Source organism: Blattabacterium sp. DPU (assembly GCF_011290385.1).
Taxonomy (GTDB): Bacteria; Bacteroidota; Bacteroidia; order Flavobacteriales; family Blattabacteriaceae; genus Blattabacterium.
This window is the reverse complement of sequence record NZ_CP049785.1, coordinates 314,908-357,816: the sequence shown is the minus strand read 5'-3', so window position 1 is coordinate 357,816 and position 42,909 is coordinate 314,908. Positions and strand designations below refer to the sequence as shown.

Below are 42,909 nucleotides of genomic sequence, written 5' to 3'. Positions count from 1 at the left end.
CAGAATCACTATTGTTTTCTCTTCCTCTAGATACTTAGATGTTTCAGTTCTCTAGGTTCGCTTTACTTAAAAAGTAATATCATAATTAATATGATAGGTTTCCCCATTCGGAAATCTGCGGATTAATTTGTATGTGCCAATCCCCGCAGCTTATCGCAGCTTATCACGTCCTTCTTCGCCTCTCAGAGCCAAGGCATCCACCATACGCCCTTAATTAGCTTTTTTATTTTTTCGTTATTGTATATTATGTATGTCAAAGAACTTTTTTAAAAAAATGGAGAATATCGGAGTCGAACCGATGACCTCCTGCGTGCAAAGCAAGCGCTCTAGCCAGCTGAGCTAATTCCCCAATAGTCTCGCGCGGAATTGAACCGCGGGCCTCTACATTATCAGTGTAGCGCTCTAACCATCTGAGCTACGAGACTGATTTGATTAAGAATCAATCTCCTTATGTTTAAAAAGTTTCCAGCCTAATTCCTATTTAAATTTTAATAAGTTAAAAACTCTAAAAAAGAGATGTTCCAGCCGCACCTTCCGGTACGGCTACCTTGTTACGACTTAGCCCCAGTTATCGATTTTACCTTAAGCAGCTCCTTTTATGGTCACCGATTTCAGGTACCCCCGACTTCCATGGCTTGACGGGCGGTGTGTACAAGGCCCGGGAACGTATTCACCGCATCATGGCTGATATGCGATTACTAGCGATTCCAACTTCATAGAGTCGAGTTGCAGACTCCAATCCGAACTGAGATCGGCTTTTAGAGATTAGCTTCTGATTGCCCAGTAGCGACCCTTTGTACCGACCATTGTAGCACGTGTGTGGCCCAAGGTATAAGAGCCGTGATGATTTGACGTCATCCCCACCTTCCTCTCGACTTACGTCGGCAGTCTTGCTAGAGTCCCCGACATAACTCGCTGGCAACTAACAATGAGGGTTGCGCTCGTTAAGGGACTTAACCCAACACCTCACGGCACGAGCTGACGACAACCATGCAGCATCTTGTACTCCGTCCGAAGACTAAACTATTTCTAACTTATTCGTAGTACATTTAAACCTTGGTAAGGTTCCTCGCGTATCATCGAATTAAACCACATGCTCCACCGCTTGTGCGGGCCCCCGTCAATTCCTTTGAGTTTCAGCCTTGCGACCGTACTCCCCAGGTGGATCACTTATTACTTTCGCTTAGTCACTGAAAAAAATCCAACAACTAGTGATCATCGTTTACGGCGTGGACTACCAGGGTATCTAATCCTGTTTGCTCCCCACGCTTTCGTGCCTCAGCGTCAGTATAGACTTAGTAACCTGCTTTCGCGATTGGTGTTCTGTGTGATATCTATGCATTTCACCGCTACACCACACATTCCAGCTACTCCAATCTCACTCAAGTTTATCAGTATCAATAGCCATTTTAACAGTTAAGCTGCAATATTTCACTACTGACTTAACAAACCGCCTACGCACCCTTTAAACCCAATAAATCCGGATAACGCTTGTGTCCCCCGTATTACCGCGGCTGCTGGCACGGAGTTTGCCGACACTTATTCGTATAGTACATTCACAATTTTTATCACGTAAAAATTTTTATTCCTAAACAAAAGCAGTTTACAACCCGTAAGGCATTCTTCCTGCACGCGGCGTGGCTGGTTCAGAGTTTCCTCCATTGACCAATATTCCTCACTGCTGCCTCCCGTAGGAGTCTGGTCCGTATCTCAGTACCAGTGTGGGGGATCACCCTCTCAGGCCCCCTACCGATCATTGCCTTGGTAAGCCTTTACCTTACCAACTAACTAATCGGACGCACGTCCATCTTTTGCCGTATTTCTACTTTAACAATAAAATCATGCGATTTTATCATACTATAGAACATTAATCCAAGTTTCCTCAGGCTATTTTCTAGCAAAAGGTAGGTTACGTACGTGTTACGCACCCGTACGCCGGTCGCCATCAAAATCTACTTGCATAGATTTCATGTTGCCCCTCGACTTGCATGTGTTAGGCCCGCCGCTAGCGTTCATCCTGAGCCAGGATCAAACTCTCCGTTGTAAAAAAAATTAATATCAAATACGTAAAACCTTATTAAAATTTCTAAAGTATTAGGCCTAGAAACTTTTATATGCAAAAAAAAAGAACAATAAATTTGAGTATACAAGTATACATTTTTTTTTCAAAAAAATGTTTGTTAAATATATATATATTTTTTCATTAGAAAAAAAATAATCTAATTTTAATAAATAATGAAATATTTAAATTTCATAATTTATGAATATGAGAACTTCAGATTTTTATTTTACATCTCCTTTAAATCTTCTCGCTAAATTTCCTACACAAGAAAGAGATGAATCAAAATTAATGGTTATTCACAGAAAAAACCAAAAAATAGAACATAGATATTTTAAAAATTTATATGAATATTTTAATGAAGGAGATACCATAATTTTTAATAATACCAAAGTATTTCCTGCAAGACTATTTGGAAATAAAGAAAAAACAGATGCAAAAATAGAAGTTTTTTTACTTAGAGAATTAGATTTAAAAGATAGAACATGGGATGTATTAGTTGATCCTGCAAGAAAAGTAAGAGTAGGAAATAAATTAAATTTTGGATTTGGATTAACAGGAGAAGTTATAGACAATACTACTTCTAGAGGAAGAATTTTACAACTTAATTTTAACGGAACACATAAAGAGCTTATAAAAAAAATAAAAGAATTAGGAAAAACTCCTTTACCAAAATATATTAATAGAAAACCTGAAAAAAACGATAAAGAACGTTATCAAACTATATATGCTAAAAAAGAAGGATCTGTAGCTGCACCTACAGCGGGACTACATTTCTCAAAACATTTATTAAAAAAACTAGAAATAAAGGGAATTAATTTGGTAGAAATAACTTTACACTTAGGATTAGGAAGTTTTTTACCAGTAGAAGTAGAAGACATATCAAAACATAAAATGGATTCTGAAAAATGTTCTATAAATGAAAATGCATGTAAAATAATAAATTATTCTATTAGAAAAAAAAAAAGAATTTGTGCAGTTGGAACTTCTTCTATGAGAGCTATTGAAAGTTCTGTTTCTTCTAACAAAAATTTAAATCCATTTTGTGGATGGACTAATAAATTTATTTTTCCTCCTTATAATTTTAACATAGCTAATTCTATGATTACAAACTTTCATATGCCAAAATCTACATTACTTATGATGACAGCAGCATTTGCCGGTTTTGATCTAATTATGAAAGCATATCAAATAGCAATAAAAGAAGAATATAGATTTTATTCTTATGGAGATGCTATGTTAATATTATAATATTATGAAAATTATTTTAGAAAAAATAAAAACTTCCATAAAAAAAGAAATTATGGAATTTGAAAAACAATTTGCTAATATTATAAAAAGTAACATTTCTTTTATAGACAAGATTACTCATTATATCATTCATAGAAAAGGAAAATTAATTCGCCCTATATTTGTTTTTTTAATTGCTAAAATGTTAGGAAATATACAAAAAAAAACATATCATACGGCTTGTTTAGTTGAATTAATACATACAGCTACACTTGTACATGATGATGTTATAGATAACAGTTCTCTTCGTCGTGGTTCATTTTCTATTAATGCTATATGGAAAAATAAAATAGCTGTTTTAATTGGAGATTATTTACTTTCCAAAAGTCTTTTAATTGCAACAAATAATAATTATTATGATTTACTCAAAATAATATGTGAAACCATAAAAGATATGAGTGAAGGAGAATTATTACAAATGGAAAAATCTAAAAAATTAAACATTACTGAAAAAATTTATAATCAAATTATTTATCATAAAACAGCAAGTTTAATTGCCGCTTCTTGTGAAGCGGGAGCACGTTCAGTTAATACTGATGAAGAAACAGCATTAAAAATGAGAAAATTTGGAATTTTTACGGGTACAGCATTTCAAATAAAAGATGATTTATTTGATTATGAAGAAAAAAATGAAAATTTAACGGGAAAACCTGTAGGAATAGATTTAAAAGAAAAAAAAATAACACTTCCACTTATTCATACTATTCAAAAAGCTTCTAAAAAAGATCAAAAATGCATATTAAATTGTATAAAAAATTATGATGAAAAAAAAAGACATAAAATAATTTTTTATGTAAAAAAATATGGAGGATTAGAATATGCTACTAAAAAAATGATTAAATTTCGAAACAATGCATTAAGAATTTTAGAATTCTATCCAGAAGGAACAATTAAAGAAACGTTAAAAATAATGGTAAACTTTATTATCGAAAGAAATCAATAAGTTTCAAATTAAATGAAAAAAAATTTAGTAATTGTAGAATCACCTACTAAAGCACATACAATACAAACATTTCTTGGAAAAGATTATTACGTAGTATCTAGTTATGGACATATTATAGATTTACCAGAAAAAGAAATAGGAATTCAAATACAAAAAAATTTTGAGCCTAATTATGTCATAATATCTAGAAAAAAAAAAATTATTCAAAACCTGAAAATATTAATAAAAAATCATGAAATTATTTGGTTAGCTTCTGATGAAGATAGAGAAGGAGAAGCTATCGCTTATCAAATTTATAAAACGTTTAATATACTAAAATATAAAAGAATTGTTTTTCATGAAATAACAAAAAAAGCTATCTTAAATGCTATAAAAAATCCAAGACTTATTGATTACAATTTAGTTTATGCCCAACAAGCAAGACGAATTATAGATCGCTTGGTAGGGTTTCAATTATCTCCTATTTTATGGAAAAAAATTAATACAGGTCTTTCTGCAGGAAGAGTTCAATCTGTTGCTGTAAGACTAATAGTAGAACAAGAAAATAAAATTCAAAATACCACTCCTACTGCAGTTTATCAAATAAATGGAACATTCACTAATCCCAAACAAAAAATAATCTTTAATGCTAAATTAGAAAAAAAAATAGAAGATAAAAAAAAAATAAAAAATATTTTAACATCATGTATAAATAGTACTTTTACAGTAAAAAAAATTCTTTTAAAAAAAGAAAAAAAAAAACCTCCACTTCCATTTACTACTTCTTCTCTGCAACAAGAAGCTTGTAATAAATTACAATATTCTATATCTAAAACAATGTTTTTAGCTCAAAAATTATACGAAAAAGGATTTATCACATACATTCGCACAGATAGTACAAATTTATCAGAAAGTATATTATCGGATATAAAAAATTTTATACTTTTTTCATACGGAAAAAAATATTTATCTATAAAAAATTTTTCAAAAAAAAAGAATAAATTTTCTCAAGAAGCTCATGAAGCAATTCATCCGACTATTATTAATTCTAATCAAACTTATTTAGATTCTTTAGATACGTTTCAAAAACGTCTTTATAAACTTATATGGGAACGAACAATTATGGGACAAATGAAAGATGCAATTTTTGAAAAAAAAGATGTTTATATTCAACCTTCTCAATTGAAATATTGTTTCATTCATACAAATAAAACTGTTTTATTTGATGGATTTACGAAAATATTAAATAAAAAAGAAAAAGAAAAATCAAATATTAATGTTTCGTCAATAAAAATAGGTTCTTTTTTGGAAAAAAAAGAAATTATAGCTAAACAAACTTTTAAAAATCATTTATATAGATATAATGAAGCTAGTTTAGTTAAAAAATTGGAAAAATTAGGAATAGGAAGACCTTCTACTTATGTTTCCGTAATTTCTACTATACAAAAAAGAAATTATATTGATTTATATAAAATTTCAAAAAAAATAGAAACACATGAAATTTTTATTCTAAAAGGAAACTTAATTACTAAAAAAAGTAATCAAAAAATTGATATAGAAAAAAATAAATTTTATCCTACAAAAATGGGAATTATAATTACTAATTTTTTAAAAAAGAATTTTCATGAAATAATAGATTACAATTTTACTGCAAATTTAGAAAATAATTTTGATAATATAGCTAAAGGAAAACAATCTTGGATTGAAATTATTAAAGATTTCTACAATAATTTTTACAAAAAATTACAATATGTTCAAAAAAATGTAGAAAAAATTCATAAAGAACGTTTTCTTGGAAAAGATCCAAAATCTGATAAAAAAATTTTTGCTAAAATAGCTAAATATGGTCCTGTTATTCAAATGGGAGAATTTGGAAAAAAAAATAGACCCAAATTTTTTCCTTTATTAGATAAACAAAATATAGAAACAATTTCTCTTTTAGAAGCTTTAAAAATTATAGAATTACCTAAATTAATAGGAATATTTGAAAAAAAAGAAATTTTATTAAAAATAAATAAATACAATATATATATTAAATATAACAATAAATCAATTCCAATTGATGAAAAAATATTCTTCAATAATTCACTAAATTTAGAACAAGCTATTAATATCATAATTAAAAATCAAAATAATTAATTAATATTTTAATTTTTAACTATCAAAATATCTTTGATTCAAATAAGTTGTTGGATAAGCTTGATCATGTCCTGTCCGTTTAATATGATCTAAATATTTAGGAATATAAGATAATGCCTTAATTTTATCAGACAAGGACATTCCATTCCATATATTTTCAGCCATTCTTTTTTTTCCTATTTTATATTTATAATCAGTCCAAAAACGATTAAAAGATAAATCTGCAGGAATTTCCTCTATCGAAAAAGCTGCTCGAGCACTTTTCATTTTATTTATAATAGATTCATTATAAGGTAAATATTTTCCTATCCACATATAATGAGATAAAGAGAGTTTTTCAGGAAAAATAATTTCTCTTAAAAAACCATTTAAATCATATTTAAATATAATATATACAGACGCTAAACTACTTTTAAATATATATTGTTTTCCTATCATTATTATTAATTTCATCGGCATTAATTAATTTTTAATGCATCACACTCAATTATAAAATAATTATTCAGGTTTTACGATGAAATTTCTAATTTTATTGTAATTTCTTGTTTTTTAAAAACTCTATAACAAAAGTTATGGTTTTTTATTTTTACAATAAAAACTTATTATATATTTTTTTCCATAATTTCTTTATATGTTATATATAGTGCCTACTCCTATAGGAAATTTAGAAGATTTTACTTTTAGAAGTTTACGAATATTAAAAGAAGTAGATTTGATTTTAGTAGAAAATTATAAAGTTTCCAAAAAATTATTGAATTTTTACAACATAAAAAATAATATAAACAAATATCATATTTACAACGAACATAAAATAATTCCTTCTATCATAAAAAAAATTAAAAAAGGAAAAAAATTAGCATTAATATCTAATGCAGGAACTCCAAGTATATCTGATCCAGGTTTTTTACTTATAAAATCTTGTATTAAAGCTTCCATTACCATAGAATGTTTACCTGGACCTACAGCTTTTGTTCCTGCATTAGTTTGTTCAGGAGCATCTACTAATGAATTTATTTTTATTGGTTTTTTACCTAAAAAAAAAAGAAAAATAAAGTTAGAAAATTTGTCTAAAGAAAATAGAACCATTATATTATATGAATCTCCTCACAGATTGTTGCAAACATTAAACGATATAAAAATTTTTTTCGGATCAAAAATCAATATTGTTCTTTGTAAAGAAATATCCAAATATTTTCAAAATATTTTAAGAGGAAATGTAGAAAATATGATCATGCATTATAAAAATGTAAAAAAAATATTAGGAGAATATACAATTGTTATAGAAACAAATTTTAAAAAGTGATTATACATATTTTTTTTCTATTAAATATTCCGCAATCTGAATGGCATTAGCAGCTGCACCTTTACGAAGATTGTCTGCTACTATCCAAATATTTATAGAATTCTGAAATGAGAAATCTTCTCGTATTCTACCCACAAAAACTTCATTTTTTTTATGAGCATATAATGGCATTGGATAAAGATTTCTTTCTGGATGATCTTGAACTATTATTCCTTTTGTTTTAGATAAAATATTATGTATATGATTTATATCAGGTTTTTTTTTAAATGTAATATTCACACTTTCTGAATGACCTCCTATTACAGGAACACGTACAGCAGTAGCTGTTATAGCTATATTATAATCATTCATTATTTTTTTTGTTTCATTTATTAATTTCATTTCTTCCATTGTATATCCATTATCTGTAAAATGATCACAATGAGGTAAAACATTTTGATAAATAGGATGTGGGTATATTTTAAATGAAAAATTTCCATTTTGTTCTTTGTATAACTGATCTAAAGCTTTTTTTCCGGTTCCTGTTATTGATTGATAAGTTGATACAATTACTCTATTAATTTCATATTTTGTATGTAAGGGAAATAAAACCATAACCAATTGTATTGTAGAACAATTGGGATTTGCAATAATTTTATCTTGTTTACATAAACAACAAGCATTGATTTCAGGAACAATTAATTTTTTACTAGAATCCATTCTCCATGCAGAAGAATTATCTATAATTATAGATCCTATATCTGAAAATTTTGGAGCCCATTTTTTTGATATATCAGATCCTGCTGAAAATAAAACAATATCAGGCTTATTTAATAATAAATTATGTATACTAATAACTTCATGTATTTTTTTTTTAAAAAAAAATTTTTTTCCAATAGATTCATTGGAAGCTGAAAGATATAATTTTCCTAATGGAAAATTTTTTTTTTCTAAAAGATCAATCATTACACGACCTACCATTCCTGTTGCTCCTACTATTCCTAATTTCATTTCATATAAATTTTTATAAAAACTTAATTTTCCATGATATCAAAAAACAAAGTTAGATAAAATAATGAAAAAAGGAAAAATGATTATTTTGTCAGGTCCTTCTGGATCTGGAAAAACTACAATTTCACATTATTTACTTTCAAAATTTCCGGAATTGAAATTTTCAATTTCATGTACTACACGATCTATTAGAAAAAATGAGGTACATGGAAAAGATTATTATTTTTTATCTACAAATTCTTTTATTTCTAAAATAAAAAAATATCAATTTGTAGAATGGGAAGAGGTTTATCCTAAATTATTTTATGGAACATTGAAAAACGAAATTTATAGAATTTGGAAATCAAATAAACATATTCTATTTGATATAGATGTAAAAGGAGGATTAAATTTAAAAAAGCAATATCCTAATAATTCCTTATCCATATTTATAATGGTGAATTCTATAAAAATTTTAAAAAAAAGATTAATGACAAGAAACCAAAAAAATTCAGATTATGCAAATTTAAATATTCGTTTAAATAAAGCTAAAGAAGAAAAAAACTATGCTAAATTATTTGATTTTATTTTATTAAATATTGATTTACATCAAACAAAAAAAAAAGCAATTCAAATAGTTTCAGACTTTATTTATGAATAAATAAAATCGGGGTGACTGGATTTGAACCAGTGACCACACGCCCCCCAGACGTGTACTCTAACCAATCTGAGCTACACCCCGCGTAACTCCTCAGGCTGGATTCGAACCAACGACACCCTGATTAACAGTCAGGTGCTCTAACCAACTGAGCTACTGAGGATTTTATGTATTTTTTTCACTCTTATTTCATGTCTTCCTCCTTCAAAGTTTGTTTTCAAAAATATTGTTACAATTTCTATAATTTTATTTTGATTTACAAAACGTGCCGGTAAACTAATAATATTAGCATTATTGTGTTTTCTAGCTAATATAGCTATTTCTTTATCCCAAACCAAAGCTGCACGAATTTTTTTATATTTATTAGCAGTCATAGCTGCACCATTTCCACTTCCACATATAATAATTCCAAAATCAGCTTTTCCTTCATTAACAAATTTTGCTGTAGGATGAATAAAATCTGGATAATCAACTGATTTACCATGTTCAGAATATCCAAAATCTTTGATTTTATATCCTTTTTGAATTAAAAAATTATTGATTGTGTATTTATAATGTATTCCTGTATGATCAGATCCTATTGCTATTATCATTTCATTTTAAAAAAAAAGAAATAATAATAAATATACATTAAAAATTTATATAACAAATATCATTATATTTTTAATATTACTAAACTTTAAATATTCTACTATATTATGATAGAAGAAATAAAAACTATTAATGATTTCAATTTTAAAGATCAAACAGCTTTAATTAGAGTTGATTTTAATGTTCCTATAAATAAATATTACGAAATAATGGATGATACACGTATTCGATATAGTATTCCTACCATTAAAAAAATTATTTATGAAAAAGGAAAAATTGTTCTCATTTCTCATTTAGGAAGACCAAAGGGAATTCCTTCTAAAATTTATTCTTTAAAATTTTTAATTCGTTATTTATCTGAACAATTAAAAACTACTGTAAATTTTTGTGAAAATTGTATAGGACAAAATGTTTTAAACAAAGTTTCTGAATTAAAAAATGGTGAAATTTTATTATTAGAAAATTTACGTTTTTACAAAGAAGAAGAAGAAGAAAATATGAATTTTGCTTACGAATTATCAAAATTAGGAGATATTTATGTAAATGATGCATTTGGAGCCGTACATCGTTTTCATACTTCTATTACTATTCTTCCAAAATTTTTTGGGGAAAAAAAATGTATTGGTTTTCTTATGAAAAAAGAGATTCAATATTTAAATCAATTTTTACATGGAAAAGGAAAAAGACCTATTACTGTTTTATTAGGAGGAGCAAAAATTTCTTCTAAAATAGAGATTATTGAAAATATTATCAATTTTTCGGATCATATTTTGATAGGAGGAGGAATGTCTTATCCTTTTATTAAAATAAAAGGAGGTAATGTAGGAAGTTCTTTAATTGAAAAAAATCGAAATATAGAAATGATTTTAAAAAAAATTTTCCAAAAATATCAAAATAAAATGAATATAATACATCTTCCAAAAGATGTTGTAATCGCTGACTCATTCAAAAATGAAGCTAATACTAAAATTGTATCCATTGATTCTATTCCAAATGGATGGATGGGATTAGATATAGGTCCTTCTTCCATAAAAAACTTTTGCAAAATCATAGAAAAATCTAAAACAATTTTATGGAATGGACCTGTAGGAGTTTTTGAATTTTCAAATTTTTCTTTAGGAACTAGATCTATAGCTAAATCTATAGCAAATATAACTGAAAAAGGAGCATTTTCTTTAGTAGGAGGAGGTGATTCTATTGCATCACTAAAAATGGAAAATTGCGAAAAAAAAATAAGTTATTTATCTACCGGAGGTGGTGCCATGTTGGAAAGCTTAAAAAATAAAACACTTCCTGGAATAAATGCAATCATACAATAAATAAATACCAAGGTTTTTAATTATATTTGTTTACCTAATATTAAAAAAAAATTATGTCATTTAAACTTCCAAAATTATCATATTCATATAATGATTTTGAACCTTATATAGATAAAAAAACTATGAATATTCATTATAATAAACATCATGCTACTTATACTAATAATTTAAATAAAGCTATTTTGGATACGAATATGGTGAATCTTTCTATAGAAAAAATTTTAAAAAGAGCTCATATTGAATCTGAAATAATACGTAATAATAGTGGAGGTTTTTACAATCACAATCTTTTTTGGGAAATATTAATTCCTCATATTAAATACACTCACCCAAATACAGATTTTATTGAAAGTATACAAAAAAACTTTAATTCTTTTGATTCTTTTAAAGAAAAATTTTCTAAAATAGCAGCTAATCATTTTGGTTCCGGATGGATTTGGTTGTGCGTAAAAAAAAATAAATTAACAATTTGTACCACTGCAAATCAAGATAATCCTCTTATGTATGGAAAAGGTTGTGAAGGAATTCCAATTTTAGGATTAGATGTTTGGGAACATGCTTATTATTTACAATACCAAAACCGTCGTTTAGATTATATTTCTTCTTTTTGGAATATTGTAAATTGGATAAAAGTGGAAGAAAATTATAGAAAAGCTATGATAAAATAATATTTTTTTCATGGGAAAAATTGTGCTAGAAAATATTAAATTATTTGGATTTCATGGATGTATGCCGGAAGAAAAATATGTAGGATCTTATTATACGATTTATTTAGAAATTGAAGTAGATTTTCATAATGTATTTATCAATGATGATTTATCCAAAACTATTAATTATGTAGATTTGTATAGTCTTGTAAAAGAAGAAATGAATATTAATTCCAAATTAATTGAACATTTAGCACAAAGAATAATTCAAAGAATTAAAAAAAAATTCAAAAAATCTCTAGTAAAACATGCAAAAATAAAAATTTGTAAAGAAAATCCTCCATTACAAGGAAATGTAGATAGAGTATGTGTTATTTTAGATGATTATTGTTAATGGCACTGTGGCCGAATGGAAAGGCAGAGGTCTGCAAAACCTTTTATAGCGGTTCGATTCCGCTCTGTGCCTTTTTAAGACTTTTTTTATATTAATTTTCTGTATACATTTGCGGTCTTAAAACCTAAAAAATTAATTCTATTGTATAAAAAAGAATGAAGATAAATAATATTCTGATTTCACAATCTCTTAATAATACTTATAATACTCCGTATATAAAACTTAGTCAAAATAAAAATATAAATATTGATTTTCGATCTTTTATAGAAATAATAGAAGCTTCATCCAGTGATGTTAGAAAACAAAAAATTAACTTTTCTGATTTTACTGTTGTTCTTTTTATTAGCAAAAAATCTGTAGATCATTATTTCAGATTAGCAGAATCAATGCGTTTTAAAGTTCCTATTTCTATGAAATATATTTGTCAAACAGAAACAATAGCTTATTATTTACAGAAATATATTTTATTCAGAAAAAGAAAAATTCATATTGGAAATAAATCATTTAAAGATATACTTCCTTATATTGAAAAACTTCATAAAGAAAAATTTCTTTTACCCTCTTCAGATATTTTAAAACCAGAAATTCCTGATATGTTGAACAAAAAAAATATTTTTTGGAAAAGAGTCATTTTATATAAAACAACCTCTAGTGACTTATCTGATTTAAAACATATCCCCTATGATATTCTAGTTTTTTTTAATCCGGCAGAAATCAAATCTTTATTTGATAATTTTCCAAATTTTAACCAAAAAAATATTAAAATTGCCACTTTTGGAAAAAATACTTTAGATGCAGCTTATAAAGCAGGATTAAAAATTGATATAAAAGTTCCAACACCTGAATTTCCTTCCATGGCTATGGCTCTAGAAAAATATATTAAAAAATTAAACACAATTAAATATTGAAATAATGAATAAATTATTCTACTGTTACTGATTTTGCTAAGTTTCTGGGTTGATCCACATTTTCTCCACGTATATAAGCTATTTGATAAGCTAATAATTGAAGAGGAATGACAGTTACTAATGGACTAAGTATTTCAGAAGTATTTGGTATTTTTATTACGTGATCTGCTAACATATTAACTTGAATATCCCCTTCATTGATTATAGCTATAATTTTTCCTTTCCTAGCTTTAATTTCTTGAATATTTCCAATAATTTTATCATAACATCCTTTTTTTGTAGCAATAATAACTACTGGCATATTTTCATCAATTAAAGCTATAGGACCATGTTTCATTTCTGCTGCAGGATAACCTTCTGCATGAATATAGGATATTTCTTTCAATTTTAAAGCTCCTTCTAAAGCAACTGGAAAATTAATTCCTCTACCCAAATAAAGAAAATTATTTACATCATAATAAATTTTAGATATTTTTTTTATAGAATTATCCATTTCAAGTGCATAATTGACTTTTTCTGGAATTGATCCTAATTCTTTACATAAAAATTGGTATCTACAATCATTGATTGTAGATCTATATTTTCCTATAATTAAAGCTAATAAAATAAGAACCGTAATTTGTGCAGTGAAAGCTTTTGTAGAAGCAACACCGATTTCAGGTCCTGCATGTGTATAAGCTCCTGCATCTACATTTCGTGCGATGGAAGATCCTGCTACATTACAAATTCCAAAAACAAAAGCTCCTTTTTTTTTTGCTAATTTCAAAGCAGATAAAGTATCTGCTGTTTCTCCTGATTGTGAAATTACAATAATAACATCTTTCTTTCTTACAATAGGATTTCTATATCTAAATTCAGAAGCATATTCTACTTCTACTGGAATACGAGCAAGTTCCTCTAATAAATATTCTCCAATTAAACTAGCATGCCAAGAGGTACCACATGCTATTATAGTTATACATTTAGCATTAATAAAAACATCTTTATTTGATTCAATTCCATTAATACAAATAATTTTTTCAGGTATTAATAATCTTCCTCGCAAAGTATCTAAAATAGTTTTAGGTTGTTCATATATTTCTTTTAACATGAAATATTTATATTTTCCTTTTTCTATTTCTTTTAAATTAATTTGAAGTTTTTTAATAATCGGATTTAATCTGTGATTATTTCTAATCTTTCTAAGATCTAATTCCTGATTCTTTTTAAGGATAGCCATTTCTCCATCTTTTAAATAAAGAACATTTTTAGTATAATCTATAAAAGAAATAGGATCAGATGCAATAAAAAATTCTTTTTCTTGAATTCCTAAAGATAAAGGACTTCCCAATTTTGCAATAATAATTGTTTCAGGATTTGATTTTTCTACTATAGCAATAGAATAAGCTCCTACTATTTCATTTAAAGAAATTCTTACTGCTTCTTCTAAAGATAATTTATTTTCTTTTTTAAGAAATTCAATTAAATTAACAAGAACTTCTGTGTCTGTTTTACTTTTAAAAGTAAATCCATTTTTTAATAAAATAATTTTAATAGCATAGTAATTCTCTATGATTCCATTATGAATCATAATCAATTCATTAGAATTAGAAACATGAGGATGAGCATTAATATCATCTGGTATCCCATGGGTTGCCCATCTTGTATGACCTATTCCTGTTTTTCCTTGTATTTTAAAAGAAGAAATTTTTTTTTCTAATTCAGAAACTCTTCCTTTAGTTTTATACAAATTATATCCATTATCATAAAAAACAGCAATACCCGAACTATCATATCCTCTATATTCCAATTTTTTCAATCCACTAATAAGAATAGGATAAGCTTCTCTATGCCCCAAGTAGCCAATTATACCACACATTCTAAATAAAATTAGAAGTTTTTATCTATTTTACTTAATTTATATGCTCTAAAACTGTTTTTTTATAAAATTGTTGATAAACGGTTTCTATTTTTTCTACAGGATAATATTTTAATACTAACAATTTATTTATTTTTATATAATCTTCTATTTCTTCTGGAAAAAAAAGATCTCCTTTTATAATAGCATCTGAGAAATACATACATAATTTTATCAAATTAAAATAATTAGGATTTTTTAACAACTGTAATTTTACAGATTTTATACCATCTAATTTTATCTTTTGAATAATATTATTATTTAATAATCCTTGAAAAGGTTTATTATAAATAGATACAATAATTTTTACATTTTGATATATTGGATCATTTACATAAATATTTTTAATGTACAAAGGAATAAAAGAACTCATCCATCCATATATATGAATTATATCAGGTTTCCAATTTAATTTTTTTACAGTTTCTAAAACTCCTTTTGTAAAAAATAAAGCCCTTTCATCATTATCTCTAAAAAAAATTCCATTTTCATCTTCATCTACTGCTTTTCTTTTGAAATATTCTTCATTATCTATAAAATAAACTTGTAATCTAGCATCAGGAATAGATGCTACTTTTATTAATAAAGGTTGATCAATCTCATTAATTGCTAAATTCATGCCTGATAAACGAATTACTTCATGTAATTGATGTCTTCTTTCATTAATGATTCCAAAACGAGGCATAAATATACGTACATCATTTCCTATTGATTGCATAAATTTAGTGGCTTTCAATACAGATAAAGAAATAGGATTCTCTGAAGAAAAAGGGAACAAATCCGAAGAAACATATAATATACGTTTATCTGTCATCTTAAGAGTTATTTTTATTTTTTATATATAGTAAAAAAACGGAACATTGCAAATATAATAAATAAAATTCTAAGTTTAATAATAAAATATAAGGTAATTCCTTTTGTCTAAAATATTAATGTTTTGTAGATTTTTATTTATTTATAGATAGATATATATATGTTTTTGTTATGAAAAAAGAAAAAAAAATAAAAAAAAAACATCATAATAATTTATCCACAGGATTTATTAATATAACTCATCATGGATACGCATTTGTTCATATAAATGAATATGATAAAGATATTTTTATTCCAAAAAATAAGACAAATAGAGCTTTAGAAGGTGATTTAGTAAAAATTAGATTTTCTTATAAAAATCGTAGAAAAATAGAAGGAGAAGTTTTAAAAATTATTAAAAGAAAAACTAAACAATTTATCGGAATATTGAAATTTAATGTTCAATATAATGATAAATATGGAATAGTATATAATAATAATCTACATGTAGATATTTTAATTCCAATAAAAAAATTGAAAAAATGTTATAATAATAATAAAGTATTGGTAGAAATCATCTCATGGCCTAAAAAATTAAAAAATCCTTTAGGAAAAATTGTAAAAACATTTGGAATTTCTGGAGAATACAAAACAGAAATTTGTTCATTATTAGAAGAATATGGAATATCCTATCAATTTTCTAAAAAAGTAAAAAATGAAGCTCATGAAATTTTTTCTAAATCAATTTTAGATTTAAGTTTTAGAAAAGATATGCGACATATTAATACTTTTACCATAGATCCTTTAGATGCAAAAGATTTTGATGATGCTCTTTCTATTAGAAAATTAAACTATAATACTTGGGAAATAGGAATACATATATCTGATGTCTCTCATTATATAAGAGAAGGAAGTCTATTAGATCAAGAAGCATATTCACGTGCTACATCTGTTTATCTAGTAGGAGAGGTTATTCCTATGCTTCCAGAAATATTGTCTAATAATCTTTGTTCTCTACAACCGGAAAAAGACAAATTAAGTTTTTCTTATGTTTTTAATATAGATAAAAAGGGAAAAATTCTTAAAAATTGGTTTGGAAAAACTATAATACGATCTAATAGAAAATTTACATACGATGAAGTTCAATACATTATTGACCAAAAAAAAGGAGACTATTATGAAGATATTTATGCTTTATTTTTATTTTCCAAAATTTTAATTCAAGGTCGATTAAAAAATGGATCTATTTATCTAGAAAAAATGGAAGTAAAATTTCATTTAGATGATAAAAATAATCCAACTTCTTTATATCTAAAAAAAAATAATGATGCTCATCGTTTAATTGAAGAGTTTATGTTATTGACTAATCGAAAGGTTTCAGAATTTGTTAGTTTAAATTTTAATGGAAGTCCTTCTAATAAATTATATATTTATAGAATACATGATAAACCTGACCTTCAAAAAATTTTTTTTCTCAAAAAAATTATAGAACCTTTAGGTTATTCTTTAGATTTAAAAAATTTAAAAACTTCTATTAATAACTTAATAAAAAAAATTAAAGGAAAACCAGAACAAAATATGATTGAGAATTTAATTCTTCGTGCAATGAGTAAAGCTAAATATTCCACAAAAAATATAGGACATTATGGGTTATCTTTCATTTATTATAGTCATTTTACTTCTCCTATAAGAAGATACTCAGATATAATAGCTCATCGTTTATTATATTATTATTTGACTAATAATAATAAAAATGAAAAATACAAACTTAAAACAACAGAATTTTACGAAAAACAATCTCAATATTGTAATGATAAAGAACGTTTAGCTACAGATATAGAAAGAGAATTTATAAAATATACACAAGTTAAATATATAAGAAAATTTATAGGAAAAGAATTTGATGGAGTCATTACAGGATTTACCGATTGGAGTGTTTATATTGATTTATTAATATTTCAAACTGAAGGAATGGTAAAACTCCGTGATATTAAAGAAGATTCTTATATTTTAAATCTAAATAATTATAGTATAATTGGAAAAAAAAAGAAAAAAATCTATCATTTAGGAGACAAAATAAAAGTAAAACTTATAAATGTTAATATAGAAAAAAAACAAATTATTCTTGATTGGATTAATAATATATAATTTTATATTCTAACAGTAGAAGGAACAAATATAGTATAATCTCCTCCATTTTTTATAATCTCTCTTACAAGAGAAGAATTAATATGAGATCTATCATGGGAAGAAAAAAGAAAAACAGTTTCAATAATATCTTTCTTATACAATTCCTGATTAGTTAAAAATATATTTTTTTCAAATTCAAAATCTAATTGATTTCGGAGTCCTCTTAATAAGAATCCAGCTTTTTTTTTTATGCAAAAAGAAATAGTTAATTCATGAAATGAATCAATTTCTACTTTTTGTGATAATGATAATTTTAAAAAAGTTTTTTGTATCCACTTTTTTCTTTTTTTAAAAGAAAACATATTTTTTTTTTTAAAATTTTTTCCTATAGCTATAATAATTTTATCAAATAAATTTAAAGCTCTGATAATAATATCATAATGTCCTAAAGTAATGGGATCAAAAGATCCAGGAAAAACTGCTATTTTTTTATTCATTTTTTATATTTATATTTTTAAAAAATGAGAAATATAATTTATTATTTGTTTTTTTTCTAAACTAAATAAAATAAATGGAAAACAAATCATGCTTTGATTGTTTAAATAAATGTTCGAAAAAAGAAAATGTTTTTCAAAAAAAACAATGTTATAAATTTAATACATTAGATTGGTTATCCAATATTCAATCTCCTTTTGAATGGCAAAAATATGATATTGTAGAAATACATTTTAAAAATGATAGAAAAGAATTCTTTTTTAATCAAGAAAAAATATTCCTTAATAAAGGAGATTTTGTAACTGTAGAATCTAAGTCTGGTATAGGATATGATATTGGCATAGTTTATTTAACTGGAGAATTGGTCAAATTACAAATAAGAAACCAAATTATTCATTCAAACACTTTTAAAAAGATATATAGAAAGTCAACATATAAAGAAATAAATGCTTGGAAATTTTTTAGAAAAAAAGAATTTACAACTCTTTTAAAAGCCAAAAAAATTGCAAAAAATTTTAATCTTTCTATGAAAATTTGTGATGTAGAATATCAAGGAGATGGAAAACAAGTTACTTTTTATTATACAGCTGAAAATAGAATTGATTTCAGAAAATTAATTAAAGAATTTGCTTTACACTTTCATACACGTATAGAAATGCGACAAATAGGATATAGACAAGAAGCGGCAAAAATTGGAGGAATTGGTTCTTGTGGACGTGAACTTTGTTGTTCTACTTGGTTAAAAAATTTTAAAAGTGTGACTACAAATTCTGCAAGATATCAACAATTATCCATTAATATTCAAAAACTAACTGGACAATGTAACAAACTAAAATGTTGTCTTAATTATGAATTAGATACTTATTTAGATGCTATAAAAAATTTTCCAGATATTAATAGTAAAATTCATACAGAAAAAGGAATTGCTCAATGTATGAAAATTGATGTTTTTAAACAGGAAATGTGGTTTTCTTACGTAAAAAACCCTAACACTTGGTTTAGAATAAAAGTAAAAAAAATTAGAGAAATTTTAGAAAAAAATAAAATAGCACTTTCTTTAGAAAAATTATCAACTATTCATGCTATTCAAAAAACAGAATTAACATTTAAAGATTTACCTATATAATGCTAAAAAAATAATTTTCTCGTGTATAAAACAAGTACAAAAATAAATTCTTATTTTCGTAAACTGATTTTTTATTTTTGGTTTTTCTTTATTATAGGAATAAGCACTATCATTAGTATTTTTTATGCAGCTTCTAAAGGTTATTTAGGAATATTGCCTAATACTAAAAATATAGAGAATCCTGCTATGAAAGTAGGATCAGAAGTGTATGATTCTAATGGAATATTATTAGGAAGATTTTTTTCTGAAAATAGAACTTTAGTTGAGTATCAAGAACTTCCAAGAGATCTTGTAAATGCACTTCTTGCAAAAGAAGATATTCGTTTTAAATATCATTCTGGAATTGATGCTAAATCTTTTCTCAGAGCAATTCTTTCTTTAGGAAAAAGAGGAGGAGGAAGTACCATATCACAACAATTAGCTAAACTTCTTTTTACAGGGCCATCTGCAAAAAATAAACTACAGAGAATTCATCAAAAATTGTTAGAATGGGTAATGGCTATTGAATTGGAAAAACGTTATACAAAAGAAGAAATTATTACAATGTATTATAATAAATTTGATTTTTTATATAATGCAAAAGGAATAGAAACAGCAGCTCATACCTATTTTAATAAAAAAGTATCTGAACTTAATTTAGGAGAATGTGCTACATTAGTTGGAATGCTAGAAAATCCTTCTTTATATAATCCCAAAAATTATCCTTATAGAGCAAAAAAACAAAGGAATTTAGTTTTATATCAAATGAAAAAATATAATTTATTAAATATACATAGATATAAAAAAGAATTAAAAAAATCTATAAAAATAAATTTTAAAATACAAAAAAAAGATTTTGAATTACTCACTTATTATGGTGAATTTCTAAAAAAGGAAATTCAAGAGGCTTTAGATGAATATGAGGAAAAAACGGGACAAAAACTCAATCTTTATTCTAGTGGATTAAAAATATACACGTCTATTGATGCAAAAATGCAAAATTATGCAGAAGAAGCTGTAAAAAAACATCTGAGCCAATTACAAATTTTATTTAATCGTATTCAAAAAAAGAATAAAAATGCTCCATTTTTTAATATTTCTCCAGAAAAAACAAAACGAATTTTGATATCTGCTATGCGTAGAACTTCACTTTATCAAGATTTAAAGCAAAAAGGATTAACAGAAGAAAAAATTTTGGAAAAGTTTCAAAAACCACAATTAATTAAGTTATTTACTTGGAATGGATCTAAAAAAGTATTCATGTCACCATGGAATTTTATTCGTTATCAAAAGAGTATTATACAAGCGGGAATGTTGTCAATAGAGTCCTCTACTGGATTCATTAAAGCATGGGTAGGAGGAATAGATTTCAATTATTTTCAATATGATCATGTGGCAAAAACACAACGTCAAGTTGGTTCTATTTTTAAACCTATTTTATATGCTACGGCTATTAATGAATTACATTATAATCCCTGTACGAAAATTTCAAATGAAAAATTTCATTTAGGAAAATGGAGTCCTAGAAATTCCAATGGAAAATATGGAGGTTTTTTAACTTTAAAAGATGGTTTGGCATTTTCCGTTAATACTATTTCAGCTCGTTTAATTTCACAAGTAACTCCAGCTCCAGTAATTAATTTAGCAAAAAAAATGGGAATAGAATCTATAATTCCAGAACATCCGTCTATTGCACTTGGTTCTGCTGATTTGACTTTGTATGAAATGACAGGAGCATTTAACACATTTACTAATTATGGAATTTATATAAAACCCTCTATTTTAGTAAAGATAGAGGATGAAAATGGAAACTTAATTAAAGAACATGTAGATCTTAGTAGAAGACGAGTTTTTAGCGAAGATGTTGGTTATATTATGTTGAAATTAATGCAAGGAGTAGTTCAATATGGAACCGCAAAAAGATTACAATCATATAATATTTCAGGAGATATAGCTGGAAAAACAGGAACAACTAATGAAAATTCGGATGGATGGTTTATAGGAATGATTCCTAATTTAACTACTGGAGTTTGGGTTGGATGGGAAGATAGATTTTCTCATTTTGAAAATATTAAAGAAGGACAAGGAGCAAATATGGCTTTGCCTATATGGGCTTACTATATGAAAAGTTTGTATAAAGATATTAATTTGATCTATCATGATAAATTATTATTTCATAAAGCTAAAAATTATCAATCTCATTGGGATCAATGTAATGAAATTCGTACTAAAGAAGAAAATATCCTCAGTGAAGAAAAGAAAGAAAATGAAAAAAATTATTTACAAGAAATTAAAGATTTTAATGGAAATTTAGATTTAGAAAAAGATTATGATAAATAAAATATTAATTTTGGATAAAAATCATCCTTTTATTATATACAAACTAAAAAAAAAAGGATTTATTTGTGATGAAAATTATAGTGATTCTCCTGACAAAATTGATATATCTTTATATGATGGAATCATTTTGAGAAGTAGATTAAAAATCGATAAAAAATTTATTAAAAGAGCCAAAAATTTGAAGTTTATTGCTCGTATAGGATCAGGTATTGAAAATATAGATAAAGATTATGCTATAAAAAAAGGAATAACTTTGATTTCTTCTCCAGAAGGAAATAAAGATGCAGTAGCAGAACATGCTATAGGTATGCTTTTATGTATGATAAATTATATTATTCGTTCACACCAACAAATAATTACAAAAAGGAAATGGTATAGAGAGGAAAATAGAGGAATGGAAATTATGGGAAAAACTATAAGTATTATTGGATATGGAAATACAGGAAAAGCTTTTGCAAAAAAATTATCGGGTTTTAATGCTAAAATATTATGCTATGATATATTACCTAATGTTGGAGATTTTTATGCAAAACAGGTAAATGTGAATACAATTTTAGAAAAATCAGATATAGTAAGCTTACATGTTCCTTATACTAAGGAAACAAAAGGAATGATAAATTACAATTTTATAAAAAAATTTTTAAAACCTATTTATTTGATAAATACTTCTCGTGGAAAATGTATTATTACAAGTCATTTAGTAAAAGCATTGAAAAATGGAAAAATAAGGGGGGCATGTTTAGATGTATTAGAATATGAAAACTTTTCTTATAATAGTATTTTTCAATATGAAAAATTTTCTAAAAGTTTTCTTTATCTTATTCATTCTAATAAAATTATATTTACACCACATATTGCAGGATGGACTAAAGAATCAAAATATAAAATGGATAAAAAAATTGTTGAAAAAATTATGACCTTAAATAAAAAATTTAATAAAATATAATAAATTTTTTTTAAAAAGATTATAAATAAATAATATTACATAAAATTTTTACATTAAATTTTTATTATTTAGTTAATATACATCTGTTAAATATCTTCCTTCTTTTTTCATTTTTTTTAAAAAAAGTTCTGAATTACATTTTCCTACTTTTTCTATAACAAGACAAATCATTTTTTCAACATCTATACTCATAGGAATTTTATTTCCACAAATATAGATATAAGCTCCATTTTTTATCCAATGAAAAAATTCGACTCTATTTTCCCATATTTTATTTTGCACATAAATTTTTTTTTCCTGATCTCTGGAAAAAGAAAAAGAAACATAATGAAGAATTCCTTTTTTTTTCCAATTTAGAATTTCTGTTTGATATAAAAAATCTGTATCAAAGTGTTGATCTCCAAAAAATAACCAATTTTTACCCGTAGCTTTTTTGATTTCTCTTTCATATAAAAAAGAACGAAAAGGAGCAATTCCAGTACCAGGACCAATAAGAATTATGTTTTTATTAGAATTAGGCAATTTAAATCTATAATTTTTATAAATAAAAAAAGATAATTCATCTCCTATTTTAAGTTCAGATAAAAAATTAGAACAATGTCCATATACAGAAACTCCATTTAATTGAAAACGGTGACGAGATACAGTAATATGAATTACATTATTGTGAGTTGTAGGAGATGAAGAAATGGAATATAATCTAGGTTTTATAGGTTCCATAATTTTCATCAAATCTTTTAATGGATATTTATTTTTCATAGGATACTTTTTTAAAAGATCAATAAGTTTCCATTTATAATTATGATTTAAAACTATATTTATATTTTCTGATAATGAAGAATACTTTTTTAAAAAATTTTCAGATAAAGAAATAATATTTAACTCTTTTTTAAAAAGAAAAAATATTTTTTTTTTTTCTTCATATTCATATTTTTCAAATTCTTTTCTTCTATTTTTTTTTATATATCCGATAATATTGTTTACTTCTTCCAAAGAATTTTCAGGAAAAATACCTATAGAATCTCCTGGAGAATATTTCACTTTTTTTTGAAGACTGATTTCAATATGATGAATTTCTTTTTCAGATCCTTTTTTATTTAAAATTATATTGTTTAAAATTTTACCACATATTTTTTGATTTATATTTTTTGTATTAATTTCATTTTTTTTTTTAAAAAAATTTAAAATTTTATTCAACCATTGATATGCTTGATTTTCATAATCAACATCGCATTTGTACAATGGAATAATTCTTTGAGCTCCTATATCATACAAACGTTTATCTACATCTTCTCCTGCTTTACAAAAATAAGTATAAGATTTATCTCCCAGTGCTAATACACTGTATTTCATATTTTTTAAAAATAGATTTTTATTCTGATGAATAAAATCAAAAAAAGATTTCGCCGAAGTAGGAGGCTCTCCTTTTCCATAGGTACTCATTATAACAAAAAAATAATCTTCTTTTTCTAAATCTATTAAAGAATATCGATCTAAGTTAACTAACTTTATTTCTAATCCTTCCTTTTTAGCTTTTTTATGAACGTTAAAAGCTAAATTTTTAGCATTACCTGTTTCTGTTCCATAAACTAACGTAATTTTATCCTTCTTTTTTTTTATAGTATTTTTTTTACAAAATAAGAAACCAGACATGTATCCACACATCCATACTATCTCATTTTGAGATGATTCTTGTATTAATTTTAAAAACATTTTTTTATTAGACTCGGATAACATCTTAATTTTATTTAATACTATTTAGTTATAAATGATTTTATTTTTCATTTTATAAATTTGAATTATAAAATCATTTAAAATAATGATATAAAATTCTACAATGAAATAAAAATTCCAAGAATCTTTCTAAAATTTTAATTTTAGTTAAATTGAGCAAAATTATTTTTTAATCATAAAAAAAGATTATCAACTGATAAATATCTTTCTCCGGTATCATAATTCAACGTTAATATTGTAGATTCTTTTGAAAATTCAGATAATTTTTTTTCTATAGCAGATAATGAAGCTCCTGTAGATATTCCTACAAGAATTCCTTCTTTTTTTGCTATTTTTCTAACGTAATGAAAAGCTTCTTCTTTAGAAACTAAAAAACTCCCATTTAATATTTTTACATTTAAAATAGATGGAATAAAACCAGCACCTAACCCTTGTAAAGCATGAGGATTTGGTTTTCCTCCAAATATAACTGGAGATTCTAAAGGTTCTACAGAGAATATTTTTATATTTGGAAATTTATTCTTTAATACTTCTCCTATTCCAGTAATATGACCTCCTGTTCCTACTCCTGTAATAAAATAATCTATCCCTTTAGGAAAGGCCTTTATGATTTCTTTTGCCGTTGTATTCCTATGTATATCAGGATTTGAAATATTATCAAATTGTTTAGGAATCCAAGAATTGGGAATAGTCTCAACTAATTCTTCTGCTTTTTTAATAGCTCCTTTCATCCCATCTTCTTTTGAAGTAAGGACAAATTTAGCTCCAAAAATAGAAAATAATTTCCTTCTCTCAATACTCATAGATTCTGGCATTACTAAAATAAGACGATATTTTTTAACAGAACAAACCATAGCTAATCCTATTCCTGTATTTCCAGAAGTAGGTTCTATAATAATATCTCCTGTGTGAATAATTCCTTTTTTTTCTGCATTTTCTATCATAGATAAAGCAATTCTATCTTTTATACTACCTCCAGGATTATTTCTTTCTAATTTCATCCAGACTTGATAATTAGGAAATAATCTTTTAAGATGTACATGAGGTGTATTTCCTATAGTTTTTAAAATATTATCAACTTTCATTTTTCATTTTTTTATATCATAAAATTAATAGGATCAGGAAAAGGACTATTACTTCTCATTTTAATTTCGTTTTTTTGATATACTATAGAAAAAGGAGGTATACTTTTTGTAACCCAAACGTTACCTCCTAATACACTATCGTGTCCTATTATAGTTTCTCCTCCTAAAACAGTAGCTCCAGCATAAATTGTTACTTGATCTTCTATTGTAGGATGACGTTTTATATTTGCTAATTTTTTATCTACATAAATAGCTCCTAAAGTTACCCCCTGATATATTTTAACTTTATTTCCTATTTCTGTACTAGATCCTATAACTATTCCTGTTCCATGATCAATAGCAAAAGCTTTTCCTATTTTTGCAGACGCATGAATATCTACTCCAGTTTTACTGTGAGCATATTCTGTAATCAATCTTGGAATAATTGGAATTTTTTGAACCCATAATTGATGTGCGATTCTATACAATGCAGTAGCAAAAAAACCAGGATAAGAAAGGAAAATTTCTTCTATAACTGTTGCTGCAGGATCCGATTTCAATATTGCATTAGCATCTATTATTAACGTTTGATAAATATTAGGAATTTCCTTAAAAAAAATTTGAGTCAAATCATTAGATTTTTGTTCATTTATATTTAATTCAATAAAAATATCGTATAAAAGTTTTTTCAACTTCTCATAATTTTTTTTAAAAAAAACAACATTGTTTAAAATATTATGATCAATAATGAATAAAGTATGAAATAATTTTTTAACAAAATTCTCAGATTTTTTCTTATCAGGAAAAGAATTTTTCTTTTTATTATTTTCAAATATGATTGTTAACAAATCTAACATTATAATACATATATATAATTATTTCCAAACTTAAAATGGTATAAATTTAATGGTTCTAAATACTAGTATATAAAAGACAATATTCAAATAAAAATTCTTACATTTAGACATATGTATAATTATACATTTGATGGAATTCTTCATATCATATTCTTCATTCATTATTAAATGACTAAAACAAAGTATAATAGATTAAAATACAATAACTAACTAATTGCACAAATATAAGAATTTCTTTTTTTTAAAATAAAAAACATGTTATATTTTACACATTACACAACAACAAACTTCTTTAAGTCATGAAAAAAATTAAAGTGAATAATCCTGTGGTAGAAATAGATGGAGATGAAATGGCCAGAGTTATATGGAAATATATAAAAAAATATTTTATTCTTCCTTATTTAGATATAAATATTATTTACTTTGATTTAGGTATAGAAAACAGAAATGCGACAAATGATCAAATTACTATAGATGCTGCTTATGCTATAAAAAAATATAATGTAGGAATTAAATGTGCTACAATTACACCAGATGAAAATAGAATGAAAGAATTCCATTTAAAAAAAATGTGGAAATCTCCAAATGGAACTATTAGAAATATTATTAACGGAACTATTTTTAGAGAACCTATTATTGTAAAAAATATTTCACGTCCAATTCCAAATTGGAAAAATCCTATATGTATAGCTAGACATGCTTATGCTGATCAATATAAATCTATTGATTTTCTTATTAAAGAAAAAGGAAAATTATATATTTCTTTTATTCCAGATGATGCAAATAAGTCAACAAAAAAATTTAAAATTCATCATTTTACGGGTTCTGGGATAGCCATGGGAATGTATAATACAGATCAATCTATCTATGGATTTGCTCGCTCTTGTTTTAATTATTCTGTGTATAAAAAATGGCCTCTTTTTTTATCTTCGAAAAATACTATATTGAAAGCATATGATGGAAGATTCAAGAATATTTTTGAAGAAATATATAATAATGAATTCAAATTAAAATTTGAAAAATTACAAATCACTTATGAACATAGATTGATTGACGATATGCTTGCAAAAGCAATCAAATCAAATGGAAAATTTATATGGGCTTGTAAAAATTATGATGGAGATGTGTTATCAGATTGTATTGCTCAAGGATTTGGTTCATTAGGAATGATGACTTCTATTTTACTTGCTCCAGATGGAAAAACCTTAGAATCTGAAGCAGCTCATGGAACTATAACAAAACATTATAGATTATATCAAAAAGGACAAAAAACTTCTACCAATCCTATTGCTTCTATTTTTTCTTGGACTCGTGGACTTAAACATCGTGCTGTTTTAGATAAAAATAAAGATTTAAAATTTTTTTCGGAAAAAATGGAAAAGGCATGTATAGATTTTATAGAATCTGGAAAAATGACTAAAGATTTATTTAAATCATCTTGTGAAGATAATGATAAAAATCAATATTTAAACACTAAAATTTTTCTTAAAGAATTAAAAATATTTTTTGATAAAAATTATCAATAAGACATTTTATGTCTGTATTAATTTTTGTATAATTTCTTTTCTTTTAAACTTATCTAATAAATTATCTGTAAAATGAGGAATAAAAAAAATATTTTTGGGTTTATAAAATTTTTTTTTACCATGAAAAATGGTATCTGGAATATGTAATGGGATAGGAGGTCCTTCAATAACCAATATTACTTTTTCTCCTAAAATTTTATCTGGAATTGAAGATATAAAAAATCGTTTTTCACAAGGAATGAATAAACTAATTTCTTTTTCCACTAATTCAGGAATAATTTTAATTCCTCCACTATTTATAATATTATCATATCTGCCTATCCAAGTAAATGTATTTTTAGATACCATATGAACAATATCATTTGTTTGTAAAAATGAATCCATACAACATGGAGAAAAAATACCTAAACAATTTCTATTATCTGTGCTTAAAAATACATCTTGAAATGATTTATAAAAAATGGATTTATTTGATCCATTAATTTTTTTTATAGCTATATGACCTGAAGTTTCCGTCATTCCATAAGTAGAATAACAAATTGTTGAAATATTTTGTAATTGTTTTTCAAGAAAATTTGATATTGAACTTCCTCCTATTAAAACTATTTTAATATTTTTTAAATTTTTTAAACTAAAAAATACTTGTATAGGAACCATTGACGTAATATCAAAATATTCTTTAATATTTTTCAAAGGATTAGATGATGGAGGGACACAATATATTTTCCACTTGAAAATAATAGCACGTATTAAAAACATTTTAGTAGCTATAAAATTTGGAGATAAACATAATAAACCTCTAATTCCTTTTTTTTTAAGCTTTAAAAATTCTACAGTTTTAATAGCTCTTTCGCACATATATTCTTTACGTAAAGAAATAATTTTAGGAGTCCCTGTTGTTCCAGAAGTTAAAGACAATATAGGTTTATTATCATACCAATTTTTTAAAAAAGAAAAAATAGTTTTTTTCCAAAAATATTCTTCTTTATTTTTTATTTTAAAGAAAAAAGAAGATGTTAATATTTTTTTTTCAGAAAAATCTATCCACATTTATTCAATAATGTCTCTATATTCCATTTTATAAATGGATTATACCAAATAAAACCTTCCTTAATTTCTAAAGGAGAAATCCAATTATTCATGTACAAAAAACCTGTATTTAAACCGTGTGCATTGAAATTTTTATTATTATATTTTTTTTGTATTACAAAAGTCCATTGAGCAATAGCATTAATTCCAATATTACTCTCCAAAGAGGAACTTATATACCATTTGATTTTTCTTTTATTAGCTTCTAATATCCATTTCTCAGATTCATAAAATCCCCCATTAATACTAGGTTTTAATATAATCCATTGAGGTTGAATAATATCCAATAATTTTTTTTTATCTTTTAATCTATTAATATTTACTAATTCTTCATCTAATGCTATAGGTAATTTAGATTTTTTACATATTTTTGACATATCTTCCCAATTCCCAGATGATATTGGTTGTTCCATAAAATCAACTATTTCTAAATCAGAAAATTTTTTTAAATAATATAAAGCTTTTTGAATATTATTAAAACAACCATTTGCATCTATACGTATTTTTATGAATGGATATTTTTTTCCTATTTCTTTTATAATAAAAAATTGATTATTAATAAGATCCATATTTATTTTCATTTTTATAAATGAAAAACCTTGAAAAATTTGATTTTCTATTTCTTTTATTGCGTTTTTTTTATTATAAAAAGAATTCAGCCATATTAAACTATTTGTAGAAATTCCTTTTTTTCCATGAATAAATTCAGAATGGCATAATATAGGAAATTGATTTTCAAAACTTAAAAAAGCTTGTTCTAATCCAAATAAAATAGATGAAAATGAAATATATTTATAATAAAAATATATTTGAGTTTTTTTTAAATTAATAATTTTATTAGAAAGATTTTTTAATTCTGTTTCAAATTGTTCTATATTTTTTAAAGCCCGTTGATCCAATATTGGATTACATTCTCCTATTCCTATTTTATTATTTTGTGTTAAAACAATAAACCATATAACATTTTTTTGAAAAATTCTATTAGAATTAAATACTTTTTTTTTAAAAAAAAATATTTTTTTTCTGAAAAAACAATTAATTTTTTCATTTTCATTCATATCATTAAATATATATGGTCTTTCCTTTTTCCAATAAAATTAATTCTTTTCCTTTTTCAAAAAATTTTTTTTTTGCTTGTTCTCTGTCAATTTTAATATCTTCAAAAGTATCATAATGAACTCCTAATATTTTTTCTGATTTTAAAAAATCAGAAGCCATAATAGCTTCTTCTATATCCATAGTATATTTTCCTCCTATTGGTAAAATAGAAAGTTTTAATTTTCCAAAAGAAGGAATAAGATTCATTTCATACATTACAGATGTATCTCCTGATATATACAAATTTCCTTCATCTGTATGTAAAAGAAATCCCCCTGGATTTCCTCCATAAGTTCCATCGTTAAAGACACTAGAATGAGCTGCCCAAACATATTTTAATTTTCCAAAAGGAAAAGATATAAAAGAACCATAATTAATTCCATATGTTTTTATTCCTTTTTTATGAAAATAATTAGATATCTCGTAATTAGAAATTATTAAAACATTATCAAATTTACACGAAAATAATTCTACATCACAAACATGATCATAATGAGCATGAGTTAGTAAAATATAATCTATTTTTTTAAAAAATTTTATAAAATTTACATTATGAAAAACAGGGATTCCAGAAAAAAAAGGGTCTATCAATAAATATTTATCATGTATTTCTAATAGACATGTGCTATGAGAAAAAAAAGTAACTTTCATAAAGTTTATATTATATAACTGATTCCTATACTAAGAACATATAAAAAAGTGAGTATCACTAATTTTTTTAATTCTGAATTGAAAAATTTTTTTTTTTTCATAAAAATTATTTTTTTTATATGTAATATCAAAAGTATCACAACAAAAATAAAAAATAACCATTGATAAATATTTTTCTGGTTCAAAAAAATAAAATATCCACCTATAAATATTGAAATTAATATAATAAATATATGATACAATTTAGCATATTTTATCCCTAACCATACAGGTATAGTATATTTTCCTTTTTCGTAATCATTATCTAAATCCCTCATATTATTTATATTTAAAACTCCTACATTTAATAATCCTATAGATAGAGAAAGAAAAAGCATATCTTTACATAAAGTAAATGTATACAAAAAATAACTTCCTTCTACTGAAATAATTCCAAAAAAAATAAAAACAAATAAATCACCCATTCCTACTGTATATCCATAAGGACGAGTTCCCAAAGAATATTTTATTGAACTATATATACATATAAAAATTCCTACAAAATATAGGAAAAAAACGAAAATATTTTTATATAAAAGAGTATTATAAACTAATAAAAAACCTGAAAAAAAAGATAATAAGGAAAATAAATAGATTGCTTTTTTCATTTCTGATAAAGAAATTAAACCAGATTGGATTGTTTTTTTAGGACCTATTCGTTTAAAATTATCAACTCCTGTTATACTATCTCCATAATCATTTGAAAAATTTGCTAATATTTGTAATAATAAAGCGGTTATAACACATAAAATATATGTAACGAAACTAACATTTGTTCTATATTTAGAGATAATAAAACTTAGAGTGATTCCAGAAAAAGATAAAGGTAAAGTGTGAATACGAGCTGCATAAATCCAATATTTTAATTTCATAAAAATTTGGGAAATTTTTTAAAATTTGGAGATCTTTTTTCTAAAAAAGCTTTTTTTCCTTCTTGAGATTCTTCCATTAAATAAAACATTAAAGTAGCATCTCCCGTTAATTGCATTAATCCATGTTGTCCATCCAATTCAGCATTTAAACTACGTTTTATCAATCTTAAGGACATGGGACTTCTTTTTTGTATAATTTTACACCATTTTATAGTTTCTTTTTCCAATTCATTTTTTTTTACTACTTTATTAATTAATCCCATATCCAAAGCCTCTTTAGCTGTATATTTTTTACATAAAAACCACATTTCTCGTGTCTTTTTTTGTCCAATATGACGAGCTAAATATGAACATCCAAATCCACCATCAAAAGATCCTACTTTTGGCCCTACTTGACTAAAAATAGCATTTTCAGAGGCTATAGTTAAATCACAAACAACATGTAAAACATGTCCTCCTCCTACAGCATAGCCATTAACCATAGCTATAACTGGTTTAGGTATTTCTCTTATCTTTTTATAAAAATCTAAAATATTCAATCTTGGAATCCCGTCTTTTCCTAAATATCCTCCCATTCCTCTTGTAGTTTGATCTCCTCCAGAACAAAAAGATTTTTCACCAGATCCAGTTATAATTAATACATCTATATCATTTCTATTTCCACATATATTTATAGCGTCTATCATTTCATTTATTGTTTCTACACGAAATGCATTATGACACCATGGTCTATTTATCTCTATTTTAGAAATACCTTCACCAAAAAAAAATAAAATATCTTCATACTTTTTAATTGTAATCCAATCTATATTCATAATAAAAAATTAAAAATTGATGTTTATTTTTACAAAATAACAAAAAAAAAAAGATTTGATTATGTTATGCTATCGGAATATTTTCTCTATATTTATAGGAGTAACAATAAGTATTATTGAAATATTATATGCTATAAAATTCGTAAAAAAACGGTTTTTAAAAATACAATCAATTCCATTAAAAAAATTTAAATATCTTCTAATTAAAGCTCCTACTGAATTTTTTGTAGTACTAATTTTTTTTTATGCTTTTAGTGCTTTATTAGGAGGATTGATGGCTGCCTTTTTTTCAAAAAATGCAAAAAAAGCTTATGCTATATTAACAGGTTTTATTTTATTTTTTATAACATTATTTCATGTATTTTTTTATCCATTTCCATTTTGGTTTAAAATAATAATATTACCTATTTTTTTTTCTTTTTCATATATAGGAGGAAATTTAGTAGAATTTTTACAAAAAAAGAAATGGATAAATTAATAAATAAATAAATCCAAATATATATCCTATCAAAGCAATCCAACTAATTTTTTTTAAGTACCAAAAAAAATCTATTTTTTCCATGCTCATAGCTGCTACACCTGCAGCGGATCCTATGAGAAAAATGCTTCCTCCTGTTCCAGAAACATAAGCAATAAAATGCCATAAATCATGATTCATAGGATATGAAAACATAGCTATGGTAGCAGCAACTAAAGGGACATTATCTATAATAGAAGAAATTAATCCAAATAAAAAAGTTGTAATTTTCCATGTATAAACAGTTTCATTGATCCAGTGAGATAAATTATATAATTTTCCTATAGATTCTAAAGAAGAAACAGAAAGTAAAATTCCTAAAAAAAATAAAATACTAGATATATCTACATTTTTAAATGTATTATCTAAAATGGATTTTGATTTATATTTTTTAGATGCTATCAAAAATAATATACCTAAAGAAAACATCATTCCTATATATGGGGGAACCCCTATAATAGTTTTAAGAATTGGAACAAGTAACATTAGAAATAATCCTATTTTTAATATAAAAAAACCTCTATTTAAAGAATCTTTTGATAGATTATTTTTTTTTATTTGAATATATCCATTAAAAATAGGCATATAAGATGCTATTAAAGTAGAAATTAACATACATAATATGGATGGAATCAATATTTTTTTTATAAGATGAATTGTAGTTACTTTATTAGAAATCCATAACATAGTTGTTGTTATATCCCCTATTGGAGACCAAACACCTCCTGCATTAGCAGATATAATAACTAATCCTAGATAATATAAACGATCTTTATAATTGGAAACTGTTTTTCTTAAAAGAGAAATCATAACCATAGCAGCTGTAAGATTATCTATGATAGCAGATAATAAAAAAGAAACTACACTTATGATCCATAAAAATTTACGTTTTGTGTTTGTGAAAAAAAACTCTTTTAAAGCTTCAAAACCATAACATTCTTCAATAATAGCAATAATAGACATTGCTCCAACAAGAAAAAAAACAATTTCAGAAGTCTTTCCCAAATGAAATAACAATAAATATTTAGGATCTTTTTTTAAAATTAAATGTTGATTAAAATCATATTCATATACAGGAATGTTTAAAAATATAATTAAGGACCAACAAATAGAGGCCATTAAAATAGATGGAATAACTTTATTTATAGAAAAAAGATTTTCAAGAGTAATTAATAAATATCCAAAGATAAAAATTAAAATTACCATTGATTTTAATATTGTTCTTTTCTATTGTTATTAACATTAAATATCAATTCCATTTTGAATAAAAAGAATATTTACCAAGTGTATTTTCAATGCGTAGTAATTGATTATATTTTGAAATTCTTTCAGAACGACATAAAGAACCTGTTTTTATTTGTTCAATATTAAATGCAACAGCAAGATCCGATATAAAAGAATCTTCAGTATCTCCAGAACGATGGGATATTATATTTTTATATTTATTTTTTTTAGCTACATGAATTGTTTCAATTGTTTCTGTTAGCGTTCCTATTTGATTTATTTTAATTAAAATAGAATTTGCTACTTTTTTTTTGATTCCTTTATTTAATTTATTTACTTGTGTGACAAAAAGATCATCTCCTACCAATTGAATTTTATCTCCTATTTCATGAGTTAATAATTTCCATCCTTCCCAATCATCTTGATCCATTCCATCTTCAATAGATATAATTGGATACTTTTTTACCAAATAAGATAAATAACGAATATGTTCTTCTCTTGATTTTATATTTTTATCCTTTATTTTTTTTTCTGATTTTTCAAATATAGAATAATCATATTGATTATTTACACAAAATTCAGAAGCAGCACAATCTATAGCTATTGCTACCTGATCATAAGGCTCATAATTAGCTATATGTATAGCTTCCAATATATAATCTAATACATCTTCAATCCCATTAAAATTAGGTGAAAAACCTCCTTCATCACCTACATTTGTAGAAAAACCTTTTTTATTTAAAAGGTTTTTTAATTGATAAAATACTTTATGTCCTATTTGAAGTGCTTCCATAAAAGTATTTGCTTTAACAGGTACTATCATAAATTCTTGAAAAACTATAGAAGAAGTATTTGAATGCCTTCCTCCATTTACAATATTTATCAAAGGAATAGGAAGAAAACAAGTATAAACCCCTCCTATATATTTATAAAGAGGGATATTCAGTTCATTTGATGCGGCTCTTGCAACAGCTATAGATATAGCTAAAATAGCATTAGATCCTAATCTTTTTTTATTTACTGTCCCATCTAATTCTAGCATTAATTGATCAATATAAATTTGATCTAAAACTGATTTACCTATTAATTCAGGAGCAATAATATCATTTACATTTTGAACCGCTTTTAAAACTCCTTTTCCGAAAAAAATATTATCTTGATTGTCACGTAATTCAAAAGCTTCATTCTTTCCTTTTGATATTCCAGATGGAATAGAAGCACGTCCTAATATATTATTTTCTGTTATAATATCCACTTCTACAGTAGGATTTCCTCTTGAATCTAATATTTGTCTAGCTTGAATACTTTTAATTCTACTCATTATTCATTTTTTTTGTTTTTTTTTCTACTACGTCTTACGGATTTAATTTTCTTTTTAGAAGTATAAGTTTCGTTAAAATCTACCAATTCTATAAAAGAAAGAGGAGCTTGATCTCCAAAACGGAATCCAGTTTTTATTATTCTAGTATATCCACCAGGACGTTTACGAACTTTTTCAAATAGATCCTTAAACAATTCTAATACGGCTGTTTTATCTCTTAAATATGAAAAAACATTTCTCTTAGAATGGAGAGTATTCATTTTTGATTTTGTAATAATGGGTTCTACATATTTTTTCAAAGCTTTAGCTTTAGCTAAAGTAGTAAAAATTTTTTTTTTTTTTATAAGAGAAGATGCCATATTAGAAAGAAGAGATTTTCGATGTCCACATTTTCTTCCTAAATGATTATTTTTATTTCTATGATTCATCAGTTATTTTACAATTTGAATTCTTCTATATTCATCCCAAAATATAATCCTTTTTCTTTCATTTTACTTTCTAATTCATCTAAAGATTTTTTTCCAAAATTTCTCATTTTCAACATATTATTTTTATGACATTTTACTAAATCTGCTATAGTATTTATAGAAGCTGACTTTAAACAATTTTTTGTACGAACAGATAAATCCATATCACTTAATTTAGATTTTAATAATGTTTGCATTCGTATAAATTCTTCGTCATATTTTTTGCTTTTATTGATTTCTTTTTGTTTTTTTTCCCCTATTTTATCATAAGAAAAAATAGAAAAATACTGGATTAATATTTTTGAAGCTTCCATCAAAGCTAATTTTGGAGAAATAGATCCATCCGTTTGAATTTCCAATGAAAGATTTTCAAAATCAATTTTCTGTCCCACACGACAATTTTCTATTGTATATTTCACATTTTTAATAGGAGTATAAATAGAATCTATAGGAATAGTATCAATTGTATCTTCACTATTTTTATTTTCTTCTGCAGGAACATAACCTCTTCCTTCTTCAATCGTAAAACTTATTTCTAAAGAGATTGATTCATCTTTATTACAAATAATCAGTTCATCATTCAAAATTTGAAATCCAGAAATAAATTTATTTAAAATTTTTCCTGTTACTTGTTTTCCTTGATTTATACAAGCATTAACAGTTTCTTTACAAGTCCCTGAGATTTTTTGTTTAAAACGAATTTTTTTAAAATTTAAAACTATTTCAGTTACATCCTCTATTACACCTTCTATTGTAGAAAACTCATATTTCACCCCCTTAATTTTAATAGAAGTAACTGCAAATCCTTTTAAAGAACCTAATAAAACTCTTCTTAATGCATTTCCTAAAGTAATTCCATATCCAGGTTCTAAAGGTTTTAAATGAAAAATTCCTTTTTTATCTGAAAATTCAGATATTGTAATTCTATCAGGTTTTACAAAATCTAGAATAGACATACTACAATTGATTCTATTTTGAATATAATTCGACAATTAATTGTTCTTTAATGTTTTCAGGTATTTGTATCCTTTTTGGCATCATTCTAAATATACCAAACATATTTTTTTCATCCAATACTAACCATTCCACTAATGGCCCTATTTTATTTTGTATAGAATGTAATACTACAGGATGTTTTTTAGATTTTTCTTTTATTTCTATTTTATCTCCCGGTTTTAATCTAAAAGATGGAATATCTACCATTTTATTATTAACAATAACATGTCTATGAGAAACGATTTGACGAGCAGAAGATCGAGATGGAGCAAATTTTAATCTAAAAACGATATTGTCTAAACGACTTTCACATGCTTGTAATAATAATTCTCCAGTAATTCCTTTCTTTCTTGCTGCCTCCAAAAATAAACTTTCAAATTGTCGTTCCAATATACCATAAGTATATCTTGCTTTTTGCTTTTCTATTAATTGAATAAAATATTCCGAACGTTTTCCTCTACGACGATTACTTCCATGTTGACCTGAGGGATATTTTCTTCTTTCAAAATATTTATCTTCTCCATAAATACATTCTCCAAATCTTCTAGATATTTTAGTTTTAGGTCCTATATATTTTGCCATAATTTTTTTTTAGTAAAGGATCAAACTCTTCTTCTTTTAGGAGGACGACATCCGTTGTGAGGTAATGGAGTTATATCTTTGATCATTGTCACTACAATACCAGAATTGCTTAATGCTCGTATTGCCGCATCTCTTCCTGCTCCAGGGCCTTTTACTTTAACTTCCACTTTTTTTATGCCAGCATTTAAACCCTCTTTTGCTACATTTTCTGCTACCATTTGAGCCGCATATGGAGTATTTTTTTTTGATCCTTTAAAATTCATTTTTCCCGCAGAAGACCATGCAATAACATCGCCTTTTTTATTTGTTAAGGTTATAATTATATTATTAAAAGTAGCTTGAATATGAGCTTCTCCCATAATATCTACTACTACTGATTTTTTCCTACTTGATGATGATTTTACCATATTTATTTCGTAACTTTCTTCTTGTTTGCTACAGTTTTTTTCCTTCCTTTTCTTGTTCTACAATTATTCTTTGTTTTTTGTCCTCTCAATGGTAGCCCCTTTCTATGTCTAGTTCCTACATAACAACCGATATCCATCAATCGTTTAATATGAAATTGTATTTCAGATCTTAATTCTCCTTCGGTTTTTATATAATCAGATATATATTTTCTAACTTTACTGATATCGTCATCAGACCAATCTTCTATTTTTTTATTTTCATCGATTCCAACAGAATAAAGTATTTTTTTAGATAAACTTTTCCCTATTCCATATAAATAAGTAAGACCAATAACACCTCTTTTAGATCTTGGAAGATCTACTCCAGAAATTCTTACAGACATAAAATAAAAATAAATATATTTAACCTTGTTTTTGCTTAAATCTAGGATTTTTTTTGTTTATAATCCGAAGAATCCTTTTTCTCCTTACAATTTTACAATTATCGGTTCTTTTTTTTAAAGATGCTCTAACTTTCATAATGTATACAAATTTTTAATATCTATAAGTTATTCTTCCTCTTTCTAAATCATAAGAAGACATTTCTAATCTAACTTTATCTCCTGGTAATATTTTTATATAATGCATTCTCATCTTTCCGGATATATGAGCTTTAACTATACATCCATTTTCTAATTCCACACGGAACATTGCATTTGGAGATGACTCAATAATAGTTCCATCAACTTCAATATGCTTTTGCTTAGCCATATATATACATAATAAATAAATAATATAATAATATACAAAAAAAAATTATTATCTAGTATATCTACTACTACGATATTTCATCATCATCAATCCATCATAATGATAGTTTAATAAGTGTATGTTAACTTGTTGTGAAATATCCAAAATAACACCTACTATAATTAATAATGAAGTCCCTCCATAAAATAATGCAAAATTTTGAGTAAAACCCAAACGAAAAACTATAGAAGGTAATATAGCTATTATTGCTAATAAAATAGCTCCAGGTAATGTAATTCTTGACAAAATATCATCTATATATTCAGCTGTTTCTTTTCCAGGTTTAATTCTAGGAATATGTCCACCATTTCTTTTTAAATCATCAGCCATTTGATTAACTGGAATAGCTATAGCTGTATAAAAAAAAGTAAAAACTATAACTAATATAGAAATAGTGAAATTATACCATAATCCATAAATATCTTGAAAAAGATGAAAAAAATTTTTGATTTTAATATTTATTACATAATCGGAAAAAGTTAATGGAAATAACATAATAGCTTGAGAAAATATAATAGGCATAACACCAGCTGCTGTCATTTTTAATGGAATATATTGATGTTTTTTATGGATTAATTGAGAATCTAATCCTAAAGATTTGTAATGAGAAACATATTGTACAGGTATCTTTCTAATAGCTTGAATAATAATAACAGAAAATAAAATAACTAATAACCATAATAAAAATTCAAGAAATAAAATTATTAATCCTCCGTTTCCAATTTCTAGTTTGCTAAAAATTTCTTTACTGATAGCATCCGGAAAACGTGCTATGATTCCCGACATAATAATTAATGAAATTCCATTTCCTATTCCTTTATCCGTAATTTTATCACCCAACCACATAGTAAACAAAGTTCCTGAAGTTAAAATCATTATTCCTATAATCCAAAATAGACTTTTTCCATAAAAGGTATTTAAATCAATTAAATAAGCTGTTTTAGAAGAAGAAAAAGGAATAAATTGTTGAGTTAAAGAAATAAGATATACAGGTGCTTGAATTAAACATATACCTACAGTTAACCATCTAGTAATAAAACTAATTTGTTTTCTTCCACTTTCTCCATCTCTTTGTAATCTTTGTAAATAAGGAATAATTATACACATTAATTGTATTATAATAGATGCAGATATATAAGGCATAATACCTAAAGCCAAAACTGACGCACGATTAAAAGCTCCTCCTGTAAAAGAGGATAAAATTTGCATTAATCCTTTAGAACCTGAGCTGAATTTATCGATAAAATCACTAATTCCTAAAGGATTAATTCCCGGAATAGGAACATAAGCTCCAAAACGATATACTAATAATAAACCCAAAGTTATTATTATTTTTATTCGTAGCTCTTTTACATTCCAAATATTATAAAAAGCTGTTGTGAAATTATTCATAATAGTTTTATTGCATAAATATCGCTTCTCCTCCTACTTTTTTTATGCAAAATAAAGCTTTTTTACTAAATTGATATGCATGTATTTTCAATGAAGTATGAAGTTCTCCTCTTCCTAAAATTTTTATAAAATCATTTTTTTTAGCTAAATTTTTTTTTATAAAAAATTGTTTATTTATAACAAAATCTTTCTCTTTAGTCGTATGATTGATACAATTTTGAATTGTATCTAAATTAATTCCAATAATTTTTTTACTGTTGTTAAGATTTCTTTTAAATCCAAATTTAGGGATTCTTCTTTGAAGAGGCATTTGTCCTCCTTCAAATCCCTTTTTTTTAGAAAAGCCAGATCTAGATTTTGCCCCTTTATGTCCTCTACCACAAGTTCCTCCTTTTCCCGAACCTTGTCCTCTTCCTAATCTTAATTTTTTTTTTTTTGATCCATTATTTGGACGTAAATAACTAATATTCAAATAATTTTTATCCATTATGTACTTTTTTTATGGTAATTCCTCTATATTTTGCTATAATATGAACATCTCTCATACTACTTAATGCTTTAATAGTAGCTTTTATAACGTTATGATGATTAGAGGATCCTTTAGATTTGGATAAAACATTTCTTAATCCTGCAGCCTCAAGAACAGCTCTTAAAGGACCTCCGGCAATTATTCCTGTTCCATCAGAAGCTGGTTTAATAAGAATATGAGCTCCTCCATATTTTGCTTCTTGTTCATGAGGAATAGTTCCATTGGAAATACACACTTTACAAAGATTTCTCTTTGCTTGTTCTCCTGCTTTATGAATAGCATCAGGAGCTTCTTTAGATTTTCCAAAACCATATCCTACTATTCCATTTTCATTTCCTTTAATAACAATAGCACTAAAACTAAAATATCTCCTTCCTTTGGTTACTTTACATACTCTTGTTACCCCAACTAATTTTTCTTTTAATTCTAATCCTGTATATTTTATTTTTTTTTCAGACATATTTTAAAATTCTAATCCTACATCTCTAATTCCTTCAGCTAAAGATTTAATTCTACCATGATAAAAATATTTTCCTTTATCAAATACTAATTTTTTTATTTTCAATTTCTTTGCTCTATTTCCTAATAATTTTCCTACTTCATAAGCTAATTCTGTTTTATTTTTTTTATTTTTATGAAATTCTTTTTCTCTTGAAGAAGACGAAACTAAAGTAGTTCCTGATAAATCATTTATTATCTGAGCATATATTCCTTTATTACTTCTAAAAACGGAAATCCTAGGTCTACTTGAATTTCCAAAAATTTTTTGGAATTTTTTATTTTTCATTTTCAATAAATATTTAAGCAGATTTTCCAGTTTTTCTTCTTACTTCTTCTCCAAAATATCTTATTCCTTTTCCTTTGTAAGGTTCTGGAATTCTAAAAGATCTAATTTTTGCAGCCACTATTCCTAATAATTGTTTATCATAAGATTTTAAAATAATAATAGGATTTTTACCTTTTTCAAATTCTATTTTTATATCAATTTCTTCAGGAAGTTGTATCATAATATTATGAGAAAAACCTAAATTTAGGTCTAGAACTCTATTTTTATAAGAAGCTCTATATCCTATTCCTACTAATTCTAATTTTTTATGAAATCCTTGTGAAACCCCTATAATCATATTTCTAATCAAAACATTATATAATCCGTGTAGAGATTTATATTTTTTATCTTCTTTCTCTCTAATAATTGTTAATTGGTTTTGATTCAAATTAAATTGAAATCCTTTTAAAATTTTTTGACTCAAATTTCCTAAATTTCCTTTAACTAATACTTCGTTATCAATAATTTTTATGTTTACATTTTTAGGAATGAGAATAGGTTTTTTTCCAATTCTAGACATTTTTTAATTATTTTATCAATATACATAACATAATATTTCTCCTCCTATTTTTTTCTTTCTTGCTTGTTTATCTGTAATAATTCCACTAGAAGTAGAAATTATAGCAATTCCTAATCCATTTAATACTCTAGGAATATTTTTACATTTACAATATTTTCTTAGTCCTGGTTTACTAATTCTAATAATTTTTTGAATAACAGAAGTTTTTTCTTTATAATACTTCAAAGCTATTTTAATTATTTTATTTTCTATTTTATAATCTAAAATGTATCCATTTTCCAATAAAACACAAATAATTTCTTTTTTCATTTTAGAAAATGGAACTTTTAGAAGTTTATGTTTTGCTAAACTAGCATTTCTAATTCTAGTTAAAAAATCAGCAATCACATCCATAATCTATATTTTTTCTACCAACTTGCTTTTTTTACTCCTGGAATAAATCCTTGAGAAACTAAATTTCTAAAAACAATACGAGATACTCCAAATTGACGCATATATCCTCGACATCTACCAGTTATGGTGCATCTATTTCTTAAACGAACAGGAGACGCATCTCTAGGTAATTTTTGTAAAAGTTCATAATTTCCAGCCTTTTTTAAGGCTTTCCTTTTATTCGCATATTTTAAAACTATTTTTTCTCTTTTCTTTTGTCTCGCTTTAACAGATTCTTTAGCCATTTTTATTTTTTTT

Annotated in this window: 46 protein-coding genes, 5 tRNA genes and 2 rRNA genes (2 of these 53 cut by a window edge); 16 read left to right on the top strand and 37 right to left on the bottom strand. The window is 25.2% G+C overall.

The genetic code is table 11. The features are described from left to right. The 4 genes from G9C01_RS01810 to G9C01_RS01795 all read right to left on the bottom strand — a co-directional run. Positions 1 to 224: ribosomal RNA gene (locus G9C01_RS01810) — 23S ribosomal RNA — on the bottom strand (it extends 2,662 nt beyond the left edge of the window). A gap of 51 nt (positions 225 to 275) precedes the next feature. After that, positions 276 to 349: transfer RNA gene (locus G9C01_RS01805), tRNA-Ala, on the bottom strand. Between the two features lie 2 nt (positions 350 to 351). Beyond that, positions 352 to 425, bottom strand: a tRNA-Ile gene (locus tag G9C01_RS01800). Positions 426 to 509: 84 nt separating this feature from the next. Further along, positions 510 to 2,044, bottom strand: a 16S ribosomal RNA gene (locus G9C01_RS01795). The 16S and 23S rRNA genes sit together here with 2 tRNA genes alongside, the layout of an rRNA operon. Before the next feature lie 222 nt (positions 2,045 to 2,266). On the opposite strand from G9C01_RS01795, the gene queA reads away from it, so the two are divergent. Genes queA through topA form a run of 3 tightly spaced genes read left to right on the top strand, consistent with a single transcriptional unit; the run spans position 2,267 to position 6,410 of the window. After that, entirely contained in the window at positions 2,267 to 3,310 is a 1,044-nt protein-coding gene (gene queA, locus G9C01_RS01790) for a tRNA preQ1(34) S-adenosylmethionine ribosyltransferase-isomerase QueA (RefSeq protein ID WP_166265676.1), read from the top strand. A gap of 4 nt (positions 3,311 to 3,314) precedes the next feature. Continuing rightward, positions 3,315 to 4,292 carry a polyprenyl synthetase family protein gene (locus G9C01_RS01785; RefSeq protein ID WP_166265673.1) on the top strand — a complete coding sequence of 326 codons (978 nt, stop codon included), beginning with the start codon at positions 3,315 to 3,317 and terminating at the stop codon, positions 4,290 to 4,292. 12 nt (positions 4,293 to 4,304) lie between these two features. After that, positions 4,305 to 6,410, top strand: a complete 2,106-nt coding sequence (gene topA, locus G9C01_RS01780) for a type I DNA topoisomerase (RefSeq protein WP_166265671.1) — start codon at positions 4,305 to 4,307, stop codon at positions 6,408 to 6,410. Positions 6,411 to 6,425: 15 nt separating this feature from the next. Here topA and G9C01_RS01775 read toward each other — a convergent pair whose 3' ends face one another. Further along, positions 6,426 to 6,863 (bottom strand): hypothetical protein, encoded by a 438-nt coding sequence (locus G9C01_RS01775; RefSeq protein ID WP_242673923.1) that lies wholly within the window; start codon positions 6,861 to 6,863, stop codon positions 6,426 to 6,428. A gap of 178 nt (positions 6,864 to 7,041) precedes the next feature. Here G9C01_RS01775 and rsmI point away from each other — a divergent pair, with 178 nt between their 5' ends. Next, complete coding sequence (rsmI, locus tag G9C01_RS01770) at positions 7,042 to 7,713, top strand: 16S rRNA (cytidine(1402)-2'-O)-methyltransferase (RefSeq protein WP_166265668.1); 672 nt, start codon at positions 7,042 to 7,044, stop codon at positions 7,711 to 7,713. Here the strand turns inward: rsmI and G9C01_RS01765 are convergent, their stop codons facing one another. After that, positions 7,714 to 8,703 carry an aspartate-semialdehyde dehydrogenase gene (locus tag G9C01_RS01765; RefSeq protein ID WP_166265665.1) on the bottom strand — a complete coding sequence of 330 codons (990 nt, stop codon included), beginning with the start codon at positions 8,701 to 8,703 and terminating at the stop codon, positions 7,714 to 7,716. Positions 8,704 to 8,767: 64 nt separating this feature from the next. Here G9C01_RS01765 and gmk point away from each other — a divergent pair, with 64 nt between their 5' ends. Then, positions 8,768 to 9,343 carry a guanylate kinase gene (gene gmk / locus G9C01_RS01760; protein WP_166265662.1) on the top strand — a complete coding sequence of 192 codons (576 nt, stop codon included), beginning with the start codon at positions 8,768 to 8,770 and terminating at the stop codon, positions 9,341 to 9,343. A 6-nt stretch (positions 9,344 to 9,349) separates the two neighbouring features. On the opposite strand, the gene G9C01_RS01755 is transcribed toward gmk, so the two are convergent. From G9C01_RS01755 to G9C01_RS01745, 3 genes are all read right to left on the bottom strand, one after another. Beyond that, positions 9,350 to 9,424, bottom strand: a tRNA-Pro gene (locus G9C01_RS01755). Between the two features lie 5 nt (positions 9,425 to 9,429). Continuing rightward, a tRNA-Asn gene (locus tag G9C01_RS01750) sits at positions 9,430 to 9,503 on the bottom strand. After that, positions 9,481 to 9,933, bottom strand: a complete 453-nt coding sequence (locus G9C01_RS01745; RefSeq protein ID WP_166265659.1) for an RpiB/LacA/LacB family sugar-phosphate isomerase — start codon at positions 9,931 to 9,933, stop codon at positions 9,481 to 9,483. Before G9C01_RS01745 ends, G9C01_RS01750 begins: the two co-directional genes overlap by 23 nt. A 105-nt stretch (positions 9,934 to 10,038) precedes the next feature. Here G9C01_RS01745 and G9C01_RS01740 point away from each other — a divergent pair, with 105 nt between their 5' ends. The 5 genes from G9C01_RS01740 to G9C01_RS01720 all read left to right on the top strand — a co-directional run bounded on the left by G9C01_RS01740 (position 10,039) and on the right by G9C01_RS01720 (position 13,199). Then, positions 10,039 to 11,250, top strand: a complete 1,212-nt coding sequence (locus G9C01_RS01740; RefSeq protein ID WP_166265656.1) for a phosphoglycerate kinase — start codon at positions 10,039 to 10,041, stop codon at positions 11,248 to 11,250. A gap of 53 nt (positions 11,251 to 11,303) precedes the next feature. Further along, positions 11,304 to 11,918 carry a superoxide dismutase gene (locus tag G9C01_RS01735; protein ID WP_166265653.1) on the top strand — a complete coding sequence of 205 codons (615 nt, stop codon included), beginning with the start codon at positions 11,304 to 11,306 and terminating at the stop codon, positions 11,916 to 11,918. Between the two features lie 10 nt (positions 11,919 to 11,928). After that, positions 11,929 to 12,291, top strand: coding sequence for a dihydroneopterin aldolase (gene folB / locus G9C01_RS01730; protein WP_166265650.1), 363 nt, complete (start codon positions 11,929 to 11,931; stop codon positions 12,289 to 12,291). A 1-nt stretch (position 12,292) separates the two neighbouring features. Then, positions 12,293 to 12,363: transfer RNA gene (locus G9C01_RS01725), tRNA-Cys, on the top strand. Positions 12,364 to 12,446: 83 nt separating this feature from the next. Continuing rightward, the gene (locus G9C01_RS01720) at positions 12,447 to 13,199 is read left to right on the top strand and encodes a uroporphyrinogen-III synthase (RefSeq protein ID WP_166265647.1); all 753 of its coding nucleotides are present in this window, start codon (positions 12,447 to 12,449) and stop codon (positions 13,197 to 13,199) included. A 13-nt stretch (positions 13,200 to 13,212) separates the two neighbouring features. Here the strand turns inward: G9C01_RS01720 and glmS are convergent, their stop codons facing one another. Further along, positions 13,213 to 15,057: a glutamine--fructose-6-phosphate transaminase (isomerizing) gene (gene glmS / locus G9C01_RS01715; RefSeq protein WP_166265644.1), complete on the bottom strand. Its 1,845-nt coding sequence runs from the start codon at positions 15,055 to 15,057 to the stop codon at positions 13,213 to 13,215. A gap of 34 nt (positions 15,058 to 15,091) precedes the next feature. Next, positions 15,092 to 15,910, bottom strand: a complete 819-nt coding sequence (locus G9C01_RS01710) for a glycogen/starch synthase (RefSeq protein ID WP_166265641.1) — start codon at positions 15,908 to 15,910, stop codon at positions 15,092 to 15,094. A 170-nt stretch (positions 15,911 to 16,080) separates the two neighbouring features. Here G9C01_RS01710 and rnr point away from each other — a divergent pair, with 170 nt between their 5' ends. Further along, entirely contained in the window at positions 16,081 to 18,036 is a 1,956-nt protein-coding gene (rnr, locus tag G9C01_RS01705; protein WP_166265638.1) for a ribonuclease R, read from the top strand. Between the two features lie 2 nt (positions 18,037 to 18,038). Here the strand turns inward: rnr and coaD are convergent, their stop codons facing one another. Continuing rightward, complete coding sequence (gene coaD / locus G9C01_RS01700) at positions 18,039 to 18,515, bottom strand: pantetheine-phosphate adenylyltransferase (RefSeq protein ID WP_166265635.1); 477 nt, start codon at positions 18,513 to 18,515, stop codon at positions 18,039 to 18,041. Positions 18,516 to 18,589: 74 nt separating this feature from the next. Here coaD and G9C01_RS01695 point away from each other — a divergent pair, with 74 nt between their 5' ends. From G9C01_RS01695 to G9C01_RS01685, 3 genes are read left to right on the top strand one after another with little or no spacing between them, the layout of a single operon-like run. After that, complete coding sequence (locus G9C01_RS01695; protein ID WP_166265632.1) at positions 18,590 to 19,639, top strand: PSP1 domain-containing protein; 1,050 nt, start codon at positions 18,590 to 18,592, stop codon at positions 19,637 to 19,639. 21 nt (positions 19,640 to 19,660) lie between these two features. After that, the gene (locus G9C01_RS01690; protein WP_166265629.1) at positions 19,661 to 21,958 is read left to right on the top strand and encodes a transglycosylase domain-containing protein; all 2,298 of its coding nucleotides are present in this window, start codon (positions 19,661 to 19,663) and stop codon (positions 21,956 to 21,958) included. Next, positions 21,948 to 22,904 (top strand): NAD(P)-dependent oxidoreductase, encoded by a 957-nt coding sequence (locus G9C01_RS01685; protein WP_166265626.1) that lies wholly within the window; start codon positions 21,948 to 21,950, stop codon positions 22,902 to 22,904. The genes G9C01_RS01690 and G9C01_RS01685 overlap by 11 nt, the downstream gene beginning before the upstream one ends. Positions 22,905 to 22,976: 72 nt before the next feature. Here G9C01_RS01685 and G9C01_RS01680 read toward each other — a convergent pair whose 3' ends face one another. The 3 genes from G9C01_RS01680 to G9C01_RS01670 all read right to left on the bottom strand — a co-directional run bounded on the left by G9C01_RS01680 (position 22,977) and on the right by G9C01_RS01670 (position 26,559). Beyond that, on the bottom strand, positions 22,977 to 24,617 hold the full coding sequence (locus tag G9C01_RS01680) for a diflavin oxidoreductase (RefSeq protein WP_242673922.1): 1,641 nt from the start codon (positions 24,615 to 24,617) through the stop codon (positions 22,977 to 22,979). 194 nt (positions 24,618 to 24,811) lie between these two features. Next, positions 24,812 to 25,723, bottom strand: coding sequence for a cysteine synthase A (gene cysK, locus G9C01_RS01675; protein ID WP_166265620.1), 912 nt, complete (start codon positions 25,721 to 25,723; stop codon positions 24,812 to 24,814). Between the two features lie 11 nt (positions 25,724 to 25,734). Further along, complete coding sequence (locus G9C01_RS01670) at positions 25,735 to 26,559, bottom strand: serine O-acetyltransferase (RefSeq protein WP_166265617.1); 825 nt, start codon at positions 26,557 to 26,559, stop codon at positions 25,735 to 25,737. A 299-nt stretch (positions 26,560 to 26,858) separates the two neighbouring features. On the opposite strand from G9C01_RS01670, the gene G9C01_RS01665 reads away from it, so the two are divergent. Then, positions 26,859 to 28,085, top strand: a complete 1,227-nt coding sequence (locus G9C01_RS01665) for an NADP-dependent isocitrate dehydrogenase (RefSeq protein WP_166265614.1) — start codon at positions 26,859 to 26,861, stop codon at positions 28,083 to 28,085. 6 nt (positions 28,086 to 28,091) lie between these two features. Here G9C01_RS01665 and G9C01_RS01660 read toward each other — a convergent pair whose 3' ends face one another. From G9C01_RS01660 to menB, 5 genes are read right to left on the bottom strand one after another with little or no spacing between them, the layout of a single operon-like run. Next, entirely contained in the window at positions 28,092 to 29,135 is a 1,044-nt protein-coding gene (locus G9C01_RS01660) for an AMP-binding protein (protein ID WP_166265611.1), read from the bottom strand. After that, positions 29,126 to 30,232 (bottom strand): enolase C-terminal domain-like protein, encoded by a 1,107-nt coding sequence (locus G9C01_RS01655; RefSeq protein ID WP_166265608.1) that lies wholly within the window; start codon positions 30,230 to 30,232, stop codon positions 29,126 to 29,128. Before G9C01_RS01655 ends, G9C01_RS01660 begins: the two co-directional genes overlap by 10 nt. A gap of 4 nt (positions 30,233 to 30,236) precedes the next feature. Further along, the gene (locus G9C01_RS01650) at positions 30,237 to 30,923 is read right to left on the bottom strand and encodes a metal-dependent hydrolase (protein ID WP_166265605.1); all 687 of its coding nucleotides are present in this window, start codon (positions 30,921 to 30,923) and stop codon (positions 30,237 to 30,239) included. A 5-nt stretch (positions 30,924 to 30,928) separates the two neighbouring features. Then, a complete protein-coding gene (gene menA, locus G9C01_RS01645) occupies positions 30,929 to 31,834 on the bottom strand; it encodes a 1,4-dihydroxy-2-naphthoate octaprenyltransferase (RefSeq protein ID WP_166265602.1) in 906 nt (301 codons plus the stop codon). Continuing rightward, positions 31,831 to 32,649, bottom strand: a complete 819-nt coding sequence (gene menB / locus G9C01_RS01640; RefSeq protein WP_166265599.1) for a 1,4-dihydroxy-2-naphthoyl-CoA synthase — start codon at positions 32,647 to 32,649, stop codon at positions 31,831 to 31,833. Before menB ends, menA begins: the two co-directional genes overlap by 4 nt. A gap of 61 nt (positions 32,650 to 32,710) precedes the next feature. On the opposite strand from menB, the gene G9C01_RS01635 reads away from it, so the two are divergent. Next, positions 32,711 to 33,127 carry a hypothetical protein gene (locus tag G9C01_RS01635; protein WP_166265596.1) on the top strand — a complete coding sequence of 139 codons (417 nt, stop codon included), beginning with the start codon at positions 32,711 to 32,713 and terminating at the stop codon, positions 33,125 to 33,127. On the opposite strand, the gene nhaD is transcribed toward G9C01_RS01635, so the two are convergent. The 17 genes in view from nhaD to rplE are tightly spaced (at most 48 nt apart) and all read right to left on the bottom strand, a layout consistent with a single transcriptional unit that may run on beyond the window. Beyond that, positions 33,101 to 34,372, bottom strand: coding sequence for a sodium:proton antiporter NhaD (gene nhaD, locus G9C01_RS01630; protein ID WP_166265593.1), 1,272 nt, complete (start codon positions 34,370 to 34,372; stop codon positions 33,101 to 33,103). The genes G9C01_RS01635 and nhaD overlap by 27 nt on opposite strands. A 43-nt stretch (positions 34,373 to 34,415) precedes the next feature. Beyond that, a complete protein-coding gene (gene eno, locus G9C01_RS01625) occupies positions 34,416 to 35,711 on the bottom strand; it encodes a phosphopyruvate hydratase (RefSeq protein WP_166265590.1) in 1,296 nt (431 codons plus the stop codon). Continuing rightward, positions 35,711 to 36,139 (bottom strand): 50S ribosomal protein L17, encoded by a 429-nt coding sequence (rplQ, locus tag G9C01_RS01620; RefSeq protein ID WP_166265587.1) that lies wholly within the window; start codon positions 36,137 to 36,139, stop codon positions 35,711 to 35,713. Before rplQ ends, eno begins: the two co-directional genes overlap by 1 nt. Positions 36,140 to 36,147: 8 nt before the next feature. After that, complete coding sequence (locus tag G9C01_RS01615; RefSeq protein WP_166265584.1) at positions 36,148 to 37,134, bottom strand: DNA-directed RNA polymerase subunit alpha; 987 nt, start codon at positions 37,132 to 37,134, stop codon at positions 36,148 to 36,150. Between the two features lie 13 nt (positions 37,135 to 37,147). Next, positions 37,148 to 37,756 carry a 30S ribosomal protein S4 gene (gene rpsD / locus G9C01_RS01610; protein ID WP_166265581.1) on the bottom strand — a complete coding sequence of 203 codons (609 nt, stop codon included), beginning with the start codon at positions 37,754 to 37,756 and terminating at the stop codon, positions 37,148 to 37,150. 20 nt (positions 37,757 to 37,776) lie between these two features. After that, positions 37,777 to 38,163 (bottom strand): 30S ribosomal protein S11, encoded by a 387-nt coding sequence (gene rpsK / locus G9C01_RS01605; protein ID WP_166265578.1) that lies wholly within the window; start codon positions 38,161 to 38,163, stop codon positions 37,777 to 37,779. 2 nt (positions 38,164 to 38,165) lie between these two features. Then, positions 38,166 to 38,546: a 30S ribosomal protein S13 gene (rpsM, locus tag G9C01_RS01600; RefSeq protein ID WP_166265574.1), complete on the bottom strand. Its 381-nt coding sequence runs from the start codon at positions 38,544 to 38,546 to the stop codon at positions 38,166 to 38,168. A 19-nt stretch (positions 38,547 to 38,565) separates the two neighbouring features. After that, complete coding sequence (gene rpmJ, locus G9C01_RS01595; protein WP_166265571.1) at positions 38,566 to 38,682, bottom strand: 50S ribosomal protein L36; 117 nt, start codon at positions 38,680 to 38,682, stop codon at positions 38,566 to 38,568. A 15-nt stretch (positions 38,683 to 38,697) separates the two neighbouring features. Further along, entirely contained in the window at positions 38,698 to 38,913 is a 216-nt protein-coding gene (infA, locus tag G9C01_RS01590; RefSeq protein WP_014726678.1) for a translation initiation factor IF-1, read from the bottom strand. 48 nt (positions 38,914 to 38,961) lie between these two features. Further along, positions 38,962 to 40,344, bottom strand: a complete 1,383-nt coding sequence (gene secY, locus G9C01_RS01585; protein ID WP_166265568.1) for a preprotein translocase subunit SecY — start codon at positions 40,342 to 40,344, stop codon at positions 38,962 to 38,964. Positions 40,345 to 40,351: 7 nt separating this feature from the next. Next, a complete protein-coding gene (rplO, locus tag G9C01_RS01580; RefSeq protein ID WP_166265565.1) occupies positions 40,352 to 40,831 on the bottom strand; it encodes a 50S ribosomal protein L15 in 480 nt (159 codons plus the stop codon). Further along, a complete protein-coding gene (gene rpsE, locus G9C01_RS01575; RefSeq protein ID WP_166265562.1) occupies positions 40,824 to 41,333 on the bottom strand; it encodes a 30S ribosomal protein S5 in 510 nt (169 codons plus the stop codon). The genes rplO and rpsE overlap by 8 nt, the downstream gene beginning before the upstream one ends. 3 nt (positions 41,334 to 41,336) lie before the next feature. Further along, positions 41,337 to 41,660, bottom strand: coding sequence for a 50S ribosomal protein L18 (gene rplR, locus G9C01_RS01570; RefSeq protein ID WP_166265559.1), 324 nt, complete (start codon positions 41,658 to 41,660; stop codon positions 41,337 to 41,339). 13 nt (positions 41,661 to 41,673) lie between these two features. Then, the gene (gene rplF, locus G9C01_RS01565; protein ID WP_166265556.1) at positions 41,674 to 42,219 is read right to left on the bottom strand and encodes a 50S ribosomal protein L6; all 546 of its coding nucleotides are present in this window, start codon (positions 42,217 to 42,219) and stop codon (positions 41,674 to 41,676) included. A 15-nt stretch (positions 42,220 to 42,234) separates the two neighbouring features. Next, entirely contained in the window at positions 42,235 to 42,612 is a 378-nt protein-coding gene (rpsH, locus tag G9C01_RS01560) for a 30S ribosomal protein S8 (RefSeq protein WP_166265553.1), read from the bottom strand. Positions 42,613 to 42,626: 14 nt separating this feature from the next. Next, entirely contained in the window at positions 42,627 to 42,896 is a 270-nt protein-coding gene (gene rpsN / locus G9C01_RS01555; protein WP_166265550.1) for a 30S ribosomal protein S14, read from the bottom strand. Next, positions 42,889 to 42,909, bottom strand: the 3' end of a protein-coding gene (rplE, locus tag G9C01_RS01550; RefSeq protein WP_166265547.1) for a 50S ribosomal protein L5. It continues 540 nt past the right edge of the window; 21 of the gene's 561 nt are visible here — the last part of the coding sequence; its start codon lies beyond the right edge, outside the window; the stop codon is at positions 42,889 to 42,891. Before rplE ends, rpsN begins: the two co-directional genes overlap by 8 nt.

Bases quoted from the DNA above. Each gene is read 5' to 3' on its own strand.
- queA (WP_166265676.1), top strand. From the start codon at position 2,267: ATGAGAACTTCAGATTTTTATTTTACATCTCCTTTAAATCTTCTCGCT.
- G9C01_RS01785 (WP_166265673.1), top strand. From the start codon at position 3,315: ATGAAAATTATTTTAGAAAAAATAAAAACTTCCATAAAAAAAGAAATT.
- topA (WP_166265671.1), top strand. From the start codon at position 4,305: ATGAAAAAAAATTTAGTAATTGTAGAATCACCTACTAAAGCACATACA.
- G9C01_RS01775 (WP_242673923.1), bottom strand. From the start codon at position 6,863: ATGAAATTAATAATAATGATAGGAAAACAATATATATTTAAAAGTAGT.
- rsmI (WP_166265668.1), top strand. From the start codon at position 7,042: ATGTTATATATAGTGCCTACTCCTATAGGAAATTTAGAAGATTTTACT.
- G9C01_RS01765 (WP_166265665.1), bottom strand. From the start codon at position 8,703: ATGAAATTAGGAATAGTAGGAGCAACAGGAATGGTAGGTCGTGTAATG.
- gmk (WP_166265662.1), top strand. From the start codon at position 8,768: ATGAAAAAAGGAAAAATGATTATTTTGTCAGGTCCTTCTGGATCTGGA.
- G9C01_RS01745 (WP_166265659.1), bottom strand. From the start codon at position 9,933: ATGATAATAGCAATAGGATCTGATCATACAGGAATACATTATAAATAC.
- G9C01_RS01740 (WP_166265656.1), top strand. From the start codon at position 10,039: ATGATAGAAGAAATAAAAACTATTAATGATTTCAATTTTAAAGATCAA.
- G9C01_RS01735 (WP_166265653.1), top strand. From the start codon at position 11,304: ATGTCATTTAAACTTCCAAAATTATCATATTCATATAATGATTTTGAA.
- folB (WP_166265650.1), top strand. From the start codon at position 11,929: ATGGGAAAAATTGTGCTAGAAAATATTAAATTATTTGGATTTCATGGA.
- G9C01_RS01720 (WP_166265647.1), top strand. From the start codon at position 12,447: ATGAAGATAAATAATATTCTGATTTCACAATCTCTTAATAATACTTAT.
- glmS (WP_166265644.1), bottom strand. From the start codon at position 15,057: ATGTGTGGTATAATTGGCTACTTGGGGCATAGAGAAGCTTATCCTATT.
- G9C01_RS01710 (WP_166265641.1), bottom strand. From the start codon at position 15,910: ATGACAGATAAACGTATATTATATGTTTCTTCGGATTTGTTCCCTTTT.
- rnr (WP_166265638.1), top strand. From the start codon at position 16,081: ATGAAAAAAGAAAAAAAAATAAAAAAAAAACATCATAATAATTTATCC.
- coaD (WP_166265635.1), bottom strand. From the start codon at position 18,515: ATGAATAAAAAAATAGCAGTTTTTCCTGGATCTTTTGATCCCATTACT.
- G9C01_RS01695 (WP_166265632.1), top strand. From the start codon at position 18,590: ATGGAAAACAAATCATGCTTTGATTGTTTAAATAAATGTTCGAAAAAA.
- G9C01_RS01685 (WP_166265626.1), top strand. From the start codon at position 21,948: ATGATAAATAAAATATTAATTTTGGATAAAAATCATCCTTTTATTATA.
- G9C01_RS01680 (WP_242673922.1), bottom strand. From the start codon at position 24,617: ATGTTTTTAAAATTAATACAAGAATCATCTCAAAATGAGATAGTATGG.
- cysK (WP_166265620.1), bottom strand. From the start codon at position 25,723: ATGAAAGTTGATAATATTTTAAAAACTATAGGAAATACACCTCATGTA.
- G9C01_RS01670 (WP_166265617.1), bottom strand. From the start codon at position 26,559: ATGTTAGATTTGTTAACAATCATATTTGAAAATAATAAAAAGAAAAAT.
- G9C01_RS01665 (WP_166265614.1), top strand. From the start codon at position 26,859: ATGAAAAAAATTAAAGTGAATAATCCTGTGGTAGAAATAGATGGAGAT.
- G9C01_RS01660 (WP_166265611.1), bottom strand. From the start codon at position 29,135: ATGTGGATAGATTTTTCTGAAAAAAAAATATTAACATCTTCTTTTTTC.
- G9C01_RS01655 (WP_166265608.1), bottom strand. From the start codon at position 30,232: ATGAATGAAAATGAAAAAATTAATTGTTTTTTCAGAAAAAAAATATTT.
- G9C01_RS01650 (WP_166265605.1), bottom strand. From the start codon at position 30,923: ATGAAAGTTACTTTTTTTTCTCATAGCACATGTCTATTAGAAATACAT.
- menA (WP_166265602.1), bottom strand. From the start codon at position 31,834: ATGAAATTAAAATATTGGATTTATGCAGCTCGTATTCACACTTTACCT.
- menB (WP_166265599.1), bottom strand. From the start codon at position 32,649: ATGAATATAGATTGGATTACAATTAAAAAGTATGAAGATATTTTATTT.
- G9C01_RS01635 (WP_166265596.1), top strand. From the start codon at position 32,711: ATGTTATGCTATCGGAATATTTTCTCTATATTTATAGGAGTAACAATA.
- nhaD (WP_166265593.1), bottom strand. From the start codon at position 34,372: ATGGTAATTTTAATTTTTATCTTTGGATATTTATTAATTACTCTTGAA.
- eno (WP_166265590.1), bottom strand. From the start codon at position 35,711: ATGAGTAGAATTAAAAGTATTCAAGCTAGACAAATATTAGATTCAAGA.
- rplQ (WP_166265587.1), bottom strand. From the start codon at position 36,139: ATGAATCATAGAAATAAAAATAATCATTTAGGAAGAAAATGTGGACAT.
- G9C01_RS01615 (WP_166265584.1), bottom strand. From the start codon at position 37,134: ATGTCTATTCTAGATTTTGTAAAACCTGATAGAATTACAATATCTGAA.
- rpsD (WP_166265581.1), bottom strand. From the start codon at position 37,756: ATGGCAAAATATATAGGACCTAAAACTAAAATATCTAGAAGATTTGGA.
- rpsK (WP_166265578.1), bottom strand. From the start codon at position 38,163: ATGGTAAAATCATCATCAAGTAGGAAAAAATCAGTAGTAGTAGATATT.
- rpsM (WP_166265574.1), bottom strand. From the start codon at position 38,546: ATGTCTGTAAGAATTTCTGGAGTAGATCTTCCAAGATCTAAAAGAGGT.
- rpmJ (WP_166265571.1), bottom strand. From the start codon at position 38,682: ATGAAAGTTAGAGCATCTTTAAAAAAAAGAACCGATAATTGTAAAATT.
- infA (WP_014726678.1), bottom strand. From the start codon at position 38,913: ATGGCTAAGCAAAAGCATATTGAAGTTGATGGAACTATTATTGAGTCA.
- secY (WP_166265568.1), bottom strand. From the start codon at position 40,344: ATGAATAATTTCACAACAGCTTTTTATAATATTTGGAATGTAAAAGAG.
- rplO (WP_166265565.1), bottom strand. From the start codon at position 40,831: ATGGATAAAAATTATTTGAATATTAGTTATTTACGTCCAAATAATGGA.
- rpsE (WP_166265562.1), bottom strand. From the start codon at position 41,333: ATGTCTGAAAAAAAAATAAAATATACAGGATTAGAATTAAAAGAAAAA.
- rplR (WP_166265559.1), bottom strand. From the start codon at position 41,660: ATGAAAAATAAAAAATTCCAAAAAATTTTTGGAAATTCAAGTAGACCT.
- rplF (WP_166265556.1), bottom strand. From the start codon at position 42,219: ATGTCTAGAATTGGAAAAAAACCTATTCTCATTCCTAAAAATGTAAAC.
- rpsH (WP_166265553.1), bottom strand. From the start codon at position 42,612: ATGGATGTGATTGCTGATTTTTTAACTAGAATTAGAAATGCTAGTTTA.
- rpsN (WP_166265550.1), bottom strand. From the start codon at position 42,896: ATGGCTAAAGAATCTGTTAAAGCGAGACAAAAGAAAAGAGAAAAAATA.